Below are 54,056 nucleotides of genomic sequence, written 5' to 3' on the forward strand. Positions count from 1 at the left end.
ATATCCCAATGATCTGTTCTTCGCTGAAACGGCTTCTCTTCATCGTCTGTCTCCTCAGTTGGAGAACAGGCTAACTCTAAATGCCGGACTTTTCAGGGGAGCAGGTCAGTCTGCACCAATATCCTTTTTCCACCAAAGCGCGCCTTTGCTTAGTTTTTGAGGCTGAATTGCTATCATTGCTTCTACAGTACTATTCTCATCGTCTTCCGGGTCAGCCATTGATGAAATAGCGACGTGCAGTTCGACGTTAGACGCAGGGCTCACAGCAACGACGAGCCAACCCCAGTCCTCGCCACCGAGTCCCGGGCTGTCGTATCCGCGATCCATGAGTTCGGATTGAATTGCCTCGGCAAGCGAGAAACCGGACATGAAATTGTTCACCAATTCATCATCTTTAGGGTGACGCGGAAAACCTGGCGCTTTGACGTGCATGTGGCTCGTGATCATCTAAACGTATGCCTTTATGTTTCGTGGTATGCTCTTATTAGGCTAAGCTAAATCAGCGCGTCATGATATTGAAGTATGGGGAGGGAGACATTCAGATAGCATATGGGAATGTCAGTTTCGTCCTCCTCGCGCCCGTGTGAGCCTGGTGCAGCTAAGGTCTGCTTCGAGACCATGCCTACCAAATGCTGCGCGATGCCCAATGTCTGCTACAGTAAGGTTTGAAATTCAGGGCTAAACCGCCAGCCGAGGGCACGCAATGACTTTGGTTTGGGATCGTTGAGGGAGTATCCTCAAATCTTAAAGCGATGAAGGATAGTGATTGCAAATGCTTAACCGTGACACTCAGCCAAAGTCCGTGGGCATTGTGGGCGACGGTGACGATGTCGCCATCATCGAAGCCATCGAATATGTTTTCAAAATCGCGATTATGGATGAGGACGCCGAGAGCATTCGGACGTTGGAAGATGCACATTCGGTGATTTGTTCCAAACTGCGGAACGAGGAGAATGAGCAAACAAAGTGCCTGACAGCCATGGCGTACTACAGATTGAATCGTGTAATGCAGGACCGTGGAGAGGCCAGGCTGTCCGAACGCGTCGAAGCACCTGAAACAATACGCCCGCGAGAGTTTCACAGCAATTGGAGGAAGGAAGCGGATTGCAACTTCCGTTCCTAAGGACCTCAAGCGCTTGGGTGAACATGCTCGGCTGGTCAATCCTCGGGACGTGGGCAGCCGGGCCAATTTTGTTTTCCGGTTTATATGCAATTGCCGTCGGAATCCTGATCTTTGTTTTGAACATCGCAATCTGGCGGTACGCGACAAGTATCGATCAGCGCGTCTGGATATTCAAAGGGACGCTTGCTGACCTCTCACGGCAAGCTTCAAAGGAGAACATCGGCAAGCTTGTGTCCGAAGGTGGGAAGTGGAAGAGAGCTGATGTTTGGGCGGTAATGACGAAGATCATTTCTGATGAAACAGGCTTTCCTGCTGAAAAAATGCGGCCCGCTATGACATTCATCGACTAATCAACTTTTGTCTCCAGCAAGGCTTTTCAGTCCTGCGTTTTCTAATGTCTCCGGGCTGCTAACCCTTGATTCCGTTACGCCCAGTTGTAACAGCATGATTTGCTCAACAGGTGACATTTCTACTTAGATGCAACAAACGAAGCCCCACAGCGGACGTTCGTAACTGAGTCTTGAACGGCAGCTGTGTCCGCAAATCGACACTACCCTCATCCCTCTGTATCCAGCCAAACCGTCACCGGCCCGTCATTGGTCAGCGACACCGCCATGTCTGCCCCGAACTCTCCGGTCTCGCATGGCACCCCCAGTTTGCGCAGGCTCTGCGCAAAATGCAGGTAGAGCGCTTTGGCCTCGCCCGGACCGGCGGCCCCGGAGAACCCCGGCCTGTTCCCACGTGAAGTATCGGCGGCGAGGGTGAATTGGCTCACCACCAGCGCGCTGCCCCCTGTTTGCAGGATCGAGAGGTTCATTTTGCCGTCCTCGTCCTTGAACAGCCGCAGTTTTGAAACTTTGGCGGCAAGCGTTCCCGCCGTATCGGCGGTATCACCCGGCATCGCGCAGACAAGGATCACCAGACCCGGCCCGCTTTGCCCAATGACAGACCCATCAACCGTGACCTGCGCTGCGCTGATGCGCTGTAACAGCGCCCTCATGTATCGCGCCAGTCGATAATGTCGCTGACCGCGGCGCGCCCGGTCCGGAAACCGTTGGCCGGGTGATCCATATCCGCATAGCCGAACGAAATCGCGCACAGGATCATGCGATCCTCCGCAATATCGAAATGCTGGCGCACGAAGGGGGCTTGGGCGGCGATGGCGGCCTGCGGGATTGTGGCGACCCCTTGGGCCTGGGCGGCGAGGCAAAAGGCGGTGACAAAGCCGCCGGTATCCATCGCTCCGTAAGGTCCAAGGGCGGTGGGTGCGGTCACGATGGCCACGTGAGGCGCGCCGAACAGGCGATAGTTTTCCATCATTTGCATGGCAGAGGCGGCGCGGTCGCCCTTTGCGATCCCGACCGCATCATAAAGCTGAAAGCCGCAGGCGCGGCGGCGGTCACCGTAGATGCCGGGATAGCCTTCGGGCCATGGCAGATCAGGGGTAGGGACGGTAGATTGTGCCGTGGCATAGAGCGCGTCGCGGAAGGTGTCGGTGGCTTCCCCACGGGTGATGAGCAACTGCCAGGGCTGTGCATTGCACCAGCTCGGGACGTGCCGCGCGGCGTCCACGATAGCGCGGATTACCTCATCCTCGACCGGATCGGAGCGGTACGCACGGCAGGAAAACCGGGCCTCAAGCAGAGCCTGCAATGTCTCAAGATCACTCATTGTTGCATCGCCATGATAAAGCCGACGGCCCCGGCCACAAGAAGGCCGCACAAAACGGCAATCGCGATCTTGCCTTTGGACCAGGGCCGCTCGCCCTGCACCCGGCCGGTGCGCCCGTTGACCACAAAGCGATAGGTTTCGCCGCGATATTTGTAGGCGGCCAGCCATACCGGCAGCAGTACGTGTTTGAAGGTGATCGCCCCCAGCTTGGTGTCGACCGAGTGGATGCGCTGGCGGTCGCCGCCAATGTCGAACTTGATGTCGCGGGCAATGGTGCGGTCCATGATGGCACGGGCCTCTTCAAAGCCGGCCTCCAGCGCGACCGAATAGCCTTCCGCCCGGAACCCGGCGAGGAATTCAGGCGTATAGGGCTCCATCGCGCTGAGGTCCCAGGGTTCCAGCGCGTCGGTAAAGCGTTTGGGCAGCGAGGTGGATGCCAACACAAGCACATCGTCAAAGAACCGCGCCACGCGCCCCCGCACACCGCGCCAACGGACCTTGGCGACCTGTACCTGATGCCGTTTTCCGTCGCGCATAACGGTGCGCGTCTCGTAATAGACCGTGCCGCGCTCGCCTGTATAGGTGCTGCGGGTGTCTGCATCGAAGGTCCAGTAGGGCACATAGATGCCTTGCATCGCACGCCCCTTGCGCGCGTAGTCCTGAAGACCGGAGGGCGCAAACCACAAACTGCCCAGCCAATCCGTCATCGCTGCGCGGGCGTCCCGTTCGGCCAATGCAAAGGGCAACACTCCACGCGGTTTGATGTGGCGGTGCGCGCCGGTGTCGGTGACGACGGGGGTGGCACAGAAGGGGCATTCGGTTGCGTGGATGTCCGCGTCAAATTCGACCTGTGCGGCACAATTGGGGCAGGTGGAAACGCGCGTTTCCTCGATATCCGCGTTGGGCAACTCGGCGTTGAGGGCGGCGCGGTAGTCCAGTTCGGCGATGGCTGACACCGCCTGTGTCGCCGCGCCATCGATCATGCTGGTGTTGCCGCAGTGATCGCAGGTCAGCGTCCCGGTTCCCGGTTCAAACCGGAAATCCGCCCCGCAATTGTCGCAGGGAAATCGGTGGTCGGCGGGCGTCGTGCGTTGATCAAGGTCAGGCAAGTCGGTCATAGCAGTCCGTGCAGTGATGTGGGCGTGATGCGGCGCAGGGCCCCATCACCAAGGGCCGTGTGCCGCCAAAGATGAAAGATGGCGTGCAAAGCCGAGGCAGACAGCAAGTAAAAGTAAAGCGCGGACAGCGCCGGACCACCCCAGCTTTGTCCCAGTTGTACCCAGATCGTGATTCCGGCCACCAGCCCGAGGACAGCGTACATCCCCCAACTGAACCATGGGTGCGCGCGCCGCAACCCACCTTCCAGCTTGGGGCCGGGGCCGTTCATGAGCCCGCCCGCGAGGGTTGTGGCACACATCGCCAACCCGCTCAGCCCGAAGGCCCATGCAAGCATCGGGATCGGGCCGCCCGCAAAGATCAGCGCCAGCAGCACCAATGTCAGCCAATGCAATGTGATCGTGACGGTGCGCCGCATGAAACCCCTTTGACATTTCAGATGCGCAGTATGGCCCAACGCGGGCCAGAATGGAAAGGCACCCGCATCGACTCATCCACTCACAAGTGTTTGTGCAGGCGTTTGGGCAGCATGATCCGCAAGGCGTTGTCCTGCAATTTGTAGTGTCGCCAGATGTGAAACACGGCATGCACGCCCGCTACGATCCCGAGCGCATAGAATTCGATGATGTGTACCTGCCCGATCAAATGGTTCAGGTGCGGCCAGCCCATAGGCGGCGCAATCGGCAGAACACCTCCGGCTTTCAACAGCACAGCCGAGCTGAGCCCCAGCAGAAATCCGGTCACCGCGACAAAGAACAGCCCCCAGATCAGCGTCAGGTGCATGATGCGGTGCAGCGGGCGCAAGATGCCTCGCAGTTTCGGGCCCGGACGGCTCGCCAGCCCACGCCGCATCAGGTCCGCAAACCACATCAGCGACAGGGACACAAAGATCAGCGCGAGCATGGAATGGGCCTGAAAGGCGGCGGGGCCAAAGGGTGTCACATCCTTGGGCTGGACCAGGAGGAACCAGATGAACAGGGGCACGATCAGCCAATGCAGCCATTTGAGGGCGGTGCGGCGGGTTGGCAGATGGTGGCGCAGGGTCATGGCCCAAGCGTGGCCATGGGGTGGCCTGTGTCAAGTATTGCTGACTTAGGTCAGCGCCCACCACCAATGAGATTCGGGCAGGTCGGATGGGGTGCGGTCTGGATTCGGCATCGCTTCCAGCTCCGCCTTGGCACGGATATCGTCATCGAGTTCTTCGGTGTCGATCAGTTTGTCGATGGGCACCAGATCGGCATAAAGATCGTTGAAGGCCTCGATGTTCGAACGGCGATGGCAAATCGTGATCCAGTCGTTGCCGGTCAGTTCCTGCTGCATCCAGACACGCAGGGCCTCGCCACCATCCACGTCGAATGCGGACCAGGCCATTTCAATGGACGGGGCGCTTTGGGCCAGATGATCTTGCAGAACCAACGCGTCTGCGTCGTTCAGCCCTGCCCGTCGCGCTGTATCCAGCGTGAAACAATGACCCAGATAGGCCTGCACCTCAGCAAGGTGATCCGCGGCGGGCGTGGCCGCTATGATGGCAAGGCGGGTTGTCATGTCGGACAGACAATTGCTCAGAGTAGGGTCCATGAAATGTCCGATCTGTGAAGGTTAAAAGAACGAGGCCAATTCGGCATCTGCGCCTTTGACGGGAACGTAAGTCGTGAATCCACCTTTGGAAAACGCGAAAGACGTCGAGCCCGTCTGCCCCTTCGAATTGGTGCAACGGTCGCTGGTTGCCACGGCGTCGCGAGCTTCGGTCGTGTAGTGGGTCGCTTGTGAGTCCAGATCTCCATCGTGGAGGGCCCCGTACATGTCTGTGAAGTGTTTCAACAGATGATAGCCTGCGCTGACCTGACTGGTGAAGAGCAGGGTTGTGGCGAGACGCTCAAGTTCAGTTTGCATGCCGCTGTCGCTCGCCCCGTCCAACGCCTGGCTCGTCACGGGCGCTCCGCAAAAGATGGCCATGGCGTTGGTGTAGTCGTCGATGATCTGGCGTGCGTCGTCCAGTCGTTCCTGAGAAAGGGTATCGGCCCCCATGAAATCGCGCAGCCGGGCGGTGACCTGATCCTTGCGCCATTGTCTGTTCTGTCGTCGGGTGTTCGGCGGATCGTTCACGGGCAGTGGCAGTTGGTTTACCTCCGCTTTGATGCGCCGCTGGTCCGGTTCGATAATTTTGTAAAAGAACTCCACATAGGCCACGACGTCGCCGCAGCTTTGCGCGTTCATCTGCAAGGCCAGTTCGACGCCTCGGGTATTGATGGCGGCCTCTTCCGGGGATTTGTGGCTGATCTGTATTTGCGCCATCCGGTTCTTGTCAGCGGGTGAGGCATTGTCGAGAATGCCCTGTAGACCGTCAAGGTTGCCCGGCACCGCTTCGAGTTCGGTAATGGTCTTTTGAAAAGTTTCATCGAAACGGTATCGTTCATTGGTTGAGCGTTGAAAGCTCGCCAATGCCGCCATCCTCAAATCTTCATCGGTCTCGTTCAGACCAGCCAGCAGGTCGGTGAGCCTGCCATTTGCCATCAGCTCGTCCACGGTATCGGGGTGGATATCTATTCCGCCTTTGCGAGACTCGTTATCAGGCGCACCATTGCCACCAATCCGCAGCAGGGTTTTGTCCGCACGGCACGCCCCGAATGTTACGTTTGGGTAGGTGGCTCCGTGGCGCACAGTCAGGTTTTGCGCCGCAAAAGATGTGCGGTCGGGGACCCGGTCGAGATAGTTCGCAAGAAATGCAATCTGTGCGGTGGACAGCGGCATGTTGGGCGTCACCCTGAGTATCAGACCGCACCATTTGTTTGGCACCGGTTCCCTTTATCCGAGCATACGCACACCGCAGCCATCTGTCGAGACGATTGCGTATTGCCTCAGATACCCGGCGGTGGGGGCGGGGGCATGACTGTGAACAGCTGTGCCAGTTCCACCACATCCTCGGCCTTCATCCATCCGTCCTGTCCGGCGGTCCACACATAGCTGTCGCGCGTCAGATCACCGCTGGCCGCCATGCGGCCCAACTGCGCCTTGGAAAACGGGCCCGTGGTCGCGCCATCTTTAGCGACGTGCCACACGTGCTCGACCGGTGGGGGCGGAGGGGCTGCGGCCTGCCCACGTTGTCCGCCCCAAGGGCCTGCCGCCATCTGGCCCATTTGCAAGCCCATGGCTGCACCAATCCCGGCCTGCATTGCGTCCCCGGCACCGCCACCTTCGCGACCCAATGCCTCGGCGGCTTGGAACTGCATGTATTCGTTGAGATTTCCGATCACACCCATGGAGGAGCGTTTGTCCATCACCGCCTCGACCGCAGGCGGCAGCGAGATATTTTCGATATAAAGCTCGGGCAGGATCAGGCCGTATTCCGCGATCTGGTTGCTGATTTCCTTGGCGACGATCTGGCCCAATTCGCGGGTGTTGGCGGCCATGTCCATCACCGGGATGCCCGACTTGGCAAGACTGCGCGACATCTCCTGCACGATGATGTTGCGGATCTGAAAACTGATCTCGTCCATGGTGAACTCACCATCAGTGCCCACGATTTCGACCAGAAACTTGGCCGGGTCGGCCACCTTGACCGAATAGGTGCCAAAGGCACGCAGGCGTACGGGGCCGAATTCGGGATCGCGGCAGATGATCGGGTTCTTAGTGCCCCATTTCAGATCGTTGAAACGGGTAGTATTGACGAAATAGACCTCGGACTTGAACGGGCTTTTAAAGCCGTGATCCCAGTGTTGCAGGGTCGTCATGATCGGCATGTTGTTGGTTTCAAGCATATAAAGGCCCGGCGTGAACACGTCCGCCAGCTGGCCCTCATGCACGAACACCGCCGCCTGACCTTCGCGCACGGTCAGCTTGGCCCCGTATTTGATCTCGTGGCCCTCGCGCTCGAACCGCCACACCATAGTGTCGCGGCTGTCATCGACCCAGTGGATAACGTCAATAAATTCGCCAGAGAGGAAATCGAAAATACCCATTTGGGGGCTCCTTTTGGTCTGTCAAAGCGGCCCGTTCAGGGCTTCGCGAGCGAGAATGCGGACAACAGGGGCGGCGTCGGCCAAGGACACGCCGGGTGCCAGTCGGTCATCATACAGCATGGCCAGCAGCGCCTCGTCATGGTCCGTGAGCAACGCAAATTCGTCGTCATCGTTAAAGATCGACGGGCGCGCGCCGGGGCTGTCATTGGCCAGACCCAACCCTTGGGCCAGTTCTTCGTGGATGCAGGACAGGCGCAACAGATCCGGGTTTTCGGCGCGGATCACAGCCACCGCGGCAGTATAGGTCGACCGGTTCGCACCAGAGGCATAGGCGGCCACGGCGCAATAGGCATCCGTGGGCAGATCACGCACCGCCGCAAGGTTCGAGGTGGTCACGCCGGGCAGGCGTGGCGCGATCTTGTCTATGGTTTCGGCCCGGTCATCTTCGCTGACGAAAAAGACTAGAAAGTTGGGCGTGTCACTCACCGATACCGGATGGCCGGTGACCCGCGCAAGGCGGCGGGCATAGGTTTGAACGTCGGCCGAATCGCGGGCGCGTTGGCTGGGCGGCACCGAAGCACCAAAGGCCACGCCCATGCGCACAGGCCCCGACCAGCGCCGCAATTCACTTGGCACGCCGGTGCGCAATTCCCCACCTGCGTATTCATTGAAAAACACGATCTGTTCGAAATTGCGCGCCAGCATGTCCGAGGTGAAGGGCGTGTCCGGCCCTCCGCCATCCTGACGCAACAAACCGGCGGTTAACTGGCTCGACTGCACTTGCGCCAGATAGCTGCGCAGGGCGGCGCTCTTTTCGGATGTGGGCTGGACCGTGGGCACGGGTGGGGGGACCAACCCCGCCGGGCGCACGCGCGGGGTCAGCACCGGTTCGACCGGAACGACCATATCGCAGGCCGTAAAAAGGGCGAGGACGGCAAGGCCCCCCCAGATGCGTGCAGTCGATGTCGCCCGTGCCGTCAATGGATGTTCCTTAGCCCGGCACGGCGGTCCCGGCATTGTCGCCAACCCCGTCCTTGCGCGCCTTGGCCGAAGCGAGCGTGTCGCGCAGATCGGCCTCCATCTTCTTGAGGTCCTCTTCGGCGGCGGCGCGCCTGGCCTTGCCCTCGTCGGCGATCTTGAGGCTGTCCTCGATGGTGCCGATCAGGTCCGCATTGGCCTTTTTCACCGCCTCGATATCGAACACGCCCCGCTCCATTTCCTGCCGGATCATCTTGTTGCTGTCGCGCAGGTTGGCCGCGTTCGAGGTCAACAACTCGTTTGTGAGATCATTGGCGTCACGTACGGCTGCGGCGGCTTCGGCGCTGCGCTGGATGGTGACGGCCTGAGCCAGTTGGGTTTCCCAAAGCGGGACCGTGTTGACCAAGGTCGAGTTGATCTTGGTCACGAGACTTTTGTCGTTTTCCTGCACCAGCCGGATCGAAGGCAGCGATTGCATCGTCACCTGACGGGTCAGTTTCAGATCATGCACCCGGCGTTCCAGATCATCACGGGCCGCGCGCAGATCGCGCAGTTCCTGAGCGACCATGACCTGATCATCCTCGGGTGCGGCGGCCACGGCGGCCTCCTTTGCGGGAATGTCGTTTTCGTCCAGCTCTTTGATCTTTTCCTCGCCCGCCGCAATATAAAGCGCCAGCTCGTCATAGAATTGCAGCGTCTTTTCATAGAGAAGATCAAGCGACTTGATGTCTTTGAGAAGCGTGTGCTCATGCGCCAGCAGGTTGTCGGTGATCTTGTCGATCTGACCTTGCACCGTCTCGAACTTGGCGGTGAATTTCGCAAACGGTGCAGCGCGTCCGATCAGCTTTTCCCACCACGAACGATCCCGGCGCACATCGAGTTCCGAGATTGAAAAGCCCCGGATCGTCGTCACGATATTGCGCAGGCTGTCTCCGGCAGGGCCCACATCCTTGTTGCGCACGTCCTGCAACATAGCCTGAGAGATTTCCTGCAACTCGGCCTGCGCGGCCGAGCCAAAAGACACGATAGAGTTGGTGTCGGCCATGTCGATCTCACCCATGCGGGCGCGAATTTCAGCACCCACGGGGGCGTCCGCTTGGGCCAGCGGTACAATCGCATTGGCATCCGCAGGTTCGGGCAGCACAACGGCTGTGACCTCGTTCACTTCGGCAAGGGCGGTTTCAGCTTTTTGGCGGACGGTCTCGGACATGGTTTTGGCTACCTTACTGTTATTTATGTGTCTTGCTCGGGGGCGATGCGCACCCCTTCGCGCTGCAACCGGTCGCGCAGCACGTCGATTTCAATGTTGAGGTCGCTGCGATCTTCGATCAGCAGCTTGCGGGTGCGGGCCGAGAAATTCTCGCCCAGATCATCCAGCAACGCGGCATAATCGGCGCGCGCTTGCGGGTCCTGCGTGCGGGCATAGATGTCGGCGAATTTCACCGTCGCATCGCGCGCGCCCATCAGATAGACGCCCAGATATTTGCGCGCCGCCGTGAGATCTCGCGGGTCTTCCTCGACCGTGCGGATGAGGTCGCGCGCCACCGCCTTGAAGGTCTCGAGCTTGACCTCCATCTTGCGATCCTGCGCCCGTTTCAGCGCGTCCGTCATGGCGGCGAGATAGGCGTCAGCCTCGTCCACCACACGCGCCACGCGGTCCTGCTGGAAGGTATCGATGCCTTCCATACCCTTGTCGCGCATCGGGTCCAGCCCAAAGGCCGCTATGTGCAACCCACCTGCTGCGATCCCGTAAAGGATCGGCGCGACAAGGCCCGGTTCGGAGCGGTAGGCGGCAAAGGCGATGCCAACCCCGGTCAGCACGGAGGAAAACAGCTTGCGTGGAATGGCGGGACGTTTGGCAATTTTCCGTTCGTGATAGGCGGCCTCGGCCAGCAGGCCGCCGCGCAACAGCCACGCCGCCAAGGTCAGGATGGCCGCAGAAATCAGCGCGATGATCAGCCCGAAGGCCCCGTCATTCAGCGCCAGAAACACCATCGGGATCGCTGGCAGAAACAGGAGGTTTGAACGCGCGCCAATGGGATCAACCGTCGCCCCGCGAAAGGCGGGACGCTCGGCGGTGTCGCCACTTGTCCCATCGGGGCTGTATTTGCCGCCAAAGCGTTGCGCCATTGGGTTAAAGTCCCCCCAACAGGCCGGTGGTCACGCCAAACATCAGCGCGATCAGCACCGCATATGCGATCTTTTGAAAGCCGGTCGTTTCCATCATGCCCCTCGTGTCGATACCCGATATATAGGCGTTTTGCAGGTGCAGCACTAGTGGTGTGCGCTTTGCGCCGTACCGGGGCGCGCGCCTGTACGCCGCTCGGCGTTCAGCTTGCGGGTATAGCCCGATTGAATGACCTCAACCGCGACCAAAACCAGCACCGAGAAATAGAAGGTCGTCTTGGACATTGGAATGACCTCATAGCCAAAGATGCGCAAGGCAAGGCTCTCGTCATGCATGGCGTGGGCTGCAGCCTGTCCCGCCTCGCCTAACAGGACGACGCCCACGATCAGCAGGATGAACAGGCCCAGCACCTCGTACATCCGGTTCTTTTCGAGAAAGCGCGTGACGCCATCAGCCAGCACCAGCATCGCGAGGCCCGACAGCAGAATGGCCGTGGCCAGAATAATAAAGACATCTGTGATGGCGAGCGCCGACAGCACGGAATCGAATGAAAAGATTAGGTTCATCAGTACGATCAGCATCACCACCTGTGTCGCCGATTTGCCGGATTTCGCCTCAACATCCGTATCCAGATTGTGGATGGTCAGCATATGTCCGATCTCTTTTACAGCCGTATACATGATGAAAATACCGCCGAATATGAACACGCAGGTGGCAAAGTTGACGCCGCCGGTGATCACACCCTCCCAGTTCAGAATGGCAAAAGGTTCGGCCATGGCGTCAATCAACTGGATCATGGTGAACAGCAGGACCACCCGCAAAACCACGGCCAGAATGATCCCCCATCGCCGCACAGCCGCCTGTTGGGCGACCGGTGCGCGCTGACTTTCGATGGAAATATAGAGCAGATTGTCAAAGCCCAGCACGGCCTGCAAAAAACACAGCATCACCAGATTGCCCAGATTTTCAATCGTCAGAAGGTCGGCCATAGTCATGTCCCCGTTGCGTCATTGCGCGGTGTTTTGGTTCTGTCCCAAGGATTTAGACTTGGGGCGGCAAGAACAAGGGGAAATGTCGCACCACGCGCGCAGATCTGGGCGCAAGTTGTATTTGGCGGGCGGGCCTGTCGTGCCTATTGGGGTTTGCGCGTGCGCGCTTTGCCTTGTGCGGCCTTAGCGCGCGCTTGCGGGCCGGGGCGGCGCGCGCTTGGTTTCGAAATCGGCTTACGCGGTCCGCGGCTCACCTTGGGGGTCTTGCGCGCGGTGCCTGTGTTTTCCTCCTCCGTGTCCAGCCCTACCTGATCGCGCAGGATGCGGCGGCGGACTTCTTCGACCGCGCCGGGTTTCAGATCGCCAAGCTGGAAGGGGCCGTAGCTGATGCGGATCAGCCGGTTCACGACCAGCCCGATGCTTTCCATCGCGCGGCGGATTTCGCGGTTCTTGCCCTCGCGCAGGCCCACAGTCAGCCACGCATTCGCGCCTTGCTGACGGTCGAGCGTGATCTGCATGGGCTGAAACCGCTCACCCTCGACTGTGACGCCTTTGCGCAGCGGTTCAAGGCTGTCCTCCGTGGGCCGCCCGTTGATCCGCACGCGGTATCTGCGCATCCACCCGGTCGAGGGCAGTTCCAGCTTGCGCTTGATCCCGCCATCATTGGTCAACAGCAAGAGTCCTTCGGAGTTGATGTCGAGCCGACCCACCGACATCACGCGCGGCATGTCCTCGGGCAGCGCGTCATAGATCGTGCGCCGCCCCTTTTCATCCGCATCCGACGTCACCAGCCCAATCGGCTTGTGATACAGCCACAGCCGCTCGGGTTCCGGTTCGGCCAACGGCTTGCCATCGACGGTGATCTGGTCGGGCTCGGTCACGTTCAGCGCGGGGCTGTCGATCACCTTGCCGTTCACCGCGACGCGGCCTGCGGCGATGATCTCTTCGGCGCCGCGTCGGCTGGCGATGCCGGCACGGGCCAGCACCTTGGCGATGCGGCTGCCTTTTGGGGGTTCTTTATCCATGGCCTCGCTTTAGCGCGCCTCCCTCCCTTGCGAAAGGGGCAAGGGGCGTGGCAGGGACAACAGATGGAGTTTCGATCGTTCATGGATATTGCCTTGGCCGAAGCGCGCGTAGCGGGCGCGCGCAGCGAAGTGCCCGTGGGCGCAGTCGTGGTGCGCGATGGCGATGTGCTGGCTAAGGCCGGGAACCGGACCCGCGAACTGAGCGATCCTACCGCCCATGCCGAGATGCTGGCGATCCGCGCGGCCTGCGCCGCCCTTGGGTCCGAGCGGTTGGTGGGGTGCGATCTTTATGTGACGCTGGAACCCTGCGCGATGTGTGCGGCGGCCATTGCCGGGGCGCGCGTGTCGCGGCTTTATTATGCGGCCTCTGATCCGAAATCAGGTGGCGTCGCTCACGGCGCGCGGGTGTTTACCCACCCGCAGGCGCACCATGTGCCCGAGGTCTATGACGGCATCGGCGCGCGTGAGGCCGAGGATATGTTGCGGGCGTTTTTTGCTGCGCGTCGCTAGGTGTGGCGCGTGTTGAACCTGCGGATATGCATATTTGGGGAACAATGAAAGGCAAGTAGGCTTTTGGAGGTGTTGCGCGGGATTGACGCTTATTGTGAGCGGATGGGGCCGGGATACTGGGCGGAGCCGATCAATGCGGTGACCAATGCGGTCTTTGTCATTGCCGCCGTGATTATGTGGCGGCGCAGCGCGGACGTGCCTTTGGCGCGTGCGCTGTCGGTGATTTTGGGGCTGATCGGGTTGGGCAGCTATCTGTTTCACACCCATGCTCAGGTCTGGGCAGCCATCGCTGACAGCACGCCGATCGCGGCCTTTATCCTGGTCTATCTGTTTGCGATCAACCGCGATGTTTGGGGAATGCGCCCTTGGGTCGCTGGTGGTGCCACGGCGTTGTTTGTGCCCTATGCGGTGGTGACTGTGCCGATCTGGCAGGCCGTGCCCGTGTTGGGTGTTTCGGCGGGATATGTGTCGGTGCCTGTGCTGATCCTGATCTATGCCGCCCTGTTGTGGCGACGTACGCCTGCACTGGCGCGAGGCTTTGTGATCGGTGCGGCGATCCTGTTTGTCTCCTTGTTGGCCCGGTCGGTTGACGAAATGCTGTGCGCCCATGTGCCGGTCGGCACCCATTTCTGGTGGCACATTCTGAACGGGATCATGCTGGGCTGGATGATCGAGGTTTATCGCTGCTACGTCTCGGCCACCTGATGCACCTCAATCACATTGCCATCCGGGTCGTAGAAAAAGATCTGGTCCCAGCCCGCGACGGCCCGATTGCCCCAGTCGGCGTAGGGCACCCCGTGCGCCTCGAGCCGCGCCTTGAAGGCCGCCAGGTCGTCGGTGCGATAGGCGATGTGGCCATGGCTGACGGGATTGACCATCTGCCCGGCGTTGAAGCCCGCAAGCGGGTCCTTCTTCGCCAGATGGGTCTGGATCGCCCCATCGGTCACAAAGGCCACGTCGCCCGCATATCCCTTGTTCTTTTCCAAAACCGGCAGCCCGTCCGTTTCTGACGCCAATCCCAAGACGTCACGGTAAAACGTATCCATACGCCCCACATCGTCGGTCACAAGGTTCACATGGTGCAGCTTCAGCGTCATTTTCGCCCCCTCTTTGGCTCAAATCTGCGCCAAAGGGTGTGATGGGGCAAGGGCACAGGCTTGAAGGCGCATCACGCCCGCGCTAAAGCCCATCCCAGACACAACATCGAGGGTTTTCATGTCCATCGACGAAAACACAGCCGCACGCGTGGCGAAACTGGCCCGGATCAAGGTCGAGCCGGAGCATCTGCCCGCCTTGGCCGCCGAATTCAACACCATCCTGGGCTTTATCGAACAGCTGAGCGAGGTGGATGTGGACGGGGTTGAGCCAATGACTTCGGTGACGCCGCAACGCCTCAAGCGCCGTGCGGACGAGGTGACGGATGGCGCGCAACAAGCGCGTGTGCTCGCCAATGCGCCGGATGCGCGCGAAGGGTTTTTTGCCGTGCCGAAGGTGGTGGAATAATGGCTGCGTTGAACACATTGGGTCTGGCCGAGGCGCGCGATGCGCTGCGCAAGGGGGACGTCACAAGTGTCGAGTTGACTGACGCCTGCCTGACCGAGATCGAGGGCGCTGTTGCGCTCAACGCCTTTGTACATAACACGCCCGACATCGCGCGCGCCCAAGCGGCGGCGGCGGATGAACGGATCAAGACGGGCGATGCCCCGGCCATGTGCGGCCTGCCGATCGGGGTCAAGGATCTGTTCTGCACCAAGGGTGTGCCCTCGCAAGCCGGATCCCGCATCCTCGAAGGGTTCCTGCCCGAATATGAAAGCACAATCACGCAGCAGCTTTTCAATTCGGGCGCGGTGATGCTGGGCAAGCTGAACATGGACGAATTTGCCATGGGCTCGTCCAATGAGACCTCCGTTTACGGCAATGCCGTGAACCCGTGGAAGGTGGACGCGCGCAAGCTGACGCCGGGCGGGTCCTCGGGTGGCTCTGCCTCGGCTGTGGCGGCTGATCTTTGCCTTGCGGCCACAGGCACCGACACGGGCGGGTCCATCCGCCAGCCTGCGGCCTTTGTCGGGATCACCGGGATCAAGCCCACCTATGGGCGGTGTTCGCGGTGGGGCGTTGTGGCCTTCGCGTCCTCGCTCGACCAAGCGGGGCCGATGACCAAATCTGTGCGGGATGCGGCCATCATGCTCGAGGCGATGTGCGGGCACGATCCCAAGGATTCGACCTCTGCCGATCTGGCGGTGCCAAACTTTGAGGCGGCGCTGACAGGTGACATCAAAGGCAAGAAAATCGGTATTCCCCGCGAATACCGCATGGACGGGATGCCCGAGGAAATCGAGACGCTCTGGGCACAGGGGCGCGAGATGCTGGCCGATGCGGGGGCCGAGATTGTCGATATCTCTCTGCCCCACACGAAATACGCGCTGCCTGCCTATTATGTGATTGCGCCAGCCGAGGCCTCAAGCAACCTCGCCCGCTATGACGGGGTGCGGTACGGGCACCGCGCCACATTGGCGCAAGGGGACGGCATCACCGAGATGTATGAGAAAACCCGCGCCGAGGGGTTCGGGGCCGAAGTGCAGCGCCGCGTGATGATCGGGACCTACGTGCTGTCGGCCGGGTTCTATGACGCCTATTACAACCGGGCGCGCAAGGTGCGCACACTGATCAAAAAGGACTTTGAGGATGTGTTTGCCCAAGGGGTCGATGCGATCCTGACACCAGCAACCCCCTCGGCAGCCTTCGGCTTGGGCGAGGCGTCGGACGATCCAGTGCAGATGTACCTCAATGATGTGTTCACCGTGACGGTCAACATGGCCGGGCTGCCGGGCATCGCCGTGCCTGCGGGGCTGGACGCCAACGGGTTGCCTTTGGGCCTGCAACTGATCGGGCGGCCTTGGGAAGAGGGCGATTTGCTGAACACCGCTTACGCGCTTGAGGCGCGCGCCGGGTTTGTGGCCAAGCCGCAGAAATGGTGGTAAACCGGGGCAAACAACACCCAACAAGGGTTGAGCAGATGACAGTTTTTCGCAAATTCCTGATGGCGGGCACATGCCTTGCCGTGGCCGCGTGCCAACCCATTCTGCCCGAAAGCGGGGCGGGTGTGGGCGATCCGGGTCGGGGCGTCGGGTTCGACGACCCAAGCACCTTGGTCGCGCGTGAAGCCCGCGACGCGGAGTTGAGCCAGGACCTCAGACGATCCGGTGGTTCTCGTACGCAACCCGGCGTCTCTGATGGGCCGCGTGTCGGCGCGCCAGCCCTGCCGCCTGTGCGCAACACCACCAATGTGGCCGCCACGCAGCCGCGCAGCACCGCACGTGCCGTGAGCGATCCGGGCGGGCTTGACGCCGAACTGGCCCAGATTGCTGCCCAGAATGACGCATCGGCGGCGCGCAACAACTCCGGGCAGGGGGTGGTGAATGCCAGTCCCTCCAATGCGGCACCGGTGTTGCTGAACAATCCCGGCATCTCGGACGAGAACAACTTTGATGCGGTCGCCTCGCGCGAGTCCATCGAGAGTGACGCGGCCCGCATTGCGGCCAATCGCCAGCAATACGAGGTGGTCCAGCCCACAGCGCTTCCGTCGCGCACGGGCACGGCACAACCCAACGTGGTGCAATACGCCCTGCAGACGCGCCACCCAAAGGGGACAAAAGTGCATCGCCGCTTTGGCAGCAGCGCGGCCAAGGCACAGCGCAACTGTGCGACCTACAATTCAGCCGATGAGGCGCAGATCGACTTTCTGGCGCGTGGCGGCCCCGAACGCGACCGGCGTGGCATCGACCCTGATGGGGATGGCTACGCCTGCGCATGGGATCCGGCCCCGTTCCGGCGCGCCTCTGGTGGCTGAGATTGGTGGCCCTCCACCAGCACCCATCCCCCAATTGCGGACCGCGACGAAACGCGCTGACGCCGCGTTTTGTGGTGCTGCACTATACGGCGATGGACACGGCGCAGGCCGCGATTGAGCGGCTGTGCGACCCTGTTCACGAAGTCTCGGCCCATTACGTGATCTGCAAGACCGGCGCGATCACGCAACTGGTGGGCGAGGGCGCGCGCGCCTGGCACGCCGGGGCCGGGGAATGGCAAGGGCTTGACGACATGAACTCCCGCTCCATCGGGATCGAGCTCGACAATGACGGGCAGGGGCCGTTTGCCGAGGCATTGATGCACAGTCTTGAGACCCTGCTGACGCCCATGCTGCGGGCCTGGGACATCCCGCCCGCAAACGTGATCGGACACTCGGACATGGCACCGGGGCGCAAATTCGATCCGGGGCCATGGTTCGATTGGGATCGCCTGGCCCGTCAGGGACTGGCCGCCGCAACGATCCGCGCCACCCAAACGCGCACACCAGATTGGGACCAGTTTCGCAAACAAGCACAGGCGCTCGGCTATACGGCCAGCGCCGAGGACACGGATTTGCTCACTTCCGTGCGCTTGCGCCATCGACCCCACGCCCAAGGCCCGCTATGCGCGGCCGACATGAGCCTCGGCGATCTTCCTTAAGTTTCTTTTGACCAAAAATACCGCCGCCGGAGGCACCCATACACGCCACCAACGCGGACGGGCCATTGACGCGCTCCATCTGCACCGCGTAAAGGCCACGGGCGCGGAAGGGCGGATGGCCGCGGCGGCAACGTCGAGGAAAGTCCGGACTCCAAAAGGCAGCGGTGCCGGGTAACACCCGGGCGGGGCAACCCGACGGACAGCGCCACAGAAATGAAACCGCCCTTGCGCCTGCTTGCAGACGTTGGGGTAAGGGTGAAACGGTGGGGTAAGAGCCCACCGCGCGCCGGGCAACCGGGGCGGCATGGCAAGCCCCACCGGGAGCAATGCCAAATAGGGACCGCGTGTTGCGCAAGCAACGGGGCTGCTTTTGCCCCAGCAGGTCCGGGTTGGCAGCTAGAGGGGTGATGGCAACATCGTCCCAAGAGGAATGGTCATCTCGGGCGGGGCAACCCGCCTATGACAGAATCCGGCTTATAGCCCCTCCGCGCATCTAGCAGCTTTTGACGGTCTGACGGACAACCTCGGCCATGAGGGCCGCAGCGGCCTTGTCCCCGGCCAGCTTCACCTGATTAAGCGCACCCCAAAATCTGCGCGGGTTTCGGCGTCGGGTATCTGGCGTTGCGGGCAGGGCATGCGTTGACCTATGCCCTTGGGATCAGCCCTATCCGCAGTAGGTTCTGGATCGGCGGCATCATCGCAACCGTGGTCACAGGCTGGCCGCAGATCCGTGCCTTGTTTTGGTTGACAGGACAGCGTGCAACAGGCCCGGGGCGGAATCTCGACCGCCCCCGTCCAATTCGGTGAAACCGGGCTTGACTCGGGCATCGGTGCGGGTACAAGCGGCGCTCAATACGAATTTCCCGTTGGCGCGCGCCTTTGATGCGTGTCTGCGATGCAGGAGAATACCGATGGCGAAGCCAACCACGATCAAAATCCGCCTGAACTCGACCGCAGGCACCGGCCACTTCTATGTGACCAAGAAAAACGCGCGCACCATGACCGAAAAGATGGTCGTCAAAAAATATGACCCCGTTGTGCGCAAACACGTTGAATACAAAGAGGGCAAGATCAAGTAAGATCGCCTGACTTTGATGTTTCAGAGGGCCGCGCCGCAAGGACGCGGCCTTTTTCGTTTTTCGGGAGGGGTCCGATGCCCTGTTTCCAGCTGATCCGCCGCAGTGATGGTTTGATCTATCACTTTGCGCCGCACCACAGACGTACGCGCTGCTATCTGCGCGCCGACCGCCCCGATCTTGCGATCACGTGGGAGGATCGTCTGGGCTGGGTCATGCGCGATCCCGATGATGGGGCGCTGACCGGGCGGGTCTGGTCCGTCGCGGTGTCTGATCAGGGCGCAATCCCGCCCGCAAGGTGCTGGGTTACAGCCAAAGCGGGCAAGAGTTACGTCCATGATTTGCGCTATGATGCGTCAGAGGGTCGGCCATGAAGCGGGTGATGATCGTGGGCGGCGCAGGGTCGGGCAAAAGCACCCTCGCGCGGGCGCTTGGCGCGCGCACAGGCCTGCCCGTGCATCATATGGATCACATCCACTGGCTGCCGGGATGGCAGGCGCGCCCGCGCGATCTGCGCCGCGAGATGGCGCTTGAGGTCGAGCGCGGGCCGCGTTGGATATTCGAGGGCGGGTTTTCGACCACCTACCAGCACCGCCTGTCGCGCGCGGACACCGTGATCTGGCTGGACCTTCCCGTGGCGTTGCGTATGTGGCGCGTGACCAAGCGCCTGTTGGCCAACTGGGGCCAGCGCCGTCCCGACATGGCCCAGGGCTGCCACGAAGGGCTGCACAGCGAAACGTGGGCCTTCTATCGCTGGATCTGGGAGACCCGCAGCACGGGGCGGGTCCGGCTGGCAGACCTGCTTGGCACCGCGCCCGAGGGCGTCACAGTGCATCATTTCACCTCCCGCGCTGATGTGCGTGACTTTCTGAGGGTGTTGTGATGGATATTCGACCTTCCACCATGGCGGACCTTGCGGCGGTGGACGCGGTGTTGGCCCGCACCTATCCCAAGCTGCTCAAGGCCGACTACCCGCCCTCGGTGCTGGTCACAGCGCTGCCCATCATCAGCCGCGCGCAGCCCGCATTGCTGAAGTGCGGGACGTACTATGTCGCCGAGATCGGCGGAGCCGTGGTGGGCGCGGGCGGCTGGACACGCGATCGCGGCAACGCCCAACTGGGCCACATCCGCCACGTGGTAAGCGATGACCGCGTGCTACGCAAAGGGGTAGGGCGTGCACTGATGCGGCACAGTTTCGAGGCTGCACGCGCCGCGGGGATCACGCGGATGGAATGCTGGGCCACGCGCACGGCCGAGCCATTCTATCGCGCGCTGTGAGGGTGGCGCACCGGCAGGTGCGCCTTACGCCGTCTCGGGGTGCGTTGCGGGTGCCCCATCAAGCGTTGTGTAAGACCGGGTGTTGGTCGTGCGATCATAATGCAGGATCCGGTCATGCGTCGGATAGGTGATCACATCGTGCGGGGCGCGGGTTCCGATCACCACATAACGCACGGGAGCATCCGACAGGTTTTCTAGGCTGTGGCCGACAGGCTCACCCGCTTTCCAGCAGGCGGCGTCGCCCGCGTTCAACTCGGTTTTTGCCTCACCCTCGGTCAATGTCGCGGTGCCACACAGGATCAGTATCATTTCGTGCTCTGTCGCATGCCAATGGGTGTGGGACGAGTGGGAACCGGGCGGCAATTCTTCGATGAACGCACCGAACTGGGTCAGACCGGCGCTGTCGCTGATCAACTCTGCGCGGTAGGGGCCAAGCGGGCCGTCGGCACCCCCGGTGTCGATTAGCGCGTCGCCTGACTTGATCACTGTCATCGGACCACTCTTCTCAATGAAAAAGGGCCGGTCACGCGGACCGGCCCTTGATATTCTCGGCTGTCAGATCGCCGCTATTCTTGTTGACCCATGAACATCAGCAGGAACTGGAACATGTTCAGGAACGAGATGTAGAGGCTCAGCGAGCCGTCAATGGCCGCCTTGTCCAACCACTCCTGATCGCCATGCGCGGCGTGGGCCACGTATGTGTTCTTGATGTCCTGCGTGTAGTAGGCGGTGAGGCCTGCAAAGATCAGGATACCGATCATCGAAATGGCGTACATCATTGCAGGGGACTGCAGGAAGATGTTGATGACCATCGCAACGATCAGGCCAATCACGCCCATGATCAGAAAGGTGCCCATGCCACTCAGGTCTTTCTTAGTGGTGTAACCCCACAGGCTAAGCCCTGCGAACGCGATCGCGGTAACCAGGAAGGTTTGCGTGATCGAGTGGGGGGTGTAGACCAGAAAGATCGAGCTCATCGAGACGCCCATGACGGCCGCGAAGATGAAAAAGCCCAACTGCACGGCCGCGGCAGACCCACGGCGCATCAGCGAACCCCATCCAAAAAGGATGAAGGCCAGCGGCGCAAACATCACAACCCAACGCAGCGGCGTGGTATACAGCACTTCGCCAAGGCCGGTCAGGTATTGCCCTTCGCGCAGCGCGACTGTCGCGCCGGTCGGGTCGCTGGTGACGGCAAGGCCGGCAATGGCCCAAGCCGCTGCCGCCGTCATCAGCATGCCTACGGACATCGTGCCGTAGACTTTGTTCATGTGGGCGCGCAGGCCCGCGTCGATCTGGGCGGCTTGTGTTCCAGCCGCTGACCGGATCGTATTCAACTCAGCCATAATGACCTCCAAATTGATACATAGGGTCCGGTGAGGGTTCACCGGTCACGGATTTCCGCCCGCGTTGCCCTAAATATCGGGTCATGGCCCCTGTATTTCAAGGGATTTTCACCGCTCAGAGCGCCAATATCTGCGACATTCCGACCGATTTTGTCATAAATGTCGCGGAAACGGTCGCGCAGGCGGAAAACCAGGCCGTCGCCGGGTCAGGTGCGCCAGTTTGTGGGCACGTCCCAGATCGGCTTTGCCGCCTCGGCAGCAGCGCGGCTTGCGGTGACGCCGATGTCGTCCAAAGCGCGGGGATCAAGCTGCGCCAGTGCGCGCCGGGACCGCCAAACCGCCAGCATCGTCAAAATCGAACGGCGGGGCGCGCGAGGGTGTTTCGCGATTGTGGCGCGGGTGCTGATCTCTGTGAGGGCCATGTCCGTCTCCCTGGTATCTGTGATGTATTTCTGTCATCGCATCAAAACTGTTGATGTATATGGCATCTCGTGTCACATTTGCAAAACGAATGGTTGTGATTTGATGTATCAAAGGTGGTGATGTGAGAAATCTGGACATAACGACGCTGCGCTCCTTCGTGGCCGTGGCCGAGAGCGGGGGGGTCACCCGAGCGGCGGGGTTCCTGCATCTGACGCAGTCGGCGGTGTCCATGCAGTTGAAACGGCTTGAGGAATTGCTGGGCCTCGCGCTGTTTGACCGGTCCGGGCGCACCATTGCGCTGACGGCCTCGGGCGAGCAGTTGCTGGTCTATGCGCGGCGCATGGTGGCGCTCAATGACGAAGTCATCACGCGGCTGACGGATCAGGCCTATGAGGGTGAAATCTCGCTTGGCGTGCCGCATGACATTGTCTATCCGGCGATCCCGCGCGTACTGAAGCAGTTCCACGCCGCCTTCCCACGCGTAAAGGTGCAACTCGACAGTTCCTATACGCGCCGTCTAAAGGGCGAGTTTGCAAAGGGGGCCTGCGACATCATTCTGACGACTGAGACGGGCATTGATGCAGGCGGCGAAGAGTTGTGTCGCAAACCGCTGTGCTGGGTGGGCGCGCCGGGGGGGTCCGCGTGGCGGCAGCGTCCGCTCAAACTGGCGTTCGGGCGGCAATGCACCTTTCGCCCCCGCGTGGTCGAGCATCTGGACGAGGCGAACATCCCCTGGGACGTGGTGGTTGAAACCGAAAGTGACCGCACCATTGAGGCGACGGTCAGCGCCGATCTGGCGATCCACACGATGATCGAAGGCACCGAACCGCCGCATCTTGACCGGATTGATCACGGAGGCGCGCTGCCTGAGTTGCCGGTGCATCGTATCAACCTTTACGGCGCGACGGGGGCGGCAAACGAGGTGCAGGATGCGCTTGTTTCGCTGCTGCGCCGCGCGTTTCAGGGGCCTGATGCGGTGCAACTGCGGGCGGTGACCACAGTGTGATACACGCTCGATTCGCCTCTAACGGCCTGAAATTGGCCTGAAACCACGCTTTTTTGTAGAGGGTAACGTCGGGTAGGTTGGGCGCGCTGACGGAGACAAACCGTCGTTTGGATGAGCGCACTCTCGTATTGGTTGAAAATGACCACGACCGGGCTAAGGTATTGATTGTAACGCAACAAAGCTCATTAACCTTTTACTTTCAAAGCACTGGCAAGTTGCTGCTTTGTGCGTCGCTGCGATTTGGTTAATAAAACGTTAACTCTATCGGGGCGGCGGATTTCATCCGGAACTCGCCTATGGCGGGTGGTTTGCGTTGATAAAAGCACGCACTGCGACTAGGATGGTTCTAAAGGTCCACATTGCGAAAAAGGGTCCGGTTCGTCCTGGAAGCGGCTCCTCATTTTTTTTACCGCAGTGTATGAACCCAACCAGAAACGGAAACCGCATGGCACATATGGTCGACGCACACGTGGGCAAGCGCATTCGCCAGCGCCGATGGTTGATCGGGATGACCCAACAGAAACTGGCCGATATGGTCGGGATCAAATTCCAGCAGATCCAGAAGTACGAAACCGGTGCGAACCGCGTCAGTGCCTCGCGTCTTTGGGATATTGGCGAGGCGATGGGCGTGCCGGTCGCATTCTTTTTCGAGGGCATCAAAGAGGGTGACGCGACCTTTGAGCCGGTCAGCGGCGACGTGCCCCCCGATATGCTGAGTGACAAGGAAGCGATGGAACTGGTGCGCACCTATTATGCGATCCCCGAAAACCAACGCCGCCGCTTGTTCGAATTGGCCCGTGTTCTCAGCGACGTGGCCTGAGCACTGAGGGCTTGCGCTGTGCTGCCTGGTCTGGCACCGCAGGATCATGACTTACGACATCCATGATCTGACCGATGTGGCCCACGCGCTGGCCGATGCTGCGCGCGACGCCATCCTGCCCCATTTTCGCGCCACTGATCTTGCCGACGACAACAAGCTGGCGGATGGCTACGACCCTGTCACCATTGCCGACCGGGCCGCCGAACGGGCGATGCGTGCAGTGCTGGCCCAAAGGCGTCCGCAGGATGCCATTCTGGGTGAGGAGTTTGGGGCGCAGGACGGGACAAGCGGTCTGACATGGGTGCTCGATCCGATTGACGGCACGCGCGGGTTTGTTGCGGGTACGCCCACATGGGGTGTCCTGATCGCGGTCGGGCCAGACAGCGGCCCGGTCCTTGGACTCATCGACCAACCCTATATCGGGGAGCGGTTCGTGGGAGCGAGCGGCAAAGCGACCCTGATCGGCCCACACGATACCACATCCATCTCGACCCGCGCGCCGCGCGCTTTGAACGACGCAGTATTGTTCACGACCTTTCCCGAGGTCGGCACCGCTGCCGAGCGCACCGCCTTCGAGGCGGTGGCCGCGCAGGTCAAACTGGTCCGCTACGGTATGGATTGCTATGCATACGCGCTGATCGCCGCAGGGCAGGCGGACCTCGTGATCGAGGCGGGATTGAACAGCTATGACATTCAGGCCCCCATTGCCTTGATCGAGGCCGCAGGCGGCATCGTGACCGATTGGGAGGGCGGCCCGGTCCACAAGGGCGGGTGCGCGCTCGCGGCCGCGAATGCCGACATCCACGCCGCGGCCCTTGCGATATTGCGGGATGCGACATGAGCGAATGGCTGATCCGCCATGCGGCCCACGTGGTTACGATGGACGATGCGCGCCGTGTCCTGCGTGATTCCGATATCCGGCTGCGCGACGGCGTGATTGTCGAGATTGGCACGGACCTGGCCACCACCGGCGAGGTCGTGAACGGTGCCGGTTGCGTCGTGACGCCCGGCCTGGTCAACACCCACCACCATCTCTACCAGACAATGACGCGCGCAGTGCCTGCGGCCCAGAACGCACTGCTGTTTGGCTGGCTTCAAACGCTCTATCCGATCTGGGCGCGGTTCAGCCCTGATCACATGCACGTCTCGGCCCAGGTTGGGTTGGCCGAACTGGCTCTGTCGGGCTGCACGCTGACTTCTGATCACCTCTATCTCTATCCCAATGGCGCGCGGCTGGATGACAGCATTGCGGCGGCGGCTGAGGTGGGTCTCCGGTTTCACCCCACACGCGGCGCGATGAGCATTGGGCAAAGCGCGGGCGGTCTGCCCCCCGACACGCTGGTCGAGAATGAGGCGGCGATCCTTGAGGATTGTATCCGCGTCATCGACACCTTTCACGACGCGGACCCGGGATCAATGTGTCGCGTGGGTGTTGCGCCCTGTTCTCCCTTTTCGGTCAGCCGCGAGCTGATGCGGGACGCCGCAATACTGGCGCGCGACAAAGGCGTTATGATGCACACGCATCTGGCCGAAAATGACGAAGACATCGCATATTCACTGGATCAGTTCGGCTGCCGCCCGGGCCAATATGCGCAGGATCTGGGCTGGGTCGGACCGGACGTGTGGCACGCCCATTGTGTGAAATTGGATGCGTCCGAGATTGCGCTTTTTGCCGAAACCGGCACGGGTGTGGCCCATTGCCCCTGTTCGAATTGCCGCCTTGGATCGGGCATCGCGCCTGTGCGTGCGATGCGGGATGAGGGTGTGCCAGTTGGCCTTGGCGTTGATGGGTCAGCCAGCAATGATGCGGGCAATCTGGTGGCCGAGGCGCGTCAGGCAATGTTGCTGCAACGGGTCGCGCGCGGGGCGGATGCCATGTCAGCCCATGAGGCGCTCGAGATTGCGACACGCTGTGGGGCCGACGTGCTGGGGCGGCCCGATTGCGGGCGCATCGCGGTGGGCAAGCGGGCTGATCTGGCGATCTGGGATGTGTCCGGCGTGGCCTCTGCGGGCAGTTGGGACGCGGCGGCGCTGCTGCTGGCAGGGCCGACCACGGTGCGCGACTTGTTTGTCGAGGGACGGCAGATCGTGCGCGATGGGCATATGGTAACTTTGGATCTGGGGGCCGTTGTTGCGCGGCAAAATGCGTTGGCGCGAACATTGAGCGAGGACATGTGATGCGGTTTTTGGCATTGGTCTTAGTGATGGTTCTGGGGGCAAGTGCGGGCCATGCCGATCCCGCTGTGCTTGCAGCGGTGAACGCCGAGCGGGCCGCCAAAGGGCGCAGCGCCCTCGCCTATGACGCGCAACTTGAGGCGGCAGCCGCCGCACATGCGCAGGACATGGCGCGGGCGGGGTTCTTTTCGCATACAGGCTCGGACGGGTCCGACATCAGCGTGCGCCTGCAACGGGTCGGATATCCGTTCTGTTTTGGAGCCGAGAATATCGCGGCAGGGCAACGCTCGCTCAACGAGGTGATGGCGGCCTGGATGGGCTCACCCGGGCACCGCAAGAACATCCTGCACCGCAAGGCCGAAGAGGTTGGATTGGCGCAGGGGCCCGGCAATCACTGGGTGATGGTGTTGGGCACGCGTTGCTAGCTTTGCCGCAGGCAGCGCCCGGCAACCCATGTCTGGGCCACGGCGCGATCATCGCCCATCATGATGGTGGGAAAGACCGCATCCCAAATCGCCCCCGCCTCGCGCGCGCGCTGCGCGATTGCGGGGGTTGAGGCCAGGTCAAGCACGCAGATATCGGCCATCATACCCGGCGCAAGCGTCCCGATCTCATCCGATCGGTGCAGCACGGCTGCCGATCCGGCTGTGGCAGCCCACAAAAGCTGGCTGGCGTGAATGGCCTCGCCCCGCAGCTGCGCAATTTCGTACGCGGCAGCCATGGTGCGGAGCATGGAAAAGGACGAACCGCCCCCGGTATCGGTGGCCAGACCGACGGCCTGACCCGCGCGGCTGAGCCCCATGACGTCGCACAGACCTGATCCGATGAACGCATTCGACGTGGGGCAATGAGCAAGGCCCGCGCCCACATCGCGCAGACGGTCAATCTCTCGCGGTTCGAGGTGGATGGCATGGCCATAAACGCCGCGCGCGCCCAGCAAACCATACGCCTCATAGGTGTCGAGATAATCGCGCGCTTCGGGATACAAACCCTGAACCCAGTCGATTTCGTCCACCTGTTCGCTCAGATGGGTCTGCATCAGCACACCTGGATGCTCGGCCCATAATGCACCAAGGGCCGCCAACTGATCCGGGGTCGAGGTGGGCGAAAACCGCGGTGTGATCGCATAGCGGGCGCGGCCCTTGCGATCCCAGTGTTCCAGCAGCGCCTTGCTGTCGTCATAGGCGCTTTGGGCCGTGTCACGCAGACCCTCGGGCGCATTGCGATCCATGCATGTCTTGCCCGCTACCACGGCCATATTGCGCGCCGCACTCGCCTCAAACAGCGCATCCACGCTAGCGGGGTGGATGGTGCAGAAGCTGGCCACGCTGGTGGTGCCGTGATCCAGCGCGAGGTCCAGATAACGCGCGGCAATCTCTGCAGCATAGGCCGGATCGCCAAATCGCATCTCTTCGGGGAAGGTGTAGGTGTTGAGCCAGTCAATCAGCCGCTTGCCCCAGGAGGCGATGATCGCGGTCTGGGGATAATGCACATGTGCGTCGACAAAGCCGGGGCAGATCAGCCGCCCGGTGTGATCGTGATGCACGACGTCTGGGCCGCTCACGCGGGCGTCCTCGCCGATGGCTGCGATCTGGCCGTTCTCGATCAGAATGGCGCTGTTTTCGGCGATATGGACGGCGTCGGCCCAGGGCTGCGCCAGCGGGTTGCCCGCGTACTGCAGCACATGGCCGGTCAAAAGATGGCGTGATGTCATGGGCGTGATTATGGCCGTGCGCGGGGCGGGGCGCAAAGCGAAAGTCGCGCCGCGCGCTTTGCGCAGATGCGGGGCATTGTCAGCGAGTTGGGCGCACCCTATGGTCTGGGCGACACCACCTTTCATCACGGGGACCGGCGCGCCATGGCAGAGCAGATTGACGCAACAGAGCCCGGTGAGGCGGGGGGCGATGACAACGCCTATGTGCTTGAGCGCAAAGACGTATCTGCGATCCTTTATGCGGTTGATATTGAAGATCGCGACCAGCTGACCAAGCTGATGGAGCCGTTGCACGCGGCGGATATTGCCGACCTGCTCGAACAGATCAACGCCTTTGATCGCTCGCGTCTGATCCGGCTCTATGATCGCGAATTTGACGGCGAAATCCTGACCGAACTGGACGAGTCGATCCGCGAAGAGGTCATCGGCGTTCTGAAACCGACCGTGCTTGCCGACGCGGTGCGCGAGCTTGACAGTGATGACGTGGTCGACCTGATTGAGGATCTGGACGACGCGCAACAAGAGGTGATCCTCGAAGCGCTGGAAGAGGGCGACCGCGCCCTTGTCGAGCAGTCGATGAGCTTCCCCGAGTACTCGGCGGGCCGCTTGATGCAGCGCGAGGTCGTGATGGCCCCCGAACACTGGACGGTAGGCGAGGCCATTGACCGGTTGCGCAGCGCAGACGAGGACGAGTTGCCGGGCCAGTTCTATCATATCGTGCTGGTCGATCCGCGTCTGCATCCCGTCGGAAATGTGACCCTTGGCAAGTTGATGCGCTCACGCCGTGAGGTGCGCCTTGTGGACCTGCTGGAAGAGACGTTTCGCGTGATCCCAGCCAGCCAGGACGAAAGCGATGTGGCCTACGCGTTCAACCAGTATCACCTGATTTCGGCCCCCGTTGTGGATGATGAGGGCCGTCTGATCGGTCTGATCACCATTGATGACGCGATGGCTGTGCTGGATGAGGAACACGAAGAGGACATTCTGCGCCTGGCTGGTGTGGGCGAGGAATCCGCCTTGTCCGACAATGTGCGCGAAACGACGCGCCAGCGCCTTCCGTGGTTGGCGGTGAACCTGGTGACCTCGATTTTGGCGTCCCTGGTGATTGCGCAGTTCGAAATGGCCATTGCGCAGATCGTGGCGCTGGCTGTGCTGATGCCTATTGTGGCGTCCATGGGCGGCAATGCGGGGACCCAATCGCTGACGGTGGCGGTGCGTGCGCTTGCCACCAAGGATTTGACCGGTGCCAATGTGTGGCGCGTCATTCGCCGTGAGGTGCTTGTGGGGCTGATCAACGGCGTCGTCTTTGCCGTCGTGATGGGGGTTGTGGGCGTGATCTGGTTCGGCTCGCCCGCCCTTGGTTATGTGATTGCGGCGGCCATGGTCGTGAATATGGTGGTGGCCGGTTTGGCGGGCACCGTGATCCCGGTGGTGTTGGATCGGTTGGGGGTGGACCCGGCGCTTGCCTCGGGTGCGTTTGTGACCACGGTGACGGATGTGGTTGGTTTCTTTGCCTTTTTGGGCCTGGCCGCGCTGGTGTTGTTGTGACGGGCCGTCGGGCGGACGCTGTTTGTGCCTTGCACAAAGACGCCCCGCCCACCGACCCATGGGGTGCGCGTGCATGGATGTGACGGGCGAAAAGGCCGAGGTGCGCAAGGTCGCGCTGGCGCTGCGCAAGGCTGCCTTTGATCTGGATGGGGGCGGGGCGTCGGGCGTCCTGTCGTCGGTCCTTGCGGGGTATCGCGGTGTTCCGCTGGCGGGCTATATGCCCATCCGGTCCGAGATTGATCCCTTGCCTGCGATGGCCGAAGCGGCGGCTCATGGCCCTGTCTCTGTCCCGGTGATCGAGGCGGCGGGCGCGCCATTGCGCTTTTCACGGTGGGAGCCGGAGGGGCCGATGCGTGCAGGCCCCTTTGGGGCGTCGGTGCCTGTCGTTGATGACTTCTTTGACCCGGAGATTGTGATTGTGCCGCTGGTCGGCTTCACCCGCGCGGGCGCGCGTTTGGGATATGGCGGTGGTTTTTATGATCGCACCCTTGCGCAGTTGCGCGCGCGGCGGGCGACCTTGGCGATAGGCTTTGCTTACGGCGTGCAGTGTTTGGAGGCTCTGCCCTTGGAACCGACCGATCAAACGCTCGATATGATTGTGACCGAGCGGGATATTATTGACGTGACAGGGGGCTCCGCCCCCCGGCCATAGGCCGTCCCCCGAGGTATTTTTGGCGAAAGGAAAGCCGCATCCCTTTCGCCGTTTTTGATCCGCCTAGTGGTCGTGGGCGCTGTGGTCGGTCTTGATTTTGAGCCCCGGCGCAGGGCCATTAAGGTCATGGGGATCCTGACCGGCGGCGGGGATTGTCATCCATTCGGCCGTGCCGTTTGCGCAGGTTTGCAATGTGGGGAAAAAGACCATGTCCCCCTCGCTCCAGTCTCCGGCGAGTTTGGCGCGGAACGTGAACTCGTCGTAGTGCGCGTCGTCTAATGATCCTTCCCATGTCAGGGTTTTCACGCCTTCGGTGAGGGTATCACCGTAGTGGTCGTAGCTTTGGTCGTAGGTGCCGGTAGTGCTGGTCAGTGTCCAACCGGGTTTGGGCATGGGTTTCACCGCGATGACCCCTTCGGGGATGTGGATGTCGACGCGCAAGGTCGCCTCGCCGTCGCAGCCGTGGCCGATGCGCATGACGCCTTTATAGGTGCTGCCAGCGACAGCGCTTTGGGTTTCGAGTGTAGCGTGGGCCAATGCGCCCGTCGCGCCGAGGGCCAGTGCGGTAGATATAACGATGGGTTTCATGGGGTTTCCTTTGCCATGGGGCCCGGGTGCGACTGGTCAGCCCTGTTGCGGCACCCGGGAGGCGCAAAGGGGTCAGAGTATCATTTCGGAGGCCAAGGTCGGCGGCGCGCGTCCGCGTGAGGGCAAATCCTCGGGATCCTGCCGTGATGCCAGTTGGGAGGCATCGATCCGCGCCGCAGCGTGGTTGCGGGCCAGGCGCACCCAGTGGGGATCAAAGCTGTGCGCGTGCACGGGGGTCGCATCGGCGACACAGTCCAGCCCGTGAATTTCGACGTCCTCGACCGGTGCGCCGGTGTGACTAAGCGCGATCACGGCAATCTCGGAGCCGGTGCAGATCACGATCATCTGAAAGCTGCCGGGCAGGATCACAGCCAGCGTCGCACTTGCCTTGGGCAGCAGCGTGCCGAGGCAGAGCAGCAAAATGATCGCGCGACGCAGCATTTCACCAGCTAAGGCCGATCGTGGTGGCATCCCAAGGGGGCAGGCTGCCGCAGGTGTGTTTTTGCTTGCCGCGCGCCCGGAACGGGGCATATGGGGCTGGTATGAAGATATTGTTTTTGGGCGACGTGATGGGCCGGGCGGGCCGCCAGGCGATTGCGGCGCGCTTGCCGCAGATGCGCACGGATTGGGACCTCGATTTTGTGGTGGTCAATGGCGAGAATGCGACGGCTGGCATGGGCCTGTCGGGCGCACATGCCAAGGGGCTCTTTGAAGCGGGTGCGGATTGCGTCACCCTTGGCGATCACGCGTTCGATCAGAAGGATATGTTGCAGGTCTGTGAGGCTGAACCCCGCATCGTCCGCCCCCTCAACTTCTCCAAAGCCTCGCCCGGCAAAGGGGCGCGCCTGTTCACGGCGCGGGGGGGCAAGAAAGTGATTGTCGCCCAAGCCCTTGGTCAGGTGTTCATGAAGCGGCCCTTTGACGATCCGTTTTCGGCGCTTGAAACGGTGTTCCGCGCCCACCCCCTTGGCGGGCAGGCGGATGCGATCATCGTGGATTTCCATTGCGAGGCGACGTCGGAGAAGATGGCGATGGGCCATTGGTGTGACGGGCGGGCCAGCCTGATGGTGGGCACGCACACCCATGTGCCCACGTCCGATGCGATGATCCTGCCCAAGGGCTGCGCCTACCTCAGCGATGCGGGCATGTGCGGTGATTACAACTCAGTCATCGGAATGCAGCGCGATGAACCGCTGCGCCGCTTCATCACGGGCATGCCCAAGGACCGCTTTACCCCTGCCTTGGGCGAGGCAACCCTGTCGGGCGTCTATGTCGAGACCGATGCCAGTGGCAAAGCCACCCGGATCGAGATGGTGCGCCAAGGCGGGTTGTTGCAGCAAAGCGGCCCATGACCCGGCGCGAGATCTGGTTTTACGGCAGTGCTCTGGCGCTGTTCGGCGTGGGCTGGGGCCTTACCATGCCGCTGACCAAGATTGCGGTCAGCGAAGGATACGGGCATTTTGGCCTGATTTTCTGGCAACTGGCGATTGGGGTCATCGTGATGTCGACCATTGCGTTGGTCACGCGCAAGCGTCTGCCGATGGGGCGTGCGCAACTGCGTGTTTATGTGGTCATCGCGTTGATCGGGTCGGTCTTGCCCAATTCGGCGAGCTATCAGGCGGCGGTGCATTTGCCGTCAGGGGTGATGTCGCTGCTGTTGTCGATGATCCCGATCTTTGCGTTTCCGATTGCGCTGCTGCTGGCGCTGGACCGGTTCGAATGGCGCCGCTTTGGCGGGTTGGTCGCGGGGTTGGTGGCGGTGATGCTGCTGGTCTTGCCGGGCGCTGATATGTCAGGTGCGATCCCGGTGATGTGGGTGCTGATCGGCTTGGTGTCGGGGCTGTTTTACGCCTGCGAAGGCAATGTAGTGGCCAAGTGGGGGACCGCTGGGCTTGATCCGATACAGGTCTTGTGGGGTGCGTCGATCGTGGGCGCGGTGATCACCTTTCCACTGGCGCTTGGGTCCGGACAGTGGATCGACCCGCGCCCACCCTACGGTGCGCCGGATATCGCGCAGATCATCAGCTCGGTGCTGCATGTGCTCGTCTATGCGGGGTATGTGTGGCTGGTTGGGCGCGCCGGGCCCGTCTTTGCGGTGCAGATCAGCTATCTTGTAACCCTGTTTGGCATTTTCTGGGCGTGGCTGATCCTGGGCGAAGCCTATCCCCCCGTGATCTGGGGTGCTTTGGGCCTGATGTTGCTGGGCATGTACCTGGTGCAACCGCGCAAAGCACCGCTTGATGCGGGCGCGGCGATGGGGGAAACTGATCCGACGCACTGAGGGAGACGAAGTGGCACATGGGTCTGATTGAGCTATCGCAGACAGGCTATGCCATTTTGACGCTGACCGTGGTGGGCCTCATGTTCATCCTGTTTTTGCGCGAAAGTTTCCCGACCGAGGTTGTGGCGATCACGGGCGTGGGGGTCATGCTCGCCTCGGGTGCGTTGCCGTACGAGGACGCGCTGGCGGTTTTGTCCAACCCGGCACCTTGGACCATCGCGGCGATGTTCATCATCATGGGGGCGCTGGTACGCACGGGCGCGCTGGATGCATTCACGGCCATGGCCGACAAAAGGGCGCGGACCAATCCGGTGATTGCCATCGCGCTGTTGCTGAGCTTCGTCATTTTCAGCTCGGCCATCGTGTCCAACACGCCGGTGGTCGTGGTGATGATCCCCGTCTTTATCCAACTGGCCAAAACCATGGGGCTGGCCCCATCCAAGATGTTGATTCCGCTCAGCTATGCGGCGATCCTTGGGGGCACGTTGACGTTGATCGGGACCTCGACCAACCTGTTGGTGGATGGGGTTGCGCGGGCGCAGGGGCTGGCACCGTTCACCATCTTTGAGGTCACGCCACTGGGTATCATTCTGGTGATCTGGGGCATGATTTATCTTCGGTTTTTCGGGCCGATGTTGCTGCCGGATCGCGACAGCATGGCAAGCCTGCTCAGTGACCGCAGCCGGATGAAATTCTTTACCGAAGCCGTCATCCCGCCGGAGTCCAACCTGATTGGGCGCGAGGTGCAGGGCGTGCAACTGTTCAAGCGAGACGGCGTGCGCCTGATCGACCTCATTCGTGGCGATCAGTCCTTGCGGCGCAATCTGGAGGGGGTCGAATTGCAGGTTGGCGACCGTGTGGTACTGCGCACGCAGATGACCGAATTGCTGAGTCTGCAAAGCAACAAGGAACTCAAGCGGCTGGATCAGGTGGGCGCGGTCGAGACGACCACCGTTGAGGTTTTGATTACGCCGGGCTGCAAGATGATCGGGCGGTCGCTCGGCGCCCTGCGCCTGCGTCGGCGCTACGGGGTCTATCCGCTGGCGGTGCATCGGCGGAATACGAATATCGGGCGGCAACTAGATGAATTGGTTGTCAAAGTCGGCGACACGCTGTTGCTGGAAGGCGCGCCCGAGGACATTCAGCGCCTTGCCAATGACATGGACATGGTGGACGTCTCCCAACCCTCGCAGCGCGCGTTCCGCCGCAGTCACGCACCCATCGTTTTGACGGTCCTGATCGGCCTTGTGGTGTTCGCTGCGCTTGGCGTTGCCCCGATTTTCATGCTGTCGATTTTTGCGGTGGCCATCGTGCTGGTGACCCGCTGCATTGACGCGGACGAGGCGTTTTCCTTTGTGGATGGCCGCCTGCTTGCCCTGATCTTTGCGATGCTTGGGATCGGTGCCGCGCTTGAGGCATCCGGGGCCGTTGCGCTGATCGTGGATGCGCTCGCGCCGGGGTTGGCCATGCTGCCCCCGTTCCTGATCGTGTGGGCGATTTACCTGCTGACCTCTGTTCTGACCGAGCTAGTCAGCAACAATGCGGTTGCCGTGGTGGTCACGCCCATTGCGATTGGGCTGGCAAGTGCCATGGGGATCGACCCGCGCCCGCTTGTCGTGGCGGTGATGGTGGCGGCCTCGGCCTCGTTCGCGACGCCCATCGGCTATCAGACCAACATGCTGGTCTACGGCCCCGGCGGATACAAATTCACCGATTTCATGCGTGTGGGCATTCCGCTGAATCTGAGCGTGGGCCTGCTCGCCTCAGCGGTCATTCCATTCATCTGGCCGCTTTAGCAGACCGTCAAGGGGCGGATCGGGTCACTGGTGCGCCGAGAGACCGCGATGAATTCGCTTGGGTTTCCGTCATCGCCAAAGATCGCCTGCACCGTCACGTCCCACCGGGCGGAGGCACCCTTGGCCGTAGGGCATTCGGCAATGAAATGCGCAGTCTTGCCGTTTCGGGCCTGTACGATGGACTGTTCGATCAGCGCACTTGCATCCGAAGGCCACAGCGCGCTCCACCTTTGACCATAAACTTGGGAAAAATCATCAATTTCCATCGCGCACATGCCGTTCTGGCTCATGTAGGCGACGGTGCCATCGGGTCTGAGCAGTTTGACGCAATCGGCTGTGCAGGCCATCATCGCGGCCTCGCGTTCCGTATCCTCATACCCAAGCGCGCGCATCGCATCTGCATCACGCACGGGCCGTTCCAATTCCTGAGTTATTGTCATCACACCTCCAACCGGGCCTGACATATGCCCGAACTGGCACCACTTTCACCTTATGTTCCTTAACAAAGGATTGACGCCGTTGGCGTCACAGTGGTTTTCAGCCGAGGTACGCTCAGGCAATCGCGTCCGAGCGTCCTGCGTTTCGGCCGGAAAAGATGCATCCGCCCAGAAACGTCCCCTCAAGCGCGTTGTAGCCGTGATAGCCACCTCCGCCGAAACCTGCGACCTCTCCGGCGGCAAACAAGCCCGGTACCGTCGCCCCATCGGCCGCAATCATCTGGCTGTCGAGGTTGGTTTGCAGCCCGCCAAGAGTTTTGCGGGTGAGGATATGCAGTTTGACAGCGATCAGAGGGCCGTTGGCCGGGTCGAGGAATTTGTGCGGCTTGGCGGTGCGGATCAGCCGGTCGCCTCGATAGTTGCGTGCGGCATGGATCGCCATGATTTGCGCGTCCTTGGAGAACGGATTGTCGACCTGGGCGTCGCGCGCCTCGATCTGGGGGCGCAGCTTGGCCTCGGTGATCAGGTTGCCGCCTGCCACCTGGTTCATGCCGTTGACGAGGGCTGTGAGATCATTGGCGACCACAAAGTCCTCGCCCCGCTCCTTGAACGCCTCGACGGGGGCTGTCGCCTTAGAACCCGACAGAATGCGTTGGCGGATGACCTCGCTCCACTTTTTCGAGGTGAAATCCGGGTTCTGTTCGGAGCCTGACAGCGCAAACTCTTTCTTGATGATCTTCTGGGTCAGCACGAACCAACTATAGTCATAGCCCGTCTTCAGGATCTCGCGCAGGGTCCCCATACTGTCAAAACCGGGCAGGGCAGGCGGTGCGAAGCGGTTGCCGGTGGCGTCAAACCACATCGAGGAGGGGCCTGGCAGGATGCGGATGCCGTGGGCGGGCCAGATCGGATCCCAGTTCTTGACCCCTTCGGTGTAGTGCCACATCCGGTCGCCGTTGATGACATGACCGCCTGCGGTTTCGGATATACCGATCATGCGCCCGTCCACATGGGCCGGCACGCCCGCAACCATGTCCTTGGGCGCGGGGCCAAGGCGGTCGGTGGGCCAGACCTTGCGCACCATCTCGAAATTGCCGCCGATGCCACCCGAGGTCACGATGACCGACGGCGCGCGCAAGCTGAAGCCCCGCACCGGATCGCGGTTGGTCTTTTGGCCGCGCTCGGCGGTGTCTTCGGCCAGCACCGTGCCGCTGATTCCTTTGGCCGCGCCATTTTCCATGTCGATCCGGTCGACCTGATGGCGGAATTGGAAGGTAATGAGCCCGGCTTTTTCATGCTCCAGACAGCGGCGCACGAATTGTTCGATTATGCCCGGGCCAGTGCCCCATGTGATGTGAAAGCGCGGCACCGAATTGCCGTGCCCATCGGCAAAGCCGCCGCCGCGTTCAGCCCAGCCCACGACCGGGAACCAGCGATGGCCCATCGCGTGCAGCCAAGGCCGCATCTCTCCGGCGGCGAAATCCAGATAGGCTTCGGCCCATTTGCGCGGCCATGCGTCCTCGTCCCGGTCAAACTGTGCGCTGCCCATCCAATCGTTCAACGCCAACTGGCGGCTGTCGCGGATGCCCATGCGGCGCTGTTCGGGCGTATCGATCATGAACAGGCCCCCAAGGCTCCAGAACGCCTGACCGCCGATGAAACTGCGCGGTTCCTGATCGACCACGATCACCTGTTTGCCGCGATCCCCGAGTTCGGCGGCAGCGGCGAGGCCTGCAAGGCCCGATCCGATGATGATGGCGTCAGCACTGTCCATGGGCCTGATCCTTTAGCGGCTGCGATAGAAGGCAAGGAATGGGAGCGCGACCAAATACATCGTGATCCCGTAGACGGCGGCGGGCAGGGCCATCGCGCTGAACCCTTCGCTTTGCCCTGAGATCAGGGCGGCCAGCGTGATCCCGAGGGTCGCGTTCTGGATGCCCGCCTCGATCGAGACAGTTTTGGATTGGTGCCAGCCAAGGGCGGCGGTGCGCGCAAGCCCGAAACCGATCAGCAGCAGTGCGACGTTCAGGACGATCAGCGCCGGGCCAAGCGTGCCCAGATTCTCGATGAACGTGTCCCAGTTGCCGATCAGCGCTGCAATGACGATCAGGATGAACAATAGCGTCGCCAGTCGGGTCAGAAAGGAGTCGACGGCGGTCGCGAAACCGGGCGCAAAATGGCGGATCGTGACACCGATCAGCACAGGCAGGGTGGTGATCAGAAACATCGCAATGGCAAGGGACGTCACGGACACATCGGGCGCGGCATCGCCCATGAAATGAACCACGGCCCAAGCCGCGAGTACCGGCACGGTGAGGATGCTGAGCAGGCTGATGACAGCCGTAAGGGAAACGGACAGCGCCACGTCGCCGCGTGCCAGCCGGGACACCATGTTCGAGGTCACGCCACCGGGGCAAAAGCTGAGCAGCATGAAGCCGACCGCGAGTTCCGTGCCAAAGCCAAAGGCCAGAACGATGATATAGGTGACAATGGGCAGCAATATGACCTGCGCCACTGCGCCGATGGCAAAGGCCTTGGGTTGGCGCAACACGCGCGCAAAGTCGCCAAGTGTCAGCCCGATGCCAAGGCTCAGCATGATGATCGCCAGCGACAGCGGCAGCACCACGTTGATCAATGTGTCCATATGTTTGTCTCCCTGCGGGTCAGGTTACGCATGACGCGCAGGGGCGCGCAATGTTTACGCGCCGGCAGGGCGCAAGGTCAGAGCGGCCAGAACACGAGGATCGCGGGAATGGACACGGCGATCACGATGACCTCAAGCGGCAGACCCATGCGCCAATAGTCGCCAAAGTGGTAGCCGCCGGGGCCAAGGATCAGCGTGTTGTTCTTGTGTCCGATGGGCGTCAGGAAGGCCGAAGACGCCGCGACGGCCACAGCCATCAGGAACGGGTCGGGCGAGACGTCGAGCGAGCGTGCCATCTGGATGCCGACTGGTGCGGCCACAATCGTGGTCGCCGTATTGTTCAGCACATCCGACAGCGACATGGTCACCACCATCAGAACGGTCAGAACCGCCCATGCGGGCATGCCTTGTGTAAGGGTGATCAGCCAGCCTGCGATCAACTCGGTGCCCCCGGAGGTTTCAAGTGCTGCGCCGAGCGGGATCATGGAACCAAGCAGAACCACAACGGGCCATTCGATATGGGTGTAAAGCTCGGACAGGGGTACGATGCGCGTGAGCACATAGGCGATGACCACAAGCCCCAAGGCGATCGGTAGGTATAGCAGGCCAACGCTGGCCCCCAGAACCGCTGCGCCAAAAAGGCCAATGGCCATCCACACCTTGCTGTCCTCCGTCACGGCGAGGCCACGGCTTTCCAGCGGCAGGCAGCCCAGCCATTGGGTCACGTCCGCGCCCGTGTCGCGCGGCACAAGCAGCAACAGGATGTCCCCCGTCTGAATCTCGGTCTTGCGGATCTGGTTGGTGATGCGCACGCCGCGCCGCGACAGGCCCAACAGAACGGTGTTGCGCCGCCAGGCCAGCCCGACCATTTGCGCGGTGCGGCCCACAAGGCGGCTGTTTTCGGTCACCACGACCTCAATGATCTCGACGCCTTCACCGGCGGCGTTGAGTTTTTCCTCGCGTTCGGCATCGGCAACGGCCAAGCCGGTGGCGGCGCGGAATTCGTCCAGCGCATCGGGCGCGGCTTCGATGATCAGCGCATCGCCTGCTTTGAGTTCCGAGCTGCGCGCGCGGCCATAGCGCCGCTTGCCCTCGCGCAAGAGGCCCACGATGGCAACATCTGCCTTGTCGGCGTCCTCTTCCAACTCTCCGAGCCGCTTGCCGATATGTTTGCTGTCCTCGGGCACGACGAGTTCGGCGACATAGCTGGCCAGTTCTTCGAGTTCCGCGCAGGCATCCTCGCGCGCGGGGATCATGCGCCAGCCGACCAGCGCGACAAAGATCAGCCCCGCAACCGCCGCGACCCCGCCGACAGGGGCAAAGTCGAACATGCGGAAAGGTTCCCCCAACGCATCCTCGCGGATCGTGGCGATGATGATATTGGGGGGTGTGCCGATCAGCGTGACCATGCCTCCAAGGATCGTCGCGAAGCTGAGCGGCATGAGGCTGAGGCCCGGGCTGCGCCCTGCCTTGCGCGCGGTTTGCACATCCACAGGCATGAGCAGGGCAAGGGCGGCCACGTTGTTCATGAAGGCCGAGAGCACGCCCCCGATGGCCCCCATGAGCGCGATATGCCCGCCGAGGGCGCGGCTGGAATCCACCAGCGTGCGGGTGATCAGGAAAACGGCGCCCGAGCGCACCAGCCCCGCCGAGACCACAAGCACCAGGGCCACGACCAATGTGGCCGGATGTCCAAAGCCCGAGAACGCGTCCGCACTGGGCACGACCCCGAGCACGACGCCGATCATCAGTGCCGAGAAGGCCACGATATCATAACGGAACTTGCCCCAGAGCAGCATCCCAAAGACGGTGCCAAACAGGGTGAAGAGGATAATCTGATCTATTGTCATGGCCGCACCCTAGGGAGGCGGTGCCGGGCGTGCCAGTTGTTTTTTGCTTGTCGTGAGGGGACTTGGCCATGATCCGAAGGGCGCTGGCGCGACACGATGTTTCAGGGGGTGCTGCCCCCGTCGCTGGCGCGACTCCCCCGCGGTATTTTTGGTCAAAAGAAGCTTTGGGTTCAGAGCGGTGGGATGGTGCGATCTGGTGGTTCGGTCCAGTTCACATGAGGGCCTGTGGGGATGATGCCGAGTGGGTTGCGCAATTCTGAGGGGGAGAAGTAGCCTGCTTTGTAGATGTCGGGTTTGACGGTCTTTGCGATGCCCGGCACTGTATAAAGCGCGCGGGCGTAGTCCCAGAGATTGGGGTAGTCCGACAGCTTCTTGAGGTTGCATTTGAAAGCGTAGTGATAGGCCACGTCAAAGCGGGCGAGCGTGGGGAACAGTCTGAGATCAGCCTCGGTGAGGGTGTCGCCCACAAGTGTGGTGCGGGTTTTGAGGTGGTCTTCGATCTCGTCAAGTGCTGCAAAGAGGTCCGTTACAGCGCTGTCATAGGCCTCTTGGCTGCGTGCGAAGCCGGCGCGGTAGACGCCGTTGTTGATGCGGGAATGGATAAGGGTGTTCCAGCCGTCGATCTCTGCCTCGTGCGCTTTGGGGACCAGTCGGCGGGCGGGGTCAAAGGCGAGGGCCAGCATCCGAGTGATGTCCGCACTTTCGTTCGACACGATCTGTTCGGTGTCCTTGTCCCACAGGACCGGCACCGTGATCCGGCCCGTGTAGCCCGGGGTTTGACGGGCATAGACCTCGTGCACCGCATGTGCGCTCAGTTCGGGGTCGCTATAGGCCCCGCTTGTGTCAAACACCCAGCCTTGGTCGGTGCGGCGGGGTTTCGCGATGCTGATCGAGACGGCCTCGGTGAGGTTCAGCACCGCGCGCGCCAACAGTGTACGGTGCGCCCATGGGCAGTTCCACGCAACAAAGAGGTGGTAGCGGCCAGCTTGGGGCAAGTAGGAACCATCTGTCGTGATCCAGTTGCGCAGGGTGCTTTTGGCCCGTTCATAGGCCCCGCTGGCATCCGTATTCGGAGCCGGGTCATTGACGTCATAGGTTCCATTGATCATCACGCCCATGTGCTGCTGTCGCCTTTCGCTTTTGTGCGCAGATTAACGGCATCGTCGCGATTGGCGACGCGCATCTGCCCTGCATGTCCGCACAGGGCGGGCTTGCCCCGGCCCGCGCCCTTGCCCTATAGCATCGCGGAACGCATTTTCGACATATACCGCGACGGCGGAAGACAGGAGGCAGCGATGGCAGGCCACTCAAAATGGGCAAACATCCAGCACCGCAAAGGCCGGCAGGACAAGATCCGCGCCAAGTTGTTCTCAAAAATGTCCAAGGAAATCACCGTGGCCGCCAAGATGGGCGACCCGGACCCCGAAAAGAACCCGCGCCTGCGCCTTGCGGTGAAAGAGGCCAAGTCAAATTCCGTCCCGAAGGACGTCATCGATCGCGCCATCAAGAAGTCGCAGGCCGGGGACGGGGATGATTACGAGGAGATCCGCTATGAGGGCTATGGCCCCAATGGCGTGGCGGTGATTGTCGAGGCGATGACGGACAATCGCAATCGCACCGCTTCGACCGTGCGCTCCACTTTCACCAAGAACGGCGGCAATCTGGGTGAGACCGGCAGCGTGGGCTTCATGTTTGATCGCAAGGGGGCCGTCAGCTATCCGGCGGAGGTCGGCGATGCCGATACCGTCATGATGGCAGCCATTGAGGCGGGGGCCGAGGATGTGGAGTCGAGCGAGGACGGCCATGTGATCTGGTGTGCGGACACCGACCTCAATGAGGTGTCCAACGCGCTTGAGGCGGAACTGGGCGAGTCGGAATCGACCAAGCTGATCTGGCGGCCCACCACCACCACCGAGATGGACCTTGAGGGCATGCAAAAGCTGATGAAACTGGTGGACGCGCTGGAAGATGATGATGACGTGCAACTGGTCACGACCAATTTTGAGGCCAGCGACGAGGTGATGGCGCAGCTTGACGAGAGTTAAGTCGCCAGCCGGGGAAAGAGGCCCGTTCACCAGACGGTAGGGGCGTTATTCGGGGGCGCTTTTGCTCAGGGGGTGTTGCGCCCGCCCGTGCGGCTTCCCCAACGGTATTTCTGGTCAAAAGAACATTGGGTTGCTTGCGGGCCTGCACCTGAAACGCAAAACGCCGCACTGTTTCCAGCGGCGGCGCATCATCCATCCAGAAAAGTGGGGCGTTCCTTAAAAAAACAGTTGGCGGGCAACCTGGCTCCAGCTGGATCCGGCCACGGCGTGCGGGGCAGGGGTCTGGCGGCGCAACCGGCGCATCAGGCCCTTGAGATCGTTAAGCCGCGTGCGTGCAGCACTGCCTCCGGCCCGGCTTTGGACAGATAGAATCTTTTCCTGCGTTTGCAGGGCCGCTTCGATCAGCTCAAGATCCTGCTTGGTCAGGTCCACCGAATGTGTGTCGTCAAGCATCTTCATGCTTCCTCATTATACGAGCCCATCATATGGGGGCTATGGGGTAATACGCCAATCATCAAAGATCAGATCAGCGTGATACCCCCGTTACTTGTCAATTTCTGGCCACAGGCTCGATCTTGCCCAGATCTGATTTGGCCAGAGGGGTGGTCTTTCAGATAGATGGGGGGGGCTCAACCCGATTGCGCTGTTTATTTGTGCAACCCTGCTGTGCAAAAAACGTATAGCTTGGCACGCCTTGCCGCCCGGTCTTCATCCATCTAGTCAGGGTTCTGGTGTTTTTGGAGGCGTCTTTGTGACCAGTTTCGTTCCCGGGTTCCTTTTGTCGTTGTCGTTGATTTTGGCAATCGGGGCGCAGAATGCGTTTGTGCTGCGCCAGGGGCTGCGCCGGAGCCATGTGTTCTGGGTGTGCCTGACCTGTGCGGTCTGCGACGCACTGCTGATCGCGGCAGGGGTGGCCGGTTTTGGTGCGCTGTCCGAGGCGTTGCCGTGGTTTGAGCCTGTGATGCGCTATGGCGGGGCTGCGTTTCTGATGTGGTATGGCTGGCAAAACGCCCGTTCGGCCTGGCGCGGCACCTCGGCGCTGGATGCGGGCGGGCAGGAGACCCAAAGCCTGCGCGCGGCTGTTGGAACCGTCTTGGCGCTGACCTGGCTGAACCCGCACGTCTATCTGGATACGGTGGTTCTGATCGGTTCGATCTCGTCGCAATATCCCGATCGCCTGATGTTCGGGATCGGCGCGACCCTGGCCAGTTTCGTATTCTTTTTCGCGCTTGGATACGGCGCGCGCCTGCTTGCGCCTCTGTTCGCCAACCCGCGCGCGTGGCGGGTGCTGGATGCGATCATCGCGCTGACCATGTGGGCCATTGCATTGAAACTGCTGTTTTTGTGACCTTGCGTGCGCACGGGCTTTGCGCCTTGATGGCGCCATGACCGCCTCCCCCTCACGCCCGATGCTCGGCATCTTCTGGATGCTTGTCACCGGCTTGTGTTTCGTGGCCGTCACGGCATTGGTCAAATACATGGGTCCGCGCGTGCCCCCGGCCGAAGCGGCGTTCTTGCGCTATGTCCTCGGCCTTGTGTTCCTGCTGCCGATGCTGCCTGCGGTGCGTGCCGCCCATCTGACAGGTCGCCAGTGGGGGCTCTTTACCTTGCGCGGTCTGTTCCACTCGGGCGGTGTTATCCTGTGGTTTTACGCCATGACCCGCATCCCCATCGCTGAGGTCACGGCGATGAACTACCTCGCGCCCGTCTATGTCAGCATCGGTGCGGCGCTGTTTCTGGGCGAACGTCTTGCGATGCGCCGAATTGCGGCCATTCTGGTGGCGTTGATCGGCACTGCTGTCATCCTGCGCCCTGGCTTTCGAGAGGTCGAACCGGGGCATCTCGCGATGCTGTTCTGCGCGGTGACCTTTGCGGGGTCCTACCTGCTGGCCAAGATCATGGCGGACGAGGTGAAACCGGCGGTCGTTGTCGCCATGCTTTCGATCTTCGTGACGGCGGGGCTGGCCCCGTTCGCGGCGACCGATTGGGTGACCCCCAGTTGGAACGATCTTGGATTGCTGTTCGCGGTCGCCTGTTTCGCGACCGCAGGGCACTATACGATGACGCTCGCCTTTGCGGCAGCACCGGTGACGGTGACCCAACCGATCACGTTCCTGCAACTCGTCTGGGCGGTCCTGCTCGGGGCCGTGTTCTTTGCAGAACCCGTTGATATCTGGGTTATTTTGGGCGGCACGCTGATCCTCAGCGCGGTCACATTCATCACGTGGCGCGAACATGTGCTCAAGCGCCGCCCGATCACGCCGGTGAGCCCGGCCACCAAGCTCTAGCTTTTTGTTGATTGACGGATCAATAAAAAACCCACAAATTGCGCGTCAGTCTGGTCGCAGGGGGCATCAATGCCAAAAGTGGGAATGGAACCGATCCGCCGCGCGGCATTGGTAGAGGCGACGATCGCCGAAATCGGAGCCGCCGGGTCGCTGGATATCACCGTCGGGCAGATTGCCAAACGCGCTGGCATGTCGAGCGCGCTGGCGCACCATTATTTCGGCGGCAAGGATCAGATATTTCTGGCCGCCATGCGCCAGATCCTGAGCGATTTCGGGGCCGAGGTGGTCGCAGGTCTGCGGCGGGCACCAACGCCGCTTGCCCGGGCCGAAGCACTGATCACGGCCAGTTTCGCGCCCTCCTGCTTTGCGCCCGCCACGATCAGCGCCTGGATGACGCTTTATGCCCAAGCCGCCACGCATCCCGAAACCCGCCGTCTGCTGACCCTCTATCAACGCCGTCTGCGCGCAAATCTGACCCATGCGCTGCGCCCGCTCAGTCGCACACCCGATACCGATGCCGAGATGCTCGGGGCCCTGATCGACGGGCTCTATCTGCGTGCCGCGCTCGCCCCCGACACCATTCTGGCCGATGCCAAGACCACCGCGCTGCGCGCCCTCGACACCTTGATCGGACAGCCCACATGAGCCAGCCCAACATCCTCATCTTCATGGTTGATCAGTTGAACGGTACGCTGTTTCCCGATGGCCCCGCCGACTGGTTACACGCGCCCAACCTCAAGAAACTGGCCGCCCGTTCGACCCGCTTTGCCAATTGCTACACCGCCTCGCCATTGTGCGCGCCGGGGCGTGCGGCATTCATGTCCGGGCAACTGCCGAGCGCGACCGGCGTCTATGACAACGCCGCCGAGTTCGCCTCCTCCATCCCGACCTACGCCCACCACCTGCGCCGCGCAGGCTATCAGACCTGCCTTGCGGGCAAGATGCACTTTGTCGGCCCCGACCAGCTTCACGGGTTCGAGGAACGGCTGACCACCGACATCTATCCGCCTGACTTTGGCTGGACGCCGGACTATCGCAAACCGGGTGAGCGCATTGATTGGTGGTATCACAATATGGGCTCGGTGACCGGTTCGGGTGTGGCCGAGATTTCGAACCAGATGGAGTATGACGACGAGGTCGCCTATCACGCGACCCGCAAGATTTACGATCTGGGGCGGGGGCACGATGCGCGGCCCTGGTGTCTGACCGTCAGCTTCACCCATCCGCACGACCCTTACGTGGCGCGCAAGAAATACTGGGACCTCTATGAGGATTGTGAGCACCTGATGCCCGAGGTTGGCCCGATCCGGTATGAGGATCAGGACCCCCATTCCCAACGCATTCTGGACGCCAACGACCGCGACAACTTCAATATCACAGACGAAGATATCCGCCGCTCGCGCCGCGCCTATTTCGCCAACATCTCCTATCTCGACGACAAGATCGGCGAGGTGATGGAGGCGCTGGAAGGCACCCGGCAAGAGGCGATCATCCTGTTCGTCTCGGACCACGGCGACATGCTCGGGGCGCGCGGTTTGTGGTTCAAGATGTCCTTTTTCGAAGGTTCCGCGCGGGTGCCGATGATGATCTGTGCGCCCTCGATGACACCCGGCCGCGTCACCGACCCGGTCAGCAATATCGACGTCTGCCCGACGCTGTGTGATCTGGCAGGCGTGGATATGTCCGAGGTCAGCCCATGGACCACGGGTCAGTCGGTCGTGCCACAAGGGCAGGGGGTCGAACGCACCGAACCCGTTGCCATGGAATACGCCGCCGAAGGCTCCTATGCGCCCATGGTGTCGCTGCGCTATGGGAAGTGGAAGTACAACCGCTGCGCGCTCGATCCCGACCAGCTCTTTGATCTCGAGGCGGACCCGCACGAACTCACCAACCTCGCCGACGTCCCCGCCCATCAGGGCACGCTCAGCCAATTGCAGGCCAAGGCCGACGCCCGTTGGGACCTCGACAGCTTTGACGCGGCTGTACGCGCGAGCCAGGCGCGGCGGTGGGTTGTTTACGAGGCCCTGCGCGAGGGCGGCTATTTCCCTTGGGACTACCAGCCGTTGCAAAAAGCGTCCGAACGCTACATGCGCAACCACATGGACCTCAACGTGCTTGAGGAAAATCAGCGCTTCCCCCGAGGCGAATAGCTCTCTTTCATTGTTCCGATAAATATGCCCGCCGGAGGCACCATGACCTATCCAACCCAACCCACCGCCAGCCATTTCATCAACGGTCGATATGTCGAGGACAGGGATGGCGCGCCCATCGACGTGATCTACCCCGCCACCGGTGAAGTGATCGGGCAGGTCCATTCCGCAACGCCCGTGATCATCGACCAAGCGCTGGATGCGGCACGCAGCGCGCAAGCCGCATGGGCCGCGATGACGGGCACCGAACGGGGCCGTATCCTGCGCCGGGCCGCGGACATCATGCGCGAACGGAACCACGACCTGTCGGTGCTCGAAACCTACGACACGGGCAAACCCTATCAGGAAACCAGCGTCGTCGATGCGACCTCGGGGGCTGACGCGCTCGAGTATTTCGGCGGGATGGCCGCGACGCTCACAGGTGAGCATATCCAACTGGGCGAAGACTGGGTCTACACCCGCCGCGAACCGCTTGGCGTCTGCGTCGGGATCGGTGCGTGGAACTACCCAACCCAGATCGCAAGCTGGAAAGGCGCGCCCGCGCTGGCCTGTGGCAATACGATGGTGTTCAAACCATCAGAAACCACACCGCTCTGCGCGCTCAAAGTCGCGGAAATCCTGCACGAAGCAGGCGCACCTGCCGGGGTCTATAACGTGGTGCAGGGCTTGGGCGATGTGGGGGCTGCACTCGTGTCGGACGGTCGTGTCGACAAGGTCTCACTGACCGGATCGGTGCCCACGGGGCGCAAGGTTTACGCCGCGGCGGCTGCGGGCATCAAGCATGTCACCATGGAACTGGGTGGCAAGTCCCCGATGATCGTGTTCGACGATGCGGATGTGGAAAATGCGGTTTCGGGCGCGATCCTCGGCAACTTCTATTCCTCAGGTCAGGTCTGTTCCAATGGCACGCGCGTCTTCGTCCACAAGACCATCAAAGAGGCGTTCCTGTCCCGCCTCTCCGAACGCCTTGCCACCGCCGTGATCGGGGATCCGCAAGACCCCGACACCTCCTTCGGCCCCATGGTCAGCGAACGACAGATGGGTATCGTCATGGACTACATCGCCAAAGGGCAGGATGAAGGCGCGCGGCTGGTCTATGGCGGCAAGCGTCTGGACAAGAACGGTTTTTACCTCGAACCGACCGTATTCGCCGACGTCACCGACGATATGACCATCGCACGCGAGGAAATCTTCGGCCCGGTCATGGCCGTCCTTGATTTCGAGGACGAGGATGACGTCATGGCCCGCGCCAACGACACCGAATTCGGGCTTGCCGCGGGCGTCTTCACCCGCGATCTGGCCCGCGCCCACCGGGTGGCAGCCCGGTTCGAGGCGGGGACCTGCTATATCAACACTTACAATGACGCCCCAGTCGAGGCCCCCTTTGGCGGGTCCAAACAATCGGGCGTGGGCCGCGAGAACTCCAAAGCGGCCATCGAACACTACAGCCAACTCAAATCCGTCTACGTCCGCATGGGCGATCTCGAAGCGCCGTTCTGATGGAGGCCGATTACGTGATCGTCGGCGCGGGCAGCGCCGGGTGTGCCGTGGCCTACCGCCTCGCCGAGGCAGGCAAATCCGTGCTCGCGATCGAGCATGGCGGCAGCGATGCGGGCCCCTTCATCCAGATGCCGGGCGCGCTGTCCTATCCGATGAATATGGCGCGCTATGACTGGGGTTACAAAACCGAACCGGAACCGCATCTGAACAACCGCCGACTGGCCTGTCCGCGCGGCAAGGTGATCGGCGGCTCATCCTCGATCAACGGCATGGTCTATGTGCGCGGGCACGCTATGGATTTCGACCATTGGGCCGACAGCGGCGCGCGCGGTTGGGCCTATGCCGACGTGCTGCCCTACTACAAACGCATGGAAAACTGGGACGATGCTGGCCACGGCGGCGACCCTGCCTGGCGTGGCACAGATGGGCCGATGCATGTGCGGCGCGGACCGCGCGACAACCCGCTGTTTTCGGCCTTTGTCGCTGCAGGGCAGCAGGCAGGCTACGAAGTGACGGACGACTATAACGGGCACCAGCAGGAAGGCTTCGGCCCGATGGAGCAGACGGTGCACAAGGGCACCCGCTGGTCCGCCGCGAACGCCTATCTGCGCCCCGCGCTGAAGCGGCCCAATTGCGACCTGATGCGCGGGCTGGTCGAACGGGTGTTGATCGAAGACGGGCGCGCAACAGGTGTCATCCTGCAGGGCGGCCAGATTGTGCGGGCACGGGCCGAAGTGATCCTTGCGGCATCCTCCATCAACTCGCCCAAGATCCTGATGCTGTCGGGGATCGGCCCTGCCGCGCATCTGGGCGAACATGGCATCGACGTGATCGCGGACCGCCCCGGCGTGGGCGCAAACCTGCAGGACCATCTCGAGATGTATATCCAGATGGCCTCCAAACAGCCGATCACCTTGTATAAACACTGGAATCTGATCTCCAAGGCGATGATCGGGGCGCAATGGCTGTTCACCCGCACTGGTCTCGGGGCCTCCAACCAGTTTGAAAGTGCGGCGTTCATCCGCAGCAAGGCGGGCGTGCCCTATCCCGATATCCAGTACCATTTTCTGCCCATTGCGGTGCGCTATGACGGGCAGGCGGCGGCAGAAGGGCACGGCTTTCAGGCGCACACGGGTCCGATGCGCTCTCCTTCGCGCGGGGCGGTCACGTTGCGCTCGGCCAACCCCGCTGATGACCCCGTGATCCGGTTCAACTACATGAGCACAGAGCAGGATTGGGAGGACTTCCGCACCTGCATCCGGCTCACCCGCGAGATTTTCGCGCAGGACGCCTTTGCACCCTTTGTTAAGCATGAAATCCAACCCGGGCCGGCCTATCAGAGCGACGATGAGCTTGATGAGGTGATCCGCGAACACGTTGAAAGCGCCTATCACCCCTGCGGCACATGCCGGATGGGTGCGACCGATGATCCGATGTCAGTGGTAGACCCCGAAGGGCGCGTGATCGGCGTAAGTGCCCTGCGGGTCGTGGATAGTTCGGTTTTTCCGCGCATCACGAATGGCAACCTCAACGCCCCTTCGATCATGACGGGCGAGAAGATGAGCGACCATATTCTGGGCCGCGATCCGCTCGCCCGCAGCAATGATGCACCTTGGATACACCCCGCCTGGGCAACAACGCAGCGTTAAGCATTCCGCAAGAAGATCGGTTGATCTCTTAACGCAAAGCCGCCACCTAAGGGGGCATGTTAAGGATTTGTTCTATACTTGTTCTGGCTTTCTGGCCGGTCATGTCGCATGCGGATGTGTCCGGCGTGGTCCGCGTGATTGACGCTGACACAATTGATGTGGGCGGCACGCGCGTGCGCCTGCACGCCATCGACGCACCTGAACAGGACCAGACCTGTCTGACGGAACACGGACTGCCCTTTGCCTGCGGAATATGGGCGAGCGCGCAGGTGGACGCGGCCTTTGGCGGGCATATCGCGACCTGCGCACGGATCGATACGGACAAATATGGCCGGATGGTGGCGCAATGCCACGTCGGTGACCTTGATATCGGGCAAGAGGCGGTGGCGCAGGGGTGGGCCTTTGCCTATCGCCGCTACGGCATGGACTATGATCTGGATGAAAAGTCGGCTTATGTGGCCGATCGTGGGCTGCACGGCTTTCGGGTGCAATCGCCAGCGCAGTTCCGGGTGACCCGGGCCAAGGGACGGATTCCGCCTGACCCGGCGTGTCGGATCAAGGGCAACATCTCCAAGAACGGGCACATCTATCATATGCCCGGGCAAGAATTTTACGAGCGCACCGGGATTAACGAAACACGCGGTGAACGGTGGTTCTGCAGCGAAGCCGAGGCACATGCAGCAGGCTGGCGGGCCGCAAGGCGTTGATCCGTAAGGCGGATCCTGATCCGCCTAATTCACCGCATAGGGCAAGACGCCGCGCGTATCAGGATCGACGGACAACTGCCGTTCAAGCGGCGGGACTGAGCGTTGGTGGCACTTCTTGCGCTCGCAAATCCGGCAGGAAATGCCGATGGGTTCAAAGGCATCGGCCCGCCCCACATCCAGCCCATCCGCGAAAACCAGATCCGGCGCATGTTTCACCTCGCAGCCAAGCGCGATGGCATAGCGGCGCACAGGGGCCCCGAACCGACCGCCTGTTTTGGAGACATCCCGCGCCAGACTGACATAGCGCACCCCGTCCGGCGTTTCGGCCAGTTGCCGCAGGAATTGCCCCGGCTGCTCAAAGGCCCGGTGGACGTTCCAGAGCGGGCAGGCCCCGCCGAAGCGGGCAAATTGCAGCCGCGTGGCAGAGTGCCGTTTGGTGATCGTTCCAGCCTGATCCACGCGCACAAAGAAGAAGGGAATGCCCTTGGCACCGGGCCGTTGCAGTGTTGAAAGGCGATGGCACACCTGCTCGATCGAGGCCCCGAAACCTGTGGCCAGCTGCTCAAGATCGTGGCGTGTTTCCTGGGCGGCCCGCTGAAACGCGGCATATGGCATGAGGGCGGCCCCCGCGAAGTAGTTGGCCAGTCCGATCTTTGCGATGTCGCGCGCCTCGCGCGTTTGGAACCGCGCCAGATCCAGGGTCGCATCGAGCAAGGCGTTCTGGCGCAGGAGCGCGACCTGCAGCAGCATCTGAAATGTCTGGCTTTCATGCGCGGCTCGTGTCGAAATATGCAGCACGTGTGCGGCGCCGTCGTAGCGGCGCAGCATGTCGGTGTCCTCGAAGGTGACCTTGATGCCTGCATTCGACAGCGCCGAAACGGCGGCCACGCGGATATTGCCGTGCCGTCCCTGAGCCGTGGCAAAGTGCTCGGCGGCGCGGTCGACTGCATCAACGTAGTTATCGCAATAGTGGAAAAAGTCACGGACCTCTTCCCAAGGCGACGGATGGGCGCGGGCATCTTCGCGCCCGAGTGCCTCGTCCAGCGAGGCAAGCCGTTCGTGGGTTTGCCGATAGGCGCGGTGCAGGTCGATGAACGCATGGGCCAGCGCAGGGGCGTTTGAAGCTGCCAGCCGCAAATCGGCCAGCGGGGGCATGTCGCCGGAAAAGACCGGGTCGGCCAGTGCTTCGCGCATGTCTGACACCAACCGCTCGCCGTCGCCCGAGCTCAGTTCGGTGACGTCCAGCCCGAACTCCTGCGCGAGGCTCAGCACGACCGACGTGCTGACGGGCCGGTTGTTGTTTTCCATCTGATTGAGATAGGGCAGGGACACGCCCAGCTTGGCGGCGAAGTCCTTTTGCGTCAGCGCGACCCGCGTGCGCACCTCGCGCAATTTGGCACCGGCATAGAGTTTCGGGGCGGCCATAATGCGCGTCCTTTGCAAGTTTGCACTTCGCACATGCTAAGTTTGCAAACCGGCGCGCGCAACCCTCAGGCCAGCGCCAGCTTGCGTTCGCGCCGATAGACCGCGGCGATGGCAAGAAGGGCGCAGACGCTGGTGGCGAACATGATGTAGAGCAAGGGGAAGGCCCCCGTGTCCGGCGTCAGCAGGAACCCTGCGAGGGCAGACAGGGCGGCACCGCCCCCGATCATAATTGCCCCGCCAAGTCCCGACGCGGTGCCTGCAAGATGTGGACGCACCGACAGCATGCCTGCGGTCGCGTTGGGGATGACGAGCCCGTTGCCCAGGCCCACGAACGTCATCATGCCAAAGAAGCTGAGCGGTGTGCCCATCCCGAGCGCGAAGATCACCAGCGACACGAATGTCCCGAACGCATTGGCCAGCGACCCCCACAACACAAGGCGGTTCACGCCAAATGTCGTTGCAAATCGCCCGCTGATCCAGTTGCCGAAAAAATACCCTATTGCAGGTGCGCCGAAGTAGAACCCAAGCACGGAGGGGCTCATGCCAAACACCTCCGTACCCACGAAGGGCGCGCCCCCGAGATAGGCAAAGAATGATCCCGAGCAAAAGGCCGAGGCCAGAGAGTAACCCCAAAAGCGTGGTGAGCGCAGGAGTTCTGGATACTCCTTGAACTGCCCGATCAGGGATTTGGAGGAGGCCCGCGCCGTTTCGCCAAGGTCAGCGTAAACGAGCCAAAGCAGCAAACCACCCGTCAGGAAAAACAGCCAGAACACCGATTTCCAGCCGAACGCTTCTTCCAGTACGCCCCCAAGGAAAGGCGAGATCATCGGCACCACGGCCATGCCCATCGTCACATAGCCGATCATGGATGCGGATTGGTCGGTGTCGTATAGATCGCGGATCACCGCGCGGCTCAGCACCATGGCGACGGCGACAATGGCCTGACACATCCGAAACACCAGAAAGACTTCGGCATTGGGTGCATAGATGCAGCCCAGAGTGGCCAGCATGAACAACCCGATGCCCCACATCAGCACTTTGCGCCGACCCAAATTGTCCGAGATTGGCCCGATCACCGTCTGCATTACCGCTGACATTGCCAGATAAAGCGCGACCGAGAGCTGCATTTTGCTGTAATCGGTCTCGAAATAGGTGGTCATGTTCGGCAGCGACGGCAGGAACATGTTCATCACCATCGCAGAGACCCCGGCCAGCAGGATCAGTGTCGAAATGTGCGGTGGCGTGGTGCGGTCCAGATACCGGACTTTGGGAGGAGATTGCATATACACCGAGGTAGATCGGCCAATCTGAACTGTCCAGTGCGGTTATGCACGCGTGTCTGTGCTGATCCAGAAGCTTTGCGGATTTGCAGTTTGCAGGTCGGCCCGTGAATACACTTTGCAAATATGCCAGTTCGCCCATTCACCACGTGCGATGCCTCATGTATACAAAATCAAACCACCAGCGGAGACGGCATGACAGATATTCTGACCGAATTGGAAGCGCGGCGCGAACAAGCTCGTTTGGGCGGTGGTCAAAGCCGGATCGATGCCCAACATGCCCGTGGCAAACTGACAGCCCGCGAGCGGATTGATCTGCTGGTCGACGAAGGCTCGTTCGAAGAGTTCGACATGTTCGTCACCCACCGCTGCACGGATTTCGGCATGGACGCCCAAAAGCCCGCAGGCGACGGCGTCGTGACGGGGTGGGGTACCATCAATGGCCGGATGGTCTATGTGTTCAGTCAGGATTTCACCGTGCTGGGCGGGTCGGTGTCGGCCACGCACGCGTCCAAGATATGCAAGATCATGGATATGGCGGTCGAAAACGGCGCGCCGGTGATTGGCATCAACGATTCAGGCGGCGCGCGCATTCAGGAAGGTGTGGACAGCCTTGCGGGCTACGGCGAAGTGTTTCAGCGCAATGTGCTGGCCTCGGGCGTTGTGCCGCAGATCAGCGTGATCATGGGGCCTTGTGCGGGCGGGGCCGTCTACAGCCCCGCGATGACCGACTTCATCTTCATGGTCAAAGACAGCTCTTACATGTTCGTGACCGGCCCAGATGTGGTCAAGACTGTCACCAACGAACAGGTCACTGCCGAGGAATTGGGCGGGGCCACGACCCATACCAAGAAGTCGTCGGTCGCCGACGCGGCCTTTGAAAATGATGTTGAGGCGCTGGCCGAGGTCCGTCGCCTTGTCGACTTTCTACCGCTGCACAACCGCGAAAAGCCGCCCGTGCGCCCCTTCTTTGACGACCCGGCCCGCGCCGAGGCGAGCCTTGATACGCTGGTGCCTGCCAACCCCAACACGCCATACGACATGAAAGAGCTGATCGAGAAGCTGGCGGATGAGGGGGATTTCTACGAATTGCAGGAAGAGTTCGCCAAGAACATCATCACCGGGTTCATTCGACTTGAGGGACAGACCGTGGGCGTGGTGGCCAACCAGCCGATGGTGCTGGCCGGCGTTTTGGACATCGACAGCGCGCGCAAGGCGGCCCGGTTTGTCCGCTTCTGCGACTGTTTCGACATCCCGATCCTGACGCTGATCGACGTGCCCGGTTTCCTGCCCGGCACCACGCAGGAATATGGCGGTGTGATCAAGCACGGTGCCAAACTGTTGTTTGCCTATGGTGAGGCGACCGTGCC

At 61.6% G+C, this 54,056-nt stretch carries 62 protein-coding genes and 1 other RNA gene (1 of these 63 running past the window's edge); 33 read left to right on the forward strand and 30 right to left on the reverse strand.

The features are described from left to right. Positions 1 to 105 precede the first annotated feature (105 nt). Positions 106 to 447, reverse strand: a complete 342-nt coding sequence (locus Q0908_RS07325; protein ID WP_299282390.1) for a hypothetical protein — start codon at positions 445 to 447, stop codon at positions 106 to 108. Between the two features lie 325 nt (positions 448 to 772). Here Q0908_RS07325 and Q0908_RS07330 point away from each other — a divergent pair, with 325 nt between their 5' ends. Both Q0908_RS07330 and Q0908_RS07335 read left to right on the forward strand, forming a co-directional pair. Beyond that, positions 773 to 1,123, forward strand: coding sequence for a hypothetical protein (locus Q0908_RS07330; protein WP_299282393.1), 351 nt, complete (start codon positions 773 to 775; stop codon positions 1,121 to 1,123). Positions 1,124 to 1,140: 17 nt separating this feature from the next. Beyond that, positions 1,141 to 1,473, forward strand: a complete 333-nt coding sequence (locus Q0908_RS07335) for a hypothetical protein (RefSeq protein ID WP_299282397.1) — start codon at positions 1,141 to 1,143, stop codon at positions 1,471 to 1,473. Positions 1,474 to 1,679: 206 nt separating this feature from the next. Here the strand turns inward: Q0908_RS07335 and dtd are convergent, their stop codons facing one another. The 14 genes from dtd to Q0908_RS07405 all read right to left on the reverse strand — a co-directional run bounded on the left by dtd (position 1,680) and on the right by Q0908_RS07405 (position 12,989). Continuing rightward, entirely contained in the window at positions 1,680 to 2,123 is a 444-nt protein-coding gene (gene dtd / locus Q0908_RS07340; protein WP_299282400.1) for a D-aminoacyl-tRNA deacylase, read from the reverse strand. Beyond that, on the reverse strand, positions 2,120 to 2,794 hold the full coding sequence (locus tag Q0908_RS07345; protein WP_299282403.1) for a nitroreductase: 675 nt from the start codon (positions 2,792 to 2,794) through the stop codon (positions 2,120 to 2,122). The genes dtd and Q0908_RS07345 overlap by 4 nt, the downstream gene beginning before the upstream one ends. Beyond that, positions 2,791 to 3,912, reverse strand: coding sequence for a TFIIB-type zinc finger domain-containing protein (locus Q0908_RS07350; RefSeq protein WP_299282406.1), 1,122 nt, complete (start codon positions 3,910 to 3,912; stop codon positions 2,791 to 2,793). The genes Q0908_RS07345 and Q0908_RS07350 overlap by 4 nt, the downstream gene beginning before the upstream one ends. Continuing rightward, the gene (locus Q0908_RS07355; protein ID WP_299282411.1) at positions 3,909 to 4,328 is read right to left on the reverse strand and encodes a hypothetical protein; all 420 of its coding nucleotides are present in this window, start codon (positions 4,326 to 4,328) and stop codon (positions 3,909 to 3,911) included. The genes Q0908_RS07350 and Q0908_RS07355 overlap by 4 nt, the downstream gene beginning before the upstream one ends. Positions 4,329 to 4,408: 80 nt before the next feature. Further along, complete coding sequence (locus tag Q0908_RS07360) at positions 4,409 to 4,957, reverse strand: cytochrome b/b6 domain-containing protein (protein WP_299282414.1); 549 nt, start codon at positions 4,955 to 4,957, stop codon at positions 4,409 to 4,411. Positions 4,958 to 5,002: 45 nt separating this feature from the next. Continuing rightward, positions 5,003 to 5,488 (reverse strand): hypothetical protein, encoded by a 486-nt coding sequence (locus tag Q0908_RS07365; protein ID WP_299282417.1) that lies wholly within the window; start codon positions 5,486 to 5,488, stop codon positions 5,003 to 5,005. A gap of 21 nt (positions 5,489 to 5,509) precedes the next feature. After that, positions 5,510 to 6,436 (reverse strand): hypothetical protein, encoded by a 927-nt coding sequence (locus tag Q0908_RS07370; RefSeq protein WP_299282420.1) that lies wholly within the window; start codon positions 6,434 to 6,436, stop codon positions 5,510 to 5,512. A gap of 332 nt (positions 6,437 to 6,768) precedes the next feature. Continuing rightward, complete coding sequence (locus Q0908_RS07375) at positions 6,769 to 7,869, reverse strand: SPFH domain-containing protein (RefSeq protein ID WP_299282422.1); 1,101 nt, start codon at positions 7,867 to 7,869, stop codon at positions 6,769 to 6,771. A gap of 21 nt (positions 7,870 to 7,890) precedes the next feature. Beyond that, positions 7,891 to 8,775 (reverse strand): DUF2927 domain-containing protein, encoded by an 885-nt coding sequence (locus Q0908_RS07380; RefSeq protein WP_299283142.1) that lies wholly within the window; start codon positions 8,773 to 8,775, stop codon positions 7,891 to 7,893. Positions 8,776 to 8,860: 85 nt separating this feature from the next. Continuing rightward, positions 8,861 to 10,057 (reverse strand): toxic anion resistance protein, encoded by a 1,197-nt coding sequence (locus Q0908_RS07385; RefSeq protein WP_299282425.1) that lies wholly within the window; start codon positions 10,055 to 10,057, stop codon positions 8,861 to 8,863. 23 nt (positions 10,058 to 10,080) lie between these two features. Then, complete coding sequence (locus tag Q0908_RS07390) at positions 10,081 to 10,977, reverse strand: 5-bromo-4-chloroindolyl phosphate hydrolysis family protein (RefSeq protein ID WP_299282428.1); 897 nt, start codon at positions 10,975 to 10,977, stop codon at positions 10,081 to 10,083. Between the two features lie 4 nt (positions 10,978 to 10,981). Then, on the reverse strand, positions 10,982 to 11,122 hold the full coding sequence (locus Q0908_RS07395; RefSeq protein WP_299282430.1) for a hypothetical protein: 141 nt from the start codon (positions 11,120 to 11,122) through the stop codon (positions 10,982 to 10,984). Beyond that, a complete protein-coding gene (locus Q0908_RS07400) occupies positions 11,122 to 11,964 on the reverse strand; it encodes a tellurium resistance protein TerC (RefSeq protein ID WP_299282432.1) in 843 nt (280 codons plus the stop codon). Before Q0908_RS07400 ends, Q0908_RS07395 begins: the two co-directional genes overlap by 1 nt. A 143-nt stretch (positions 11,965 to 12,107) precedes the next feature. Next, the gene (locus Q0908_RS07405) at positions 12,108 to 12,989 is read right to left on the reverse strand and encodes a pseudouridine synthase (RefSeq protein WP_299282435.1); all 882 of its coding nucleotides are present in this window, start codon (positions 12,987 to 12,989) and stop codon (positions 12,108 to 12,110) included. A gap of 63 nt (positions 12,990 to 13,052) precedes the next feature. On the opposite strand from Q0908_RS07405, the gene Q0908_RS07410 reads away from it, so the two are divergent. Together Q0908_RS07410 and Q0908_RS07415 are read left to right on the forward strand one after the other, a co-directional pair. Further along, positions 13,053 to 13,499 (forward strand): nucleoside deaminase, encoded by a 447-nt coding sequence (locus Q0908_RS07410; protein WP_299282436.1) that lies wholly within the window; start codon positions 13,053 to 13,055, stop codon positions 13,497 to 13,499. Between the two features lie 63 nt (positions 13,500 to 13,562). Further along, entirely contained in the window at positions 13,563 to 14,204 is a 642-nt protein-coding gene (locus Q0908_RS07415; RefSeq protein WP_299282439.1) for a ceramidase domain-containing protein, read from the forward strand. Here the strand turns inward: Q0908_RS07415 and Q0908_RS07420 are convergent. Continuing rightward, positions 14,186 to 14,596, reverse strand: coding sequence for a VOC family protein (locus Q0908_RS07420; RefSeq protein ID WP_299282440.1), 411 nt, complete (start codon positions 14,594 to 14,596; stop codon positions 14,186 to 14,188). The genes Q0908_RS07415 and Q0908_RS07420 overlap by 19 nt on opposite strands. A gap of 118 nt (positions 14,597 to 14,714) precedes the next feature. Here Q0908_RS07420 and gatC point away from each other — a divergent pair, with 118 nt between their 5' ends. From gatC to Q0908_RS07465, 10 genes are all read left to right on the forward strand, one after another. Further along, positions 14,715 to 15,002, forward strand: a complete 288-nt coding sequence (gatC, locus tag Q0908_RS07425; protein ID WP_299282442.1) for an Asp-tRNA(Asn)/Glu-tRNA(Gln) amidotransferase subunit GatC — start codon at positions 14,715 to 14,717, stop codon at positions 15,000 to 15,002. Further along, positions 15,002 to 16,480 (forward strand): Asp-tRNA(Asn)/Glu-tRNA(Gln) amidotransferase subunit GatA, encoded by a 1,479-nt coding sequence (gene gatA, locus Q0908_RS07430; RefSeq protein ID WP_299282443.1) that lies wholly within the window; start codon positions 15,002 to 15,004, stop codon positions 16,478 to 16,480. Before gatC ends, gatA begins: the two co-directional genes overlap by 1 nt. 35 nt (positions 16,481 to 16,515) lie before the next feature. Then, the gene (locus tag Q0908_RS07435; RefSeq protein WP_299282445.1) at positions 16,516 to 17,349 is read left to right on the forward strand and encodes a hypothetical protein; all 834 of its coding nucleotides are present in this window, start codon (positions 16,516 to 16,518) and stop codon (positions 17,347 to 17,349) included. A 5-nt stretch (positions 17,350 to 17,354) separates the two neighbouring features. Further along, the gene (locus Q0908_RS07440) at positions 17,355 to 18,008 is read left to right on the forward strand and encodes an N-acetylmuramoyl-L-alanine amidase (RefSeq protein WP_299282448.1); all 654 of its coding nucleotides are present in this window, start codon (positions 17,355 to 17,357) and stop codon (positions 18,006 to 18,008) included. A gap of 103 nt (positions 18,009 to 18,111) precedes the next feature. Further along, positions 18,112 to 18,501, forward strand: an RNA gene (gene rnpB / locus Q0908_RS07445) — RNase P RNA component class A. Positions 18,502 to 18,596: 95 nt separating this feature from the next. Beyond that, positions 18,597 to 18,815, forward strand: coding sequence for a hypothetical protein (locus Q0908_RS20395; protein WP_366868930.1), 219 nt, complete (start codon positions 18,597 to 18,599; stop codon positions 18,813 to 18,815). Between the two features lie 104 nt (positions 18,816 to 18,919). After that, a complete protein-coding gene (rpmG, locus tag Q0908_RS07450; protein ID WP_058315632.1) occupies positions 18,920 to 19,087 on the forward strand; it encodes a 50S ribosomal protein L33 in 168 nt (55 codons plus the stop codon). A 74-nt stretch (positions 19,088 to 19,161) separates the two neighbouring features. Then, complete coding sequence (locus Q0908_RS07455; protein ID WP_299282450.1) at positions 19,162 to 19,458, forward strand: hypothetical protein; 297 nt, start codon at positions 19,162 to 19,164, stop codon at positions 19,456 to 19,458. Further along, positions 19,455 to 19,967: an AAA family ATPase gene (locus Q0908_RS07460; protein ID WP_299282454.1), complete on the forward strand. Its 513-nt coding sequence runs from the start codon at positions 19,455 to 19,457 to the stop codon at positions 19,965 to 19,967. The genes Q0908_RS07455 and Q0908_RS07460 overlap by 4 nt, the downstream gene beginning before the upstream one ends. Next, positions 19,967 to 20,362, forward strand: a complete 396-nt coding sequence (locus tag Q0908_RS07465) for a GNAT family N-acetyltransferase (protein WP_299282457.1) — start codon at positions 19,967 to 19,969, stop codon at positions 20,360 to 20,362. Before Q0908_RS07460 ends, Q0908_RS07465 begins: the two co-directional genes overlap by 1 nt. A 24-nt stretch (positions 20,363 to 20,386) precedes the next feature. Here the strand turns inward: Q0908_RS07465 and Q0908_RS07470 are convergent, their stop codons facing one another. From Q0908_RS07470 to Q0908_RS07480, 3 genes are all read right to left on the reverse strand, one after another. Next, entirely contained in the window at positions 20,387 to 20,854 is a 468-nt protein-coding gene (locus Q0908_RS07470; RefSeq protein ID WP_299282460.1) for a cupin domain-containing protein, read from the reverse strand. 74 nt (positions 20,855 to 20,928) lie between these two features. Further along, positions 20,929 to 21,708: a Bax inhibitor-1/YccA family protein gene (locus Q0908_RS07475; protein WP_299282463.1), complete on the reverse strand. Its 780-nt coding sequence runs from the start codon at positions 21,706 to 21,708 to the stop codon at positions 20,929 to 20,931. A 206-nt stretch (positions 21,709 to 21,914) separates the two neighbouring features. Beyond that, positions 21,915 to 22,130 (reverse strand): DUF1127 domain-containing protein, encoded by a 216-nt coding sequence (locus tag Q0908_RS07480; RefSeq protein ID WP_299282465.1) that lies wholly within the window; start codon positions 22,128 to 22,130, stop codon positions 21,915 to 21,917. A gap of 122 nt (positions 22,131 to 22,252) precedes the next feature. On the opposite strand from Q0908_RS07480, the gene Q0908_RS07485 reads away from it, so the two are divergent. From Q0908_RS07485 to Q0908_RS07505, 5 genes are all read left to right on the forward strand, one after another. Beyond that, a complete protein-coding gene (locus tag Q0908_RS07485) occupies positions 22,253 to 23,137 on the forward strand; it encodes a LysR family transcriptional regulator (RefSeq protein WP_299282468.1) in 885 nt (294 codons plus the stop codon). Between the two features lie 445 nt (positions 23,138 to 23,582). Further along, complete coding sequence (locus Q0908_RS07490) at positions 23,583 to 23,957, forward strand: helix-turn-helix transcriptional regulator (protein WP_299282471.1); 375 nt, start codon at positions 23,583 to 23,585, stop codon at positions 23,955 to 23,957. Between the two features lie 46 nt (positions 23,958 to 24,003). Beyond that, the gene (gene hisN / locus Q0908_RS07495) at positions 24,004 to 24,798 is read left to right on the forward strand and encodes a histidinol-phosphatase (protein ID WP_299282473.1); all 795 of its coding nucleotides are present in this window, start codon (positions 24,004 to 24,006) and stop codon (positions 24,796 to 24,798) included. Then, positions 24,795 to 26,135: an 8-oxoguanine deaminase gene (locus Q0908_RS07500; RefSeq protein ID WP_299282476.1), complete on the forward strand. Its 1,341-nt coding sequence runs from the start codon at positions 24,795 to 24,797 to the stop codon at positions 26,133 to 26,135. Before hisN ends, Q0908_RS07500 begins: the two co-directional genes overlap by 4 nt. Further along, a complete protein-coding gene (locus tag Q0908_RS07505; RefSeq protein WP_299282478.1) occupies positions 26,135 to 26,557 on the forward strand; it encodes a CAP domain-containing protein in 423 nt (140 codons plus the stop codon). The genes Q0908_RS07500 and Q0908_RS07505 overlap by 1 nt, the downstream gene beginning before the upstream one ends. Here the strand turns inward: Q0908_RS07505 and guaD are convergent. After that, on the reverse strand, positions 26,554 to 27,846 hold the full coding sequence (guaD, locus tag Q0908_RS07510; protein WP_299282479.1) for a guanine deaminase: 1,293 nt from the start codon (positions 27,844 to 27,846) through the stop codon (positions 26,554 to 26,556). The two genes, Q0908_RS07505 and guaD, sit on opposite strands and share 4 nt — an antisense overlap. Before the next feature lie 144 nt (positions 27,847 to 27,990). Between guaD and mgtE the strand changes: the two genes are divergently transcribed. Then, complete coding sequence (mgtE, locus tag Q0908_RS07515) at positions 27,991 to 29,394, forward strand: magnesium transporter (RefSeq protein WP_299283144.1); 1,404 nt, start codon at positions 27,991 to 27,993, stop codon at positions 29,392 to 29,394. Between the two features lie 73 nt (positions 29,395 to 29,467). Beyond that, positions 29,468 to 30,046 (forward strand): 5-formyltetrahydrofolate cyclo-ligase, encoded by a 579-nt coding sequence (locus Q0908_RS07520; RefSeq protein WP_299282480.1) that lies wholly within the window; start codon positions 29,468 to 29,470, stop codon positions 30,044 to 30,046. A gap of 63 nt (positions 30,047 to 30,109) precedes the next feature. On the opposite strand, the gene Q0908_RS07525 is transcribed toward Q0908_RS07520, so the two are convergent. Together Q0908_RS07525 and Q0908_RS07530 are read right to left on the reverse strand one after the other, a co-directional pair. Beyond that, positions 30,110 to 30,634 (reverse strand): YcnI family protein, encoded by a 525-nt coding sequence (locus tag Q0908_RS07525; RefSeq protein ID WP_299282481.1) that lies wholly within the window; start codon positions 30,632 to 30,634, stop codon positions 30,110 to 30,112. 72 nt (positions 30,635 to 30,706) lie between these two features. Further along, a complete protein-coding gene (locus Q0908_RS07530) occupies positions 30,707 to 31,075 on the reverse strand; it encodes a hypothetical protein (RefSeq protein WP_299282483.1) in 369 nt (122 codons plus the stop codon). 101 nt (positions 31,076 to 31,176) lie between these two features. Between Q0908_RS07530 and Q0908_RS07535 the strand changes: the two genes are divergently transcribed. The 3 genes from Q0908_RS07535 to Q0908_RS07545 are packed head-to-tail and all read left to right on the forward strand — an operon-like array spanning position 31,177 to position 34,711. Further along, on the forward strand, positions 31,177 to 31,986 hold the full coding sequence (locus Q0908_RS07535) for a TIGR00282 family metallophosphoesterase (protein WP_299282485.1): 810 nt from the start codon (positions 31,177 to 31,179) through the stop codon (positions 31,984 to 31,986). Beyond that, a complete protein-coding gene (locus tag Q0908_RS07540) occupies positions 31,983 to 32,915 on the forward strand; it encodes a DMT family transporter (RefSeq protein WP_299282486.1) in 933 nt (310 codons plus the stop codon). The genes Q0908_RS07535 and Q0908_RS07540 overlap by 4 nt, the downstream gene beginning before the upstream one ends. 17 nt (positions 32,916 to 32,932) lie before the next feature. Next, positions 32,933 to 34,711, forward strand: coding sequence for an SLC13 family permease (locus Q0908_RS07545; RefSeq protein WP_299282489.1), 1,779 nt, complete (start codon positions 32,933 to 32,935; stop codon positions 34,709 to 34,711). Here the strand turns inward: Q0908_RS07545 and Q0908_RS07550 are convergent. The 5 genes from Q0908_RS07550 to Q0908_RS07570 all read right to left on the reverse strand — a co-directional run bounded on the left by Q0908_RS07550 (position 34,708) and on the right by Q0908_RS07570 (position 40,760). Continuing rightward, positions 34,708 to 35,151: a PAS domain-containing protein gene (locus Q0908_RS07550; protein WP_299282492.1), complete on the reverse strand. Its 444-nt coding sequence runs from the start codon at positions 35,149 to 35,151 to the stop codon at positions 34,708 to 34,710. The two genes, Q0908_RS07545 and Q0908_RS07550, sit on opposite strands and share 4 nt — an antisense overlap. A 112-nt stretch (positions 35,152 to 35,263) precedes the next feature. Then, the gene (locus Q0908_RS07555; protein ID WP_299282495.1) at positions 35,264 to 36,922 is read right to left on the reverse strand and encodes an FAD-binding dehydrogenase; all 1,659 of its coding nucleotides are present in this window, start codon (positions 36,920 to 36,922) and stop codon (positions 35,264 to 35,266) included. Between the two features lie 12 nt (positions 36,923 to 36,934). After that, positions 36,935 to 37,792, reverse strand: coding sequence for a bile acid:sodium symporter family protein (locus Q0908_RS07560; protein ID WP_299282498.1), 858 nt, complete (start codon positions 37,790 to 37,792; stop codon positions 36,935 to 36,937). Positions 37,793 to 37,869: 77 nt separating this feature from the next. Further along, positions 37,870 to 39,642 carry an SLC13 family permease gene (locus Q0908_RS07565; RefSeq protein WP_299282501.1) on the reverse strand — a complete coding sequence of 591 codons (1,773 nt, stop codon included), beginning with the start codon at positions 39,640 to 39,642 and terminating at the stop codon, positions 37,870 to 37,872. A 170-nt stretch (positions 39,643 to 39,812) separates the two neighbouring features. Further along, positions 39,813 to 40,760, reverse strand: a complete 948-nt coding sequence (locus tag Q0908_RS07570) for a glutathione S-transferase C-terminal domain-containing protein (RefSeq protein ID WP_299282503.1) — start codon at positions 40,758 to 40,760, stop codon at positions 39,813 to 39,815. 177 nt (positions 40,761 to 40,937) lie between these two features. Here Q0908_RS07570 and Q0908_RS07575 point away from each other — a divergent pair, with 177 nt between their 5' ends. Continuing rightward, complete coding sequence (locus tag Q0908_RS07575) at positions 40,938 to 41,687, forward strand: YebC/PmpR family DNA-binding transcriptional regulator (protein WP_299282506.1); 750 nt, start codon at positions 40,938 to 40,940, stop codon at positions 41,685 to 41,687. Positions 41,688 to 41,903: 216 nt separating this feature from the next. Here Q0908_RS07575 and Q0908_RS07580 read toward each other — a convergent pair whose 3' ends face one another. Further along, a complete protein-coding gene (locus Q0908_RS07580) occupies positions 41,904 to 42,146 on the reverse strand; it encodes a hypothetical protein (protein WP_299282509.1) in 243 nt (80 codons plus the stop codon). 292 nt (positions 42,147 to 42,438) lie between these two features. On the opposite strand from Q0908_RS07580, the gene Q0908_RS07585 reads away from it, so the two are divergent. From Q0908_RS07585 to Q0908_RS07615, 7 genes are all read left to right on the forward strand, one after another. Next, positions 42,439 to 43,035, forward strand: coding sequence for a LysE/ArgO family amino acid transporter (locus tag Q0908_RS07585; protein WP_299282511.1), 597 nt, complete (start codon positions 42,439 to 42,441; stop codon positions 43,033 to 43,035). Between the two features lie 37 nt (positions 43,036 to 43,072). Further along, positions 43,073 to 43,975, forward strand: a complete 903-nt coding sequence (locus tag Q0908_RS07590; protein WP_299282513.1) for a DMT family transporter — start codon at positions 43,073 to 43,075, stop codon at positions 43,973 to 43,975. Between the two features lie 69 nt (positions 43,976 to 44,044). After that, positions 44,045 to 44,620, forward strand: coding sequence for a transcriptional regulator BetI (gene betI, locus Q0908_RS07595; RefSeq protein WP_299282516.1), 576 nt, complete (start codon positions 44,045 to 44,047; stop codon positions 44,618 to 44,620). Continuing rightward, positions 44,617 to 46,125 carry a choline-sulfatase gene (betC, locus tag Q0908_RS07600; RefSeq protein ID WP_299282519.1) on the forward strand — a complete coding sequence of 503 codons (1,509 nt, stop codon included), beginning with the start codon at positions 44,617 to 44,619 and terminating at the stop codon, positions 46,123 to 46,125. Before betI ends, betC begins: the two co-directional genes overlap by 4 nt. 42 nt (positions 46,126 to 46,167) lie before the next feature. Continuing rightward, positions 46,168 to 47,625, forward strand: coding sequence for a betaine-aldehyde dehydrogenase (gene betB, locus Q0908_RS07605; RefSeq protein ID WP_299282522.1), 1,458 nt, complete (start codon positions 46,168 to 46,170; stop codon positions 47,623 to 47,625). Beyond that, a complete protein-coding gene (gene betA / locus Q0908_RS07610; RefSeq protein WP_299282525.1) occupies positions 47,625 to 49,274 on the forward strand; it encodes a choline dehydrogenase in 1,650 nt (549 codons plus the stop codon). Before betB ends, betA begins: the two co-directional genes overlap by 1 nt. Before the next feature lie 101 nt (positions 49,275 to 49,375). Beyond that, positions 49,376 to 49,981: a thermonuclease family protein gene (locus Q0908_RS07615; protein WP_299282528.1), complete on the forward strand. Its 606-nt coding sequence runs from the start codon at positions 49,376 to 49,378 to the stop codon at positions 49,979 to 49,981. Between the two features lie 24 nt (positions 49,982 to 50,005). Here the strand turns inward: Q0908_RS07615 and Q0908_RS07620 are convergent, their stop codons facing one another. Continuing rightward, positions 50,006 to 51,406 carry a short-chain fatty acyl-CoA regulator family protein gene (locus Q0908_RS07620; RefSeq protein ID WP_299282531.1) on the reverse strand — a complete coding sequence of 467 codons (1,401 nt, stop codon included), beginning with the start codon at positions 51,404 to 51,406 and terminating at the stop codon, positions 50,006 to 50,008. A 65-nt stretch (positions 51,407 to 51,471) separates the two neighbouring features. Then, on the reverse strand, positions 51,472 to 52,689 hold the full coding sequence (locus Q0908_RS07625; RefSeq protein ID WP_299282534.1) for a multidrug effflux MFS transporter: 1,218 nt from the start codon (positions 52,687 to 52,689) through the stop codon (positions 51,472 to 51,474). Between the two features lie 192 nt (positions 52,690 to 52,881). On the opposite strand from Q0908_RS07625, the gene Q0908_RS07630 reads away from it, so the two are divergent. Next, positions 52,882 to 54,056, forward strand: the 5' portion of a protein-coding gene (locus Q0908_RS07630; RefSeq protein ID WP_299282537.1) for an acyl-CoA carboxylase subunit beta. The gene runs 358 nt beyond the window's last position; only the first 1,175 of its 1,533 coding nucleotides appear in the window; the start codon lies at positions 52,882 to 52,884; its stop codon lies beyond the right edge, outside the window.

Source organism: uncultured Tateyamaria sp. (assembly GCF_947494755.1).
In the GTDB taxonomy this organism is placed as follows: domain Bacteria; phylum Pseudomonadota; class Alphaproteobacteria; order Rhodobacterales; family Rhodobacteraceae; genus Tateyamaria.

Bases quoted from the DNA above. Each gene is read 5' to 3' on its own strand.
- betI (WP_299282516.1), top strand. From the start codon at position 44,045: ATGCCAAAAGTGGGAATGGAACCGATCCGCCGCGCGGCATTGGTAGAG.
- Q0908_RS07535 (WP_299282485.1), top strand. From the start codon at position 31,177: ATGAAGATATTGTTTTTGGGCGACGTGATGGGCCGGGCGGGCCGCCAG.
- Q0908_RS07575 (WP_299282506.1), top strand. From the start codon at position 40,938: ATGGCAGGCCACTCAAAATGGGCAAACATCCAGCACCGCAAAGGCCGG.
- gatC (WP_299282442.1), top strand. From the start codon at position 14,715: ATGTCCATCGACGAAAACACAGCCGCACGCGTGGCGAAACTGGCCCGG.
- betC (WP_299282519.1), top strand. From the start codon at position 44,617: ATGAGCCAGCCCAACATCCTCATCTTCATGGTTGATCAGTTGAACGGT.
- Q0908_RS07350 (WP_299282406.1), bottom strand. From the start codon at position 3,912: ATGACCGACTTGCCTGACCTTGATCAACGCACGACGCCCGCCGACCAC.
- Q0908_RS07475 (WP_299282463.1), bottom strand. From the start codon at position 21,708: ATGGCTGAGTTGAATACGATCCGGTCAGCGGCTGGAACACAAGCCGCC.
- Q0908_RS07365 (WP_299282417.1), bottom strand. From the start codon at position 5,488: ATGGACCCTACTCTGAGCAATTGTCTGTCCGACATGACAACCCGCCTT.
- Q0908_RS07525 (WP_299282481.1), bottom strand. From the start codon at position 30,634: ATGAAACCCATCGTTATATCTACCGCACTGGCCCTCGGCGCGACGGGC.
- Q0908_RS07620 (WP_299282531.1), bottom strand. From the start codon at position 51,406: ATGGCCGCCCCGAAACTCTATGCCGGTGCCAAATTGCGCGAGGTGCGC.
- Q0908_RS07460 (WP_299282454.1), top strand. From the start codon at position 19,455: ATGAAGCGGGTGATGATCGTGGGCGGCGCAGGGTCGGGCAAAAGCACC.
- Q0908_RS07375 (WP_299282422.1), bottom strand. From the start codon at position 7,869: ATGGGTATTTTCGATTTCCTCTCTGGCGAATTTATTGACGTTATCCAC.
- Q0908_RS07480 (WP_299282465.1), bottom strand. From the start codon at position 22,130: ATGGCCCTCACAGAGATCAGCACCCGCGCCACAATCGCGAAACACCCT.
- Q0908_RS07410 (WP_299282436.1), top strand. From the start codon at position 13,053: ATGGAGTTTCGATCGTTCATGGATATTGCCTTGGCCGAAGCGCGCGTA.
- Q0908_RS07550 (WP_299282492.1), bottom strand. From the start codon at position 35,151: ATGACAATAACTCAGGAATTGGAACGGCCCGTGCGTGATGCAGATGCG.
- rpmG (WP_058315632.1), top strand. From the start codon at position 18,920: ATGGCGAAGCCAACCACGATCAAAATCCGCCTGAACTCGACCGCAGGC.
- hisN (WP_299282473.1), top strand. From the start codon at position 24,004: ATGACTTACGACATCCATGATCTGACCGATGTGGCCCACGCGCTGGCC.
- Q0908_RS07380 (WP_299283142.1), bottom strand. From the start codon at position 8,775: ATGGTCGTTCCGGTCGAACCGGTGCTGACCCCGCGCGTGCGCCCGGCG.
- Q0908_RS07435 (WP_299282445.1), top strand. From the start codon at position 16,516: ATGACAGTTTTTCGCAAATTCCTGATGGCGGGCACATGCCTTGCCGTG.
- Q0908_RS07570 (WP_299282503.1), bottom strand. From the start codon at position 40,760: ATGGGCGTGATGATCAATGGAACCTATGACGTCAATGACCCGGCTCCG.
- Q0908_RS07420 (WP_299282440.1), bottom strand. From the start codon at position 14,596: ATGACGCTGAAGCTGCACCATGTGAACCTTGTGACCGACGATGTGGGG.
- Q0908_RS07520 (WP_299282480.1), top strand. From the start codon at position 29,468: ATGGATGTGACGGGCGAAAAGGCCGAGGTGCGCAAGGTCGCGCTGGCG.
- Q0908_RS07545 (WP_299282489.1), top strand. From the start codon at position 32,933: ATGGGTCTGATTGAGCTATCGCAGACAGGCTATGCCATTTTGACGCTG.
- Q0908_RS07400 (WP_299282432.1), bottom strand. From the start codon at position 11,964: ATGGCCGACCTTCTGACGATTGAAAATCTGGGCAATCTGGTGATGCTG.
- Q0908_RS07470 (WP_299282460.1), bottom strand. From the start codon at position 20,854: ATGACAGTGATCAAGTCAGGCGACGCGCTAATCGACACCGGGGGTGCC.
- Q0908_RS07455 (WP_299282450.1), top strand. From the start codon at position 19,162: ATGCCCTGTTTCCAGCTGATCCGCCGCAGTGATGGTTTGATCTATCAC.
- Q0908_RS07390 (WP_299282428.1), bottom strand. From the start codon at position 10,977: ATGGCGCAACGCTTTGGCGGCAAATACAGCCCCGATGGGACAAGTGGC.
- mgtE (WP_299283144.1), top strand. From the start codon at position 27,991: ATGGCAGAGCAGATTGACGCAACAGAGCCCGGTGAGGCGGGGGGCGAT.
- Q0908_RS07530 (WP_299282483.1), bottom strand. From the start codon at position 31,075: ATGCTGCGTCGCGCGATCATTTTGCTGCTCTGCCTCGGCACGCTGCTG.
- Q0908_RS07330 (WP_299282393.1), top strand. From the start codon at position 773: ATGCTTAACCGTGACACTCAGCCAAAGTCCGTGGGCATTGTGGGCGAC.
- Q0908_RS07580 (WP_299282509.1), bottom strand. From the start codon at position 42,146: ATGAAGATGCTTGACGACACACATTCGGTGGACCTGACCAAGCAGGAT.
- gatA (WP_299282443.1), top strand. From the start codon at position 15,002: ATGGCTGCGTTGAACACATTGGGTCTGGCCGAGGCGCGCGATGCGCTG.
- betA (WP_299282525.1), top strand. From the start codon at position 47,625: ATGGAGGCCGATTACGTGATCGTCGGCGCGGGCAGCGCCGGGTGTGCC.
- Q0908_RS07540 (WP_299282486.1), top strand. From the start codon at position 31,983: ATGACCCGGCGCGAGATCTGGTTTTACGGCAGTGCTCTGGCGCTGTTC.
- Q0908_RS07385 (WP_299282425.1), bottom strand. From the start codon at position 10,057: ATGTCCGAGACCGTCCGCCAAAAAGCTGAAACCGCCCTTGCCGAAGTG.
- dtd (WP_299282400.1), bottom strand. From the start codon at position 2,123: ATGAGGGCGCTGTTACAGCGCATCAGCGCAGCGCAGGTCACGGTTGAT.
- guaD (WP_299282479.1), bottom strand. From the start codon at position 27,846: ATGACATCACGCCATCTTTTGACCGGCCATGTGCTGCAGTACGCGGGC.
- Q0908_RS07560 (WP_299282498.1), bottom strand. From the start codon at position 37,792: ATGGACACATTGATCAACGTGGTGCTGCCGCTGTCGCTGGCGATCATC.
- Q0908_RS07590 (WP_299282513.1), top strand. From the start codon at position 43,073: ATGACCGCCTCCCCCTCACGCCCGATGCTCGGCATCTTCTGGATGCTT.
- Q0908_RS07505 (WP_299282478.1), top strand. From the start codon at position 26,135: ATGCGGTTTTTGGCATTGGTCTTAGTGATGGTTCTGGGGGCAAGTGCG.
- betB (WP_299282522.1), top strand. From the start codon at position 46,168: ATGACCTATCCAACCCAACCCACCGCCAGCCATTTCATCAACGGTCGA.
- Q0908_RS07345 (WP_299282403.1), bottom strand. From the start codon at position 2,794: ATGAGTGATCTTGAGACATTGCAGGCTCTGCTTGAGGCCCGGTTTTCC.
- Q0908_RS07360 (WP_299282414.1), bottom strand. From the start codon at position 4,957: ATGACCCTGCGCCACCATCTGCCAACCCGCCGCACCGCCCTCAAATGG.
- Q0908_RS07615 (WP_299282528.1), top strand. From the start codon at position 49,376: ATGTCGCATGCGGATGTGTCCGGCGTGGTCCGCGTGATTGACGCTGAC.
- Q0908_RS07555 (WP_299282495.1), bottom strand. From the start codon at position 36,922: ATGGACAGTGCTGACGCCATCATCATCGGATCGGGCCTTGCAGGCCTC.
- Q0908_RS07405 (WP_299282435.1), bottom strand. From the start codon at position 12,989: ATGGATAAAGAACCCCCAAAAGGCAGCCGCATCGCCAAGGTGCTGGCC.
- Q0908_RS07465 (WP_299282457.1), top strand. From the start codon at position 19,967: ATGGATATTCGACCTTCCACCATGGCGGACCTTGCGGCGGTGGACGCG.
- Q0908_RS07500 (WP_299282476.1), top strand. From the start codon at position 24,795: ATGAGCGAATGGCTGATCCGCCATGCGGCCCACGTGGTTACGATGGAC.
- Q0908_RS07490 (WP_299282471.1), top strand. From the start codon at position 23,583: ATGGCACATATGGTCGACGCACACGTGGGCAAGCGCATTCGCCAGCGC.
- Q0908_RS07325 (WP_299282390.1), bottom strand. From the start codon at position 447: ATGATCACGAGCCACATGCACGTCAAAGCGCCAGGTTTTCCGCGTCAC.
- Q0908_RS07565 (WP_299282501.1), bottom strand. From the start codon at position 39,642: ATGACAATAGATCAGATTATCCTCTTCACCCTGTTTGGCACCGTCTTT.
- Q0908_RS07625 (WP_299282534.1), bottom strand. From the start codon at position 52,689: ATGCAATCTCCTCCCAAAGTCCGGTATCTGGACCGCACCACGCCACCG.
- Q0908_RS07355 (WP_299282411.1), bottom strand. From the start codon at position 4,328: ATGCGGCGCACCGTCACGATCACATTGCATTGGCTGACATTGGTGCTG.